The organism is Pseudomonas purpurea, from assembly GCF_039908635.1.
In the GTDB taxonomy this organism is placed as follows: Bacteria; Pseudomonadota; Gammaproteobacteria; order Pseudomonadales; family Pseudomonadaceae; genus Aquipseudomonas; species Aquipseudomonas purpurea.
This window is the reverse complement of record NZ_CP150918.1, coordinates 3,223,717-3,276,940: the sequence shown is the minus strand read 5'-3', so window position 1 is coordinate 3,276,940 and position 53,224 is coordinate 3,223,717. Positions and strand designations below refer to the sequence as shown.

Here is a 53,224-nt window from a genome sequence, read left to right as displayed (position 1 = left end):
AGGAAGGTCACGATCAGGTTGTTGCCGCCGCGCAGCCCCATACGGAACGCCAGGAACAGACCGGTGCCAATCAGCAATACGCCGCTGACAGGGTAGTAACGCAGGAGGGGAATCAGTAAAAGGCCGGCGCCCGTGGTCAACATGGCGACCAGTGCGAGGGCCACGCCGGCCTTGAAGGGCATCGGGCGATTGAGCGTAGCCAGGAGTAACACCGCAAGCACCGGCGCGAGAAAGGGGATTGGCAACCCCAGGCCGAAGCTTGTGGCCAGACACAGCGCCGTGCCTGTGGCCAGACGCATCGCACGCTGCCCCCCAGGCACGCGCTTAGTAGGCATAGGACAGCCAGCTCATCAGCCGCAAGAACAAGCGACTCACCGGGTTAAGCGGATTGCCTTGGGTGGGGAAGGCCATGACTTCAGCCTGGCCGCCGGCGCGGATGGCACGGCCGTCACGTAGCATGTTCAAAGACTCTGCGGAAAACTCGACAATCACCGGGAATCGCTGTGCTGGCCGCAGCCAGTCGCGGCTGTTCTGAATGCTCGGCAGGGTGCCGGGTGCTGTTGTCGGGCCCACGCTGACCCCGTAGCCGACACTGCGGACACGTCCCTCGAACACTGTGCCGGGTAGCGCGTCCAGTACGATGGCAACCGGTGTGTCGGGCTTGACCAGGCCCAGGTTGTTCTCGGTCATGTCTGCGCTGATCCACACATCGTGGATGGCAATCAGCGTCATCACCGGGTTGCCGGCAGCGGCAAATTGACCAACGTCGGTGCGCAGGTCCGTGATCAGGCCCGCCGAGCGTGCACCTGTGCGGGTGTTGGCCAGGTCCAGTTCGGCTTTTGACAGCGCCGTCGCGGCGCTACGCAGCAGGGCATTTTCTTCCTCGCTGCCGCCTTCCTGTTCGCGGGCCCGCTGAACTTCGGCGCGAGCAGCGGCTACCTGGCTGACCGCTTGTTCGCGATTGGCGCGAGACACTTCGAGCAGGCGCACGGAAATGGTTCCCGGGTCCTGGCGGTACAAGCCTTCAAGTCGCTGATTATCTTGCCGGGCCTTGAGTTCATTGGCCTGGGCGGCCCGCAAGGAGGCTTGCGCCGACATAATGCCCGCGGTGCTGGCGCCAATCTGTCGGCGTGTTGACTCAAGGTCCGCGCGCGCACGATCAACGGCGATTTGATACGGCTGCGGGTCTACCTCGAACAAGATGTCGCCAGCCTTGATGTCCTGATTGTTGCGCACATTCACGCGGGTTACCCGCCCCGCCACTTCGCTGGCCACCGGAATCACAAAGGCGCCCACCCGGGCCTGTTGCGTGTAGGGTGTAAAGCGGTCAGCCAGCAAGTACCAGATCAGGCTGAAGAGAACGAGCAGAAGCACCCACTTGAGCCCTTTTCTTGAAGGGTCGGAGGCTGGTTCCGGCGCTTTGGGGGCAGGCGCTTCCTGGGAGGGTTCATTCATCGACGGTTACCCCGTGCGGCGTGGGAAAGGCCGGCTGTGCAGCTGCGGGCTCTTTCAGCAGGTCACCCCAGTCAGTGCGTTTTTCCATCACTTGGCGGGTGGCTTGATCGACAGTGGGTTGCGCGCTGTACCAGCCGCCTCCCAACGCCTTGTAAAGGGCAATCAGATTGCTCACGGCATTGCTCCGGCTGATCAGGTAGTTGTCTTGTTGTTCAAGCAATGCACGCTGGGCATCCAGCACCCGCTGAAAATCTGAGTAGCCTTCACGGTACTGAGCGCTGGCCAGCACCAGCGAGCGCCTGGCGGCGATTTCGCCTTCGCGCAGGATGCGCTCGCGCTCCAGAGATCGGCTCAGGCCGCTGGCGGCATCGTCGGCCTCGCGTGCTGCCTGGCGGACTTTGTCGCGATAGGCTTCGATCAACTGTTGCAACCGCGCATCCTGCACGCGCACGTTGTTGCTGATCTGACCGTGGTCGAACAGGTTCCAGCGCAGGCTGGGGCCGCCGATCAGGTCCAGGCTATTTGAGGTTCCACCCAGTGAATTGGCCGACCAGACAATGCTCCCGAACAAGGTCAGCGACGGATAGAAATCGCTTTTGGCCACACCGATCAGCGCCGACTGGGCGGCGACATTCAGCTCTGCTGCGCGTACATCGGGCCGACGCAGCAGCAGGTTGGCCGGGACGTCTTGCAACACGGCGCGGTCGATCAGCGGGATCAATCCTTCACTTTCCACCCGATGCGGCAATGCGCCGGGCGGTTGCCCGATCAGCACGGCCAGTGCATTGCGGGTGCGCTGCACCTGGTCTTCGAGGTCGGGAATGCTGCTTAGGGTGCCCAGGTACTGGGTCTTGGCCTGTTGCAAATCGAGTTCGGCATTTTGGCCGCTCTTGAACAGCTTTTCGGTGATCTCAAAGTTGCGCCTTTGCTGCCGGGCGTTTTCCCGAGCAACGCGCAATCGTGCTTCAGTGGTGCGCAGGGAGAAGTAGGTTTGCGCCACTTGGGCGCGCAGCAGTACGCGTGCATCTTCATAGTTGGCCTGAGCGGCGAAGTAGCTGGCATCGGACGATTCGATGGCACGGCTGAAGCGTCCCCAGAAGTCCAGCTCCCAGCCGATGTCGAACCCGGCACTGTACTGCCAGAAGCGGCTGTCCTGAGGGTTGCTCCCGCTGGATTGGCTGCGGTGTGTGTACAGGCTCTCGGCGCTGGCTTGTTGCAACTGCGGGTATCGCCCGCTCTGGGCAATGCCCAGTTGCGCGCGGGCTTCCATCACACGCAGGCCCATGATTTTCAGGTTGGCGTTGTGTGCATCCGATTCGGCAATCAGGGCGTCGAGGACCGGGTCGGCGAAGACCTGCCACCACTGACGGATATCCGGACTCAGCCCCTGTTGGCTGGACTGCTCAAGTGCGGGGCTCTCCCAGAGCTTGATCCACGCTTCGCCGGGCGGTTGAAAGTCCGGCCCCACGCGCATGCAACCGCCAAGGCCCAGTGCCCCAAGCAGGAGCAGTTGGCCCGACCGAGTCAGCAGGGCGGCGCTTGAATGCATTGCATCTTTTCCAGCCAAGAAAGATCACTGGAGCATAGCCGTTGGAACCGGAGGCGGTTTGCTGGGCGGGTCCAGCGATTGCACAGTGGATTTGCAGGGGGGGCGGAATGTGGAGGATCACGCTGCGTGGCAACTGCTACGCTTTTTAAGCGCCATCAAACCAGCCGTAATTTCGACAAAGGTACGATGATCATGAATACCACCCCCGGTATTGTTGAACCCCATTCGGCCGGCTGGCGTTTCAAGCTGGGTATCGCGATGCTCTGCCTGATTCCGCTCTCCTGGCTGATGGTGCCTATCGCGGCGGCCGCCGACGTGCCCGGCCAGAAAGTCGCGGCGCTGACCGGGATTTTGTTTATCAGCAACAAGATCTTGTTGATCTTGGTCATCGCGATCATGGGCAAGTCAGGCTTTCAGCAGTTGAAGCGCAGCCTGTTCGGTTACATGTCCGCACTTGTGCCGACGGCAGAGTTCGAAGTAGGGCCCACGCGTCACAGAATTGGCCTCGTGATGTTCTGCCTGCCGTTGATCTCGTCATTTCTTGAACCTTACGTCGACAGCATCTGGCCAGGGCTGCGGCCGAACCTCTGGCAAGCCCAGTTCCTTGGCGACGCGATGCTGGTCGGTAGTTTTTTCGTATTGGGGGGGAATTTCTGGGAGAAGGTCCGCGCGTTGTTTATCCGCACTGCACGTGTTGTTACCACCCGTGAAGTGTGAGTAAAAGAACGCAGGCTTTGATACTCACTTGAGGGGGCCGCTCACCTCGCCGGTGGCGGGAGCATGCTGTTATTCAGGGGCTCAGGCTTTAAGCTGTATCAACGCCCCGAATCATCGCCTCAACGAAAGGACTCTCCATGCCCACTGCAACATCGCCGGACTTCACCCGACTCCCGGAGCACGCCATTGCCTTCCCTGAGGCCAGTGACGTGTTTGTCGCCGATCAACAAGAGCTTGCCCAGCACATGCTTGCGCTGTTGTCGATCGACGCCAGCAGCATCAATCCGCAATGGTCTGGCCGCTTGCACCTGCTCAGTCCCGTGGAGCCCTATGAGGGGTTGGTAGGTGACTTGACTGAAAACATGGGTTTTGACGGGGAACTGCTCAAGACCAACTGGATCGGTTTCAAGTTAGAGAGTGGCCGCTACCGTCTGTGCGGTGATCCGCGCTATTTCTTTCTGCATCCCGATAACAAAGACCTGCCTGAAGTCCACCCCGGAGTGCGTGACGAGTTGCAGCAGCACTACCTCACCGAACACGCCGCCTATCAGGAAGCTCGCCGAAGCTACCGCGAGCGTGGCTACCTGACCTGGTCTGCGCAGGGTGGAAAGCGCTATACGTTCTTCGATGAGTTGGGAGGTGAAGCTCAAGGCTTCGCCAATTGGGTCGAGACCGTCAAGTTCCCGATGGACATCATCCCGGCCGATGACCATAGCGGTGACTACAGTGTCTGGCCACTCAGCCCCGCCAAGCGACGCTTTCAGCATGTCCTCAGCGTCCCGGCTGTGCACTACGGTATTAGCGGGGCCGATATGATCGTGATGTTCTACGAGCCTGTCGATGGCCTAGTGTTGTTCACCTTCGACTGGACCTGATCCGTCGGCAACCGCTCTCTAATTGGACAGCGGTATGACCAGGGATAGCCAGGTGTTCCAGCCTTCCGGACGATTCTTCGCATCAAACTCGTAATAGCCCTTGAGGTTGGTGTACCAGAGGTCTTTTCCGACTTTGAAGAAGTGTCCGGCCTGAGGTCCGACAGCGCTGACCCGCGATTTGAAGTCGCCAAGCGTGGCACCGCTGCCGCTGTCGCCCGTCACTTGATGGTAGACATAACCGACAAGGCCCAGATGGGTCTGATCGGTGATGAAGTGCGAGGCGCTCAAGTCCAGGTGAGCGTCTATGCCATTTTTATAGTCAGTGTCCGGATTTTCCCAGTTATAGGTCATGCCCGCGACAGCGGAAAATTCGTTCGTCTTGTCAAAGTAGGTATAGCCACCTCCGGCATCCAGAGACGCGTGACCGAGCCCAATGTTCACCAGGCGATCAGGGTCGTAAGCGCCAACCGGAAGATTGCCCATGCTATAGGCCATGAAGTTGTGAACCCCGTGGTTCCACTTCAATGTGCCCATCAGGTAGACGTCGCTGCCGCCTTTCAGGCTGTCGTCTGTCCCTCCGGAAAATGTTCTGCCGCGCGGCCCGGTCAACGCCGCATCGATACTGGCGTGCGAGCGCCCAACCGCGGCGACCATCGAGATCGCAGCCTGGGCACCCAGCAAAGGTTCAGTAAAGGTATAAGTGGGGCTGGCGAACAGCAGGTCGGCTTTTGCATCCAGGCCAAAGGTGGTCCGTCCCCCGCGTGGTACCGGTTTGTTCCCGCCATCGCTGGCACTGACGTGGTAATACACCAGCGGCATGCTCCAACCGGGTTCCGTCGGTGCTGCCGCCAGCGTACCGAACTGGCCTGGCAGCCAGAAACTGATGCCGCCGTCATCTGCTTGCGCGGCGATGGCGGGCAACAAAACCATGAGGCCGCAAAGGTTTCTTATTCTTGTCATGGGTGCCTCATTACTTGAGGAAATGAGAAGTGGCAGTGGATCGTATAGTAGCTCCAGCTCAAGAATTCATTGTAAGCGTGCAACTTTTTTTGCAGCGCTTACGTACTCAAGACAGAATCAGGTGCTTCGTATGGTTGCGGAACACTCCATTAACCGGGTTCACGAATGGCTGCCCCGGACAGTGGCCAAACAGTTCACCGACATCCAGCATGTGTAAGGTTTACAGAGAAAATGCCCATCGAATTATCCGAAACAATACGTCCACTGTTCTTGGCGGCGGGTTGGCCCAGAGCAAACAGTCGGCCCCTGCCGGACTTCGTACCCGCCGACCATCCGGCCGCCGCGCTGCTCAGGGAGTTTGACGGGCTGCACGTACTCAGCTCCGGTGCGGGTGAAGATTTCGCCAGGGGGGACATTGCTTTTGGCACGGATTTGAACCTTGCAGACGATGTCGATTTTTTTGCCTGGCAACAACGCCTGTCCACTACGCTCATCGGCATTGCCGAGACACGCCTGGGGTACGGCACGCTGCTCATTGATTCTGAAGGCGCTTGCTATCACATGAACTGCATATCCGACGCTTTTACACTGATAGACACTTCGTTCAGTGTCGCCGTTGAAAACATCCTGCTGGGTCGCAGAGGGAACGAGAAACACCTCTGATCCGCGCATTAGCCAAGCCTTTGCTGTTTATCTCCCTCGCGGAGGGCAGCGTTTCGGCTTCATTGTTCGTTCCTCAGTCTTAGCTAAGTTTGCGTGCGTAGCCTCTCCCTTGCGCGAACTGCAGCGCTGTTATGGAGAGGTCACATGAAGTCGCTGACAAAAGCCGATTGGCTGAACAAAGTTCCCGAGGTGACGCTGTCATTCTGGGTCATCAAAATCATGTCCACCACGGTGGGTGAAACAGGTGCCGACTTTCTCGCTGTCGATGCCGGCCTGGGGCAGGGGGTGACAAGCCTTGGCATGGCAGCCCTGCTGGCGATTGCATTGTTCGGCCAGTTTCGCACCCGTGCGTATACGCCTTGGATTTACTGGCTGACCGTGGTGCTGGTCAGCGTGGTGGGAACGCAGATCACGGATTTGCTCACCGATAAGCTGGGCGTCAGCCTGTACGCCAGTACGGCGGTGTTTTCCATCTTGCTGGCGATCAATTTCATGATCTGGTATGCGGCGGAGCGCAACCTGTCCATCAATGAAATCGTCACACCGCGCCGAGAGTGGTTTTACTGGACCACGGTGCTTTGCACTTTTGCCCTGGGTACGGCGGCGGGTGATCTGGCCACCGAAGCGCTGGGCCTTGGCTTTACCTGGGGCGCTGTGATTTTTGGTGGGCTGATCGCTGCAACGTTCATCGCCTGGCGCATGGGAGCCAATGTCGTTCTGACCTTCTGGATCGCTTACATACTGACGCGTCCTTTCGGCGCCTCCCTGGGCGACCTGCTGACTCAAGCCAAGACCTATGGCGGCCTCGGCATGGGCGCGACCTGGACCAGCGCCATCTTCCTGACCGTCATTGTCATTCTGGTAGTTGTCGCGCAGTTCAGCGTCGGCACTCGCAAACTCGTTACTCAATAACGCATTCAAAAGCCAATCGGGGATTCATCATGGCCCACGTTCAAGCTGTCATTCGTAAAGCCGCTATTCTGTCAGCCATTGCTTTGTTGAGCTTGGCTGCCGGGTGTTCCAAACCTGCCGACGCTCCGAAAGCGGGTGCCGTGTCGGGCGCGGCGAGCGTTCAGGCCGCAGGCTCGGTTTCCAAGCTGGGAGATCTGTCGACGTTCCAGGGGATTGCTGTAGAGGTTGCAGCTCTTGTCGACAAGAACGACTTGCCGGGTGCGAAAACCCGGATCAAGGACCTTGAGTTGTCCTGGGACAGCGCCGAGGCGGGTATCAAGCCTCGGGCGGCGAGCGACTGGCATGTGCTGGACAAGGCCATCGACCGTGCGCTCGAGGCCTTGCGTGCCAGCAGTCCGACACTGAGCGAATGCAAGGCCTCGATGGATGACCTGCTGAAAACCTTCCGGTCCATGCAATCAATCAAATGACGATAAGGCACGTAGTGCGCCTGTCTGAAGATGGATAAACCACTTCGTGAACGCTTGAGCAGGTGATTCAATGCCGGCATGACATTCGTGGCAACAGTGCGTCAATCGAGTGTCGTGTCTCATTCATCACCGGAGAGGGACATGCGGATATTGCTGGTTGAAGATGACCCCATGATCGGAGATGCGATCCAGGGCGCATTGATGGATGCCGGTTACGCCGCCGACTGGGTTCGTAATGGCCTGACCGCCTTGGCGACGTTGGAGACTCAGCATTACGACCTGGTGCTGCTCGATCTCGGCTTGCCGGGCAAGGATGGGCTGGATGTGCTCAACAGCATTCGTGCCGGCAACAACCCCGTGCCGCTGCTGATTATTACCGCCCGGGACAGCCTTGATGACCGGCTGCGTGGTCTCGATGGCGGCGCCGATGATTACGTCCTGAAGCCCTTTGAGATGGCGGAACTGCTTGCCCGCATGCGCGCCGTTCTGCGGCGAAAAGGTGGTAGCGCGTTGCCCATCCTCAGCAACAATGTGGTCTCGCTCGACCCCACCTCGAAAGAAGCCTCGACGCAGGAGAACCCGGCCGTTCAACTGTCCAATCGCGAGTTTGCCTTGCTGCAGGCGCTGTTGATCAGGCCTGGCGCCATTCTCTCGCGTAGTGATCTTGAAGACCGTATTTATGGCTGGGGCAATGAAGTGGAAAGCAATGCGGTGGAGTTTTTGATCCATGCGCTGCGGCGCAAGTTGGGTAGCCATGTCATCAAAAACGTGAGGGGAGTGGGATGGATGGTTTCAAAAAACGGCTGAGTGAGTCGGTACAGCTCAGGCTGTCTGTTTCCCTGTCGCTGGCCATTCTGCTCGTTGCCATTGTGGCGGGTATATTCGCGTTTGTGTCCGCGTTCGATGAAGCCCACGAGATGCAGGACAATACCTTGCGTCAGGTGGCGGTTCTCTTTGATCGGCAGCAAATGACGCTGGGCCTATCCCCAGAACAACGTCGGTATCGAGGGAGACGATGAAGAGTCCAGGGTCATTGTTCAGTACTTGGCCGATGGTAAACATGCGCCGGGAAACGGGGATGCCCGGTCACCGTTGCCGCTTCCGGTAATGTTGGCTGATGGTTTGTTCACCCTGGATGTGGGCGGCGAACCGTTTCGTGTTTTGGTCAGGACCACGACACAGGGTGAGCGCATCGCGGTCGCGCAGGAAATCGATGCTCGAGACAAAGACGCCCGAGAGAGCGCGTGGCGCGGCCTCCTGCCGTTTCTAATCCTGTTTCCCGTGTTATTGCTGGTGGTTGCCGACTTGGTGCGCAAGCTGTTCCGGCCGATCGCGGTGCTGGCCTCTGAAATTGACCAGCGCAACCAACAGGAACTGCATCCTATCGATGAGCGTCATCTGCCCACCGAGATCCGTTCTTTCGTGCTGGCCATCAACCGATTGCTCGGCCGTGTCGAGCAGTCGATGGAAACACAGCGCCGGTTTGTTGCCGATGCTGCCCACGAACTTCGGTCGCCTTTGACCGCGTTATCCCTGCAAGCTGAGCGCCTGTCTGCTGCCGAGATGTCGCCCGTGGCGCGTGAGCGTCTGTTGCCGTTGTGTCGAGGGATTGAGCGCGGCAAGAATCTGATTGATCAGTTGTTGATGTTGGCCACTGCGCAATCAGCCGAGAATCTAGCGACTTCGCCGGTCTCCGTGCGTGACGTTTATCGTCGTGTGCTGGAGGACCTGTTGCCCCTGGCAGAGGTCAAGCACATCGACATCGGGGTTGAAGGTCAGCAGGATGCACGGGTTCTGCTGAATGAGCTCGACCTGATTGCGCTGGTCAAGAATCTGGTCGACAACGCCATTCGTTATACGCCGCAGGGGGGACGGATAGACCTTTGTGTTGGCAATGAAGGCGACAGCGTTCTGTTGCAAGTCAGGGACACCGGCCCCGGGATTGCGGTCGAAGAGCGAGAACGCGTGTTCGATCCGTTTTATCGCAGCCTCGGGAGTCATGAGGTGGGCTCTGGGTTGGGGCTCTCCATCGTCAAGGCTATAGCGGACCGTAACGGTGCACGGGTTCGCCTGGGTTTTTCCGATGATGAGGCACGACGTGGTTTATGTGTCTCGGTGTGGTTGCCAATGGCAACGTTGTGATCGACTTGGCGCCGCTCAAACGCTCTTGACTGGGCAATCCAGGTCTAGCCAAATTGCTGCTCAATCCGGTGGTAGCTCTATGCAGAGCTATGGCAATAAATCCTTAAAAATCAGTTGGTTGCGAAATGATTGTCGTGCTAGTCTCTTGGGCTTGCAGGGTGTACCGAGGGCTTGGGTTCTACCTTTGGTGGGGCTACGCGAACCTTGGTCCCCAGCGTGGATAAGTTCTGTAGGTCAATGATTTACAGGGTTTATTCTCTACATGCCGCCGTAAAAATTCGTCTTGAAATAAGCGCTTGCGAGCTTGATTACTAGGGAATGGCTGTATATATTCCCCCAGCTCTGCAACATCAGCGCCATGGCGTTTTTCAGACGTTCAGATCGCTTCACCGCGCTACCGCCCGAATGGCGAAACTGGTAGACGCATGGGACTTAAAATCCCCCGCTCGTAAGGGCGTGCCGGTTCGATTCCGGCTTCGGGCACCATATTTATCAAGGGCTTGCGGGGTTTTTCCTTCGCAGGCCCTTGTCGTTTTCGTTCCGCAATTTTTGACGTGTTCCGCAATCGGTCATTTTGTTGGTGTGACCTTCATGCTGCTCATCCATCTTCAGCGTATCGGCGATCCGTTGCGCAGTAAGGTAAAACAGATCCAGGGCATCTTTAAGTGGTTGGTCGGCGTGCTCCCACACGCTGAGAAGCAGGTCGTCTTCGATGTAGACTTTCGGTCCGTCTCGCGATTTCCTTTTACGCCGGAGCAGGGGTTGGCAAGCGCCGTGTAGCCAGTTTCCCTGGCGAAGTTCCAAATCGCACTAAGCAGTGCTTTCTCGCGATTGGCCCGTACAGGTGCAGTTTTACCGCGATACCGCAGGTACTGCCGAACATGCTGGGGCTCGATTGCCTCAAGCGGTGCCGGAGGGTCGTTGAAGAAGGACAATAACTGTTTCAGCTCTCGGGCGTTGCCCCTCTGTGTAGCGGGAGCTTTTGTCGGAACGACTTCCTCCATATAGCGCTCGGCGACGTAACTGAAGGTGAGTACAGACTTTGCTGCGGCACTGGAGGCTCGGTCTTTTTCAAGTTTTGCGTACTCGAGAATCTGGCATTGATCGGCGCGGCGCGGTCCTTCGCCCAGTGCGGACACCATCGCCAACGAACCCGGTCAGCAGCAAGGTGTCGCCTTCGAGGTGGAGCAGGGCGACTTGCGTCGTTGGCGCGACGTTGTAGCGCCCGAGCGGTTCATCGCCCACGGTGTTGGCCAGTGTATTGGGCATGCTCAGCGCTGCAACGAAGTCGTGAATGCCGCTGTACTGGGAAGGTCGTCCGCATACGGTCAGCCCTCACTCTGAAAGCAGAGCTTGGCTGTGGACCGAATGACCGAAATCGACTGTGGATTCAACCAGCCGATATGACCGATTACGCGGGCGCGGAAACGGCTCCGGCGGTGTTCTTGCCGAGCACCGGCAAGCCTAATACTGATGGTTTACAAAATGTCCTCTCTGTTGCCAGATGACTGCATCAGAAACTCGGTGATCAGCGATGTAATCTGCTGTTGGATCAACCCACGTGGGCGGCCGTTGTCGCCATCTCGGCAGATGATGCCATCGCCTGGTACTGCTTCTTCGAGCAATGCCACCGCGCCAGGTTTGCACACCGACATGAAGCTGAAGTGGCTTGCGTCGCTGATTTCGACGTATCGGCTTGACGCTTGGGGCAGGCGTTTGGCCAAGTTGGCGGACTCCAACTGAGCGGGAAGCTCTTGTGACGGTACGCCGGCAGCGATCACTAGCGCTGGTACCGGCAGCGCCGCAAGGCTTTCGTCGGTCAGCCCGCGTGAATGGCCCAAGTCCAGTGTAACCACAGCGGTGACGCGTTTATCGCGCAAATCGGCGGCCAACCCGGCCTTCAATGCTGAGGTGCTTGTGGGGTTTATCTGTTGATAAACGGTGCAACTGGCCAACTGCGGGTGGGCTTTGCAGTCACGGGCGAATAGGTCTGGATCGAAGCGAGCACCGGCGATCTCCATGGCGGTCCAGCCGCCCAGTGAATGGCCCACTACAGCAATTCGGCGCTTCGCGACCCGGCCAAATTTTTCAGGTTGAGTCGTGACCGCTTCAATGACTCGGCTCAGATCGACGGGCCGCTGCCATAACTGTGCCGCTGCTTGAGGGCTACGGTCACGGCTAGTGGTACCGGGGTGGTTGACCGCAGCGACGATGTAACCCTTATGGGCCAGAGCGCTGGCAAGCCAAGTCTGGTTGCCCCAGTTGCCCCCGAAACCGTGGGAGAGCACCACCAATGGGTGTTCGCCGGCAGCCGGTGGCGTGTTACGAACGGCAGAAGCACCGACAAACACCACGGTATCGGCGATCAATTGCGTGGTAGCGGTAGTTGCACTGGGGTACCAGACGACCATCTCAAGCGGGCGGTCATTGTGCGTGTCCAGCAGCGTGGAAGACTGGAAGCCGACAGGATTCTCGTCAGCGAGTGCGCTGGCAGTCAGGCAGATCAGAAACAGGGCGCCGAAAGCTGTTTTCAATGTCGTTATCTTCCTTAATCAGACAAGCGCATAGCAATCTGAAGCAGGCTGCTGGGCCCATTTCGTATGCGGTCGAAACACAATGTTGGGTACAGGTGAGCTGCACGGATATTAAAGCCCAGATTCGCGCCGACGCGCATGACTTTCATCGCTAGCTCAACCGTGCGGTGAGCGGCGCTCTGGCGCCAAGGCGAAACACCCGCTTCTGGCTGATAACTGCCAGTCAGACGTCACTCCGGCGTCATCAGCACCGCGAGCGTCATCTTGATGAACTCCTTGTTTTTATCGATCGTGTCCAAGGCTCCGCGAACGTTGTCGGCGACGTCGGCCGATCCGCGCTGTTCGATCCAGTTTGAAAGCTCCAGGATGGCTGCCTCGAGGGCGAGCTGGTTTTCGTTGAGCTTGAACAGCAGGGAAGGGAGCAGGTCTGCATTTGGCATCGCGAGTCCTCCGTGGAGAGGGCGGCGTAGCAGTTTGAAATGTGGAAGCGGTAGTGGGGATTTTGGTCGGCAGGACGCCGCAGGATGTTGAGTAGCCACGAGCGATGTCGCTCAGCTCTAAAGGCTTTAATTATCCGCCACGAACGGCCAGTAAGCATTGATATCGTGGAGACACTGGCGGTGCTTGACCAAGCTCTTGTTAAGGTAATCAGCGAAGCACGTGAAGCCGGGCTACCTCTGGGATTTGCCGTGGCCCTGCTGCATGGGCAAGCGCACAGCGAGACAGCCGGGATGGTGAGTTGATTGGTGCGTCAATCAGAGCGATTAGGCCTCTCTATCTTGTAGAGCAGGTACTCCTGAGTGCGATCGGTGAGCTGTTTAGTGGCGCGATGGGAGAGGAGCCCGCCGATTTTTTCCATGGCTCGCTGAGATCGAATGTTCTGACTATCAATGTGAAACCAAACAGTGTCCACCCATTGAAATGCATGAGTCAGCATTAAATGTTTCAACTCTTTATTGGCTCCGCCTCCCCATTTTTCGCGAGCTAGGAAGGTGTATCCGATAGCGACTTCTCGTTTTTTTTCATCGAACTCGTAGTAACGAGAGGAGCCAATCACCTGGTTGTTGCTACGGTCGATAACGATAAGCGCGGACTTTGAAGCTAGTGCCTCGTTAAACCACTCGTGAAAAACTGGTTCTTGATAGCGCATTGGGCTTGGATGCTGAACCCAAATCAGGGGGTCGGATGCGACACTGTACAGCGATTCGAAGTCATCAGCTTCTAGTGGGCGCAGCTCTAGCGACTCACCAATAGTTAACGGGGAGACTGGTAGTGGTTGCATCATTTTTCCCTTTGCGCTGGAGAGTAGGTTTGCCTGTTCACTGCCACGTTGGTGTATTCATCGGTTTGATTACCTTAACAGGCATTTATGCAATTTCAATCGGTGCCCCAAGTTCACGAAGGAGGGATGCCGAAGTTATGCATGCGCGGTCACAACGTAGAAGAGTTCGTCGGTGTGGTCCGCCGCTACGGCGCAAGCCCTGATGTTCAAGCGTTGGTGGATGCTGCAAACAGTCCTGCTTTGGTACGCCATCCGCAACATTCGCGGTACCAGGGTGGCCGGGTACAGAGGCGGCATCCTGGCCACCATCAGCCGCAATGCCAGCACGGTTGTGCATGCCGCGATTCAGCATGTGTCGTCACAGGCGTGGATGAAAGTGGCCAAGGCCAATACCAACGTGGTGACCGAGATTGAAATGGTCGCCACGCTGGGCAGCAAGACCAGTCCGCTCTGCCGGTCGATGGATAAGCGATGTCAGCGATAGTGTCGTGAGATCAATCGCAAGGGCGCGCTAATTGATCTGCACAATGATCGGTCCTTCCGTAACGATCGGCGGGTTCGCGTGGATATTCGATGCATTTTTCTGAATCCAGTCACGTGCGACTTTCAAGCTCGCATCGCTGCCGGCCTTGTCCGTGCAAACAGTCACCGACGTACCACCATCACCAGTATTCAGCAGTGTGTAGCTTACGAGGCCAGGCACTGTCCGCAGGGTAGCTTCGACGTCGGCTTTGCGCTCTTCTAAAAGCTCGAAAAGCTGCTTTGCTCCAGCACCCAAGTAGGTTCTTATAACCGCATACATAGTCGTCTCCTTAGGGAGTACTGTCTTGATACCAATCCAGATCCGCTGATGGCCACTTTCATCCAAGTTTCAATTCGCACCGATTTATTAAGCTTAGCCACACGCCAGCGACAAGCGAAATGCAACGACCACCGGCCCCTGCGGAGTAGCATGAACCCCCCGGTATTGGTGACCGGCCAACGGCTCCCGCAAATCTGTCTGCCCAGGAAGTGACCGAGACCAGCATGACCTTGAGCTGGGGGGGCTTCAGCCGGGGCAGGGGCCCACGATGGCCAAACGGTACGAACTTCCCGACGCCGCCTGGAATTTGGTACTGGCCAGATGCATTCTGGAGAATGCCTACTGGTCGGAAACTTTTGAACCTCCCCAATTCGAAGGTGATCAAACGCTCATAGAGTAGGTATCGCCTGCCCGGAGATGATCAAATGAAACGCACAACCACTCTAGTTTTGTTGATGTCAGGGGCCCTTTTACTCGGCGGCTGTTGGCCGTATTGGCACGACCATGATGGTCACAGACATGATCACGGGCGCTACTACAACGGCAGCCATGGGGGGCAGGAATACAGACGCTAGTGTGGCTCGGCATTGGAGTGCGATCTACGCGAGGCGCTACCCTTGGCTCGATCTGCGCCGGCTTCTGCCCGGCGAGCTGATTACAAGCCAGGTGCCTTGCTTTGCCGCAGATCACACTCCGATGCAGCCAGGTTATGGGGAGTATCAGGTGCTTGGGCAGTTATCGTCAGGCTGATGTGGCGCTGGTTGATTCAGTCGGCTTGCTCGGTGAGGTTTCGAATCGTCACGACCTTCTTTTCCTCAACGCGGGAGAGGTCATGCATCTTCCATCCAGTCGATTCCATGGCATCGCACAGCCCAGCTCAGCCTTGTAGGCGCTTGAATAGCTCATCCTCGATGTACGTATCTGCGGTCTTCGTCGTTCTTACCGCTATAGCCGCTGACTTTGAGAGTTAGGTCCGGCGGATAGATCTAGCGAGCCCGGCATTTCTTCAACTATGCTGAATCAGCCGAATAGCACGCTGGCGTTTTGCATTTTTATTAGCTGCCTAAGTAGTGTGCCACTTGGTAAGTGCTCTCATGAGTGGAGCAAACTTAGGGAAGGAGAAAGCTATGTCCAGCGTATGGGTTTATAAACTTGACGGCACAGTTCAATGTAATGATGAAGTGCGGAGAATCCCACTGAGTGAGGCTCGAGCCGAGCTAAGTAGCTTGATAGGGTCAAGCAAAATATTCGGGGAGAAAGTGGGGGCTCGGATATTTCCGGCCTTATGCAACCTTCCTACCGGAGGTTACAACGCTTTTGAAATTACCGCTGAGGGCTGGTACATACTGCAACATGGTTTTCGTGGGCAAGAAGGGTTTTATTTACTGGAAGAGAACCTCGTAAGGTCACTGTCGTCTGAGGAGTTGAATATAGGTCAGTTAATTGGTTCGTTGACCTCGGCGCAACCACATACAGTTGCTCAGTTAGTGGGTCACCCTCTTCGAGTTTATAAAACAGGTGATGGGCTCACAAAGGACTGGAGGCCAGAGCGTTGCAATATTGAACTAAATGATATCGATACAATTGTGTCGATATGGTTTGGTTGATTTTATTTTTTCGGCCGCTCATCTATTTCGTTGATGAGTGGCCGTATCCATTCTACGACTGCCATCAGCGTCGTGGCTGATGATGTAGTCGGCGGGGAAGCCCTGGGCTTTGTACTGTTCGGTCGGTTGCAGCATCCGCAGGCAGATTCGACGATCACGTACGGCGTGCCTTTGATCGTTACGGTGACCCGTGTCAGGTGGTCCTCTGCGGTGATTGTTGGTGCTGGCTCGCCTGCGCCGCCCTCCGTGACCGGATACGACAGATGGTACGTGAATTTTTTTGCGTCGAGCTAAACTTACGAGTTCAGCTGTTGTGAACAGGAGTTCGTTATGAACAAGGATCAGAAGCCTTCACAGCGAGAACTTGCAGATGCTCTGGATTTAACTGAAAGCCAAGTTGTCGCCAATATTTCAGCCGTAGAGCGCAAGCCTGATGGTTCGGGACACTGGGTCTATTTTGTTCCCGATGCGGAGCCTGAGTTGATATCCAAACTGGGCGTAGGCAGGAGCGGAATACTGGGTACGGACGCCATCAATCGACTTCGCGGTGACTGACTATTACGCCATATCGCCTGGCGTCTTTCTCAAGGTGAGAGCAGATCAAGCGGTGATCCGCTCTCCGATCAGCTTGGTCGTGAAGGTGGCGGTATATTCGGTGGTCAGTTGGCACAGATTGCTGCTGGTGCGGCAGTCCATGTTCCTGTTGCCGTAGCTTTCCGATTCAATGTGAATCACTGTGCGTAGTGCGGGCCCTTGCACTCGTCCTGTGTGCGATAGCCTGTACTCACGCTCGGCAACCTCGGCCAACGCCGCCGCGTGGTTTGGGAATCTTCGGCATCTTGGCAGGGCTTCTGGCGGGCAGGAAAACCGATGGCCGGAACCGCAGTGCTCCGCAAGAAGTTTCAGGCATTCAAATTTCGATGGTGCGCATGAGGTACTCTTGGTGTCCGGTTTGTTCATCAGTCTGCTCACACGTCACAACAAACCCTTGTGATAAATAAAATTCACAACTGGCGGTGTTATTTTTGTAAACCCCGAGAGTCAATTCAGTTCGCAGGGTTTTGGCATGAGCGAGCAGCTGTTTGCCAAAACCCTTAGCCTGGAACTCAGGGGCAATAAACAGCGCGGCAAGTTGATTTTCGTACAGCGAGCAGAACCCCACCACTGTTGATTCCTGCTCAATAACGTAGGTCTCCGAAGCTGGGATGTATAGGCTTCGCATGTTCTCGACTTGTGAGTGCCAGAAAGAGGCGTCAATAAAGTCATGGGCTACCAGCGATGCTTTTAGCCAGATATCCAGTACGGTTTCTATGTCGTGTGTTTCAAGTGCTCTGATCATTTCCAGTTCGATATCCGTTATTTTTCATACCGCGCTCAAGCCAGCAGCTTGCCAGTTCGAGAGCCCAAGAGGTTTGACCCTCATCATACGTCACCGATTCTGAGGCGCCAGCGCATTGCGCCGACGGAGTATCTTCAGCGGCTCCTTTATCACCCCGGCATGCATCGCTGCTGCACGGAGTCCCGCCGCAATGATGGCAGTTGAATCGCCGCCTCGCATTGATGTAGGCCCTGCCGAGGATGTAGCCTCTGCGTACTGATTGTCCGCGTGGCCGCGCTGGCAAGACGCGGGGCGAAGTCGGTGTCAATCTCATCGGTCCAAGGGATTTGAAAGCACTAAGCAGTAAAGGGTGGTTGAATGTTCAGCTGAAGATGAAGCCCAGTCCGTGCGCTGGGCTTTTTCGTTTGTACCCTCTCTCCCCAGGTAAACGAGGGCATGTAGAGGTCTGGGTTTTAAGTGAAATAGGCAACCGATCACGGAAGAACCTTTACGCATACCTTTGGAGTTCGTTTGTGTATAAAGCCATTACTTTAATGCTGTTCGGTTTGTCCTTCAGTTTACCTGCCAGCGCCGGAGATGGTGGTGTGCAGGTATCGACCTTTGGGGGCATTGTCTCAACGACGTTGGCCGTCACTTTGTATCCCATTACCTTCACCGATGAAAGCAGTGGGAATACTCGCGAGAGTATCAATAGCCACGACCAGAAAATTGTTTGCGCTCGTAATGATGCCGCTGCCTTTGTCGCGAGCAATGGCAACATTCGCGGCGTGCATTTGGAAGCTGCGTTTGATGTTTTACGTCCGTCTGGCGAAGTTGACACAGTTAATGATATGCGGCTGGCGCAAGCGATTTTGGTCTACCAATCGCGCTAGCTGGCCGAGCAAGCCCTGAGTACATCACCTCTAAAATCCAGTCAGTTCGCTGGACCTTTTCCTTTCTGGGGGGCGCGCGGGGCAAAAAAGAGCCTCAAAGCTCTTTGATGGGGAGGAAGTAGAGCCAATGAGGCTCAAGATGCGCGTGGAGCGAATGGCGAGCTTGGTAGGCGTTCAGTTCACTCGCCACTCACGCAGTTGCAGGGGCATTTAAGCAACTGCGTAAAATCATCGTAGGAATGTGACATTCACCGTTCAAGTACCACAAGTCGGATGGCCCGGGGGGACGTAAATCGGGATGCCGTTGTTTTATGGTACAGCGCTCAGCAGCAGTGGGTGGCACCCATGCATGGGCTTTGTGGAAGTCCCAGTCGTAGCCATGAAATTAACGCTAGAACTCCAGGAAAGCCCGCTCCAGACGGGCTTTTGAGGTGTTCTATCGGCTCTCCAAGATATGGCAAGTGAAGCTCAGATGCGGATATGCGTAGTCTTCTATTGACCTGTCTGTTGCTCATCCTGGATGAGGAGCGCTTTGGCCAGTTCTTCGTCACTTGCGTTGAGGCCTGGATGATTGTGTCTCGCTTGCGTCAATACAGACTCTAGATATACGTCGCGAATTGCCCCCCCGCTGGCGATGAAGCTGGAGAGGTCCTCGCGGACGGGCGTTACGATTTTGTCGTCTTTGAACGTTGAGTAGAGCGACACGGAGATCCCTGCCGAAGTAGCAACATCACGTGCATCAATGTGGGGCCCGTGGGCCATGGTCGAACCAAAGGGCAGGAGCATTAGCAAAGGGATGAGGAATATGCGGGGCATGGCGTTGTCCTCCTGAAGCATGAAGACAAAAAGACCTTTCATGTACTTTTGATGCGTGATGCTGGGCAGCAGTTCCCTGTCGGAGGGGTATTCCGGCCAAGAGGTCGAAGGTTTGGGCGATCTTCCTCTAAAGCACCTGCCGGCTGCTTGTGGGAGCTCGAATGGATGCTCGGTGATGTGTGCCTAACCTCGGTCAATAGTAAGTGGCTGTTTTAAAAACAATTTGTTTTTGAGGGGGCTTCCCAAACGAAGCGAAAGTTGATAAATTTGCACGCATTCTTGCAGAGGTCCTTACAGGACTTGTAGCGGAATGAAGCAGCATCTCGTGCTGCTCGCAAGCTGAAAAGTCAGGAAGAGAGTGTCAGGCACTCGTAGCAACAGATACAGGGGCGTCGCCAAGCGGTAAGGCAGCAGGTTTTGATCCTGCCATGCGTTGGTTCAAATCCAGCCGCCCCTGCCATTTTCCTTATGGTCATCAAGGTACAACTCGTTCGGCAGGCAGTGCGCGAGTTTTGGATGATCGTCTTTATAGGGAGCGCCAACTCCGATCCGGTCCGGCGTTTCTTATGTCAGTTACATACCCCTCTGCGTGACATCTTTAATTTTCAGCCCGCTTGTGCTCCTGTATCGGATGCTGACAAGGATCGCTAGTGGTGACCAGTCTCGTTACGGTCGAGCGCTGAGTGACCAGCGGTTGGGTAATTTGCTCTTCTGTGGGCATGGGGGTGTTCTTGGCGGGGTGATATCCAGGCGATGGAAGGTTGCCCCCTCGCGCTCCACCAGTATTGCTTTCCTAAACCTGTTGGACCGCCCAGCCAAATGATTACCGGTCAAATAATCCCGCCATCGAGCGGGATTTTTTATGTCTGACGATGAGTGATGCCCCTTACGGATAAGCGCGAAGTAGGACACAAGAAAACGCAAACATAGACTTCAACTTCCGTAACGATGGGCGGGGCAGGGAGAGCATGGGGGCTGGAGTGCCCAAGCCGCGTTTTACCGTTTTCGATCCCGCCGAGAACGGCATACGTGGCCTGCAAATACTGCTGACTTACCCGCTAAGAGCACAAGCTGAAGACGGTGAAGGCGCTCATAAGCTGCAGGGCGCCGAGCAACGAGAACGACATGGCTGTTTGAGTAACTTCTTAAGTGATTTATAGAGATATCTAAAAAATCAGGAGCGTTTTACTAAAAAGTCAGGGGGGGAGGCGATGATACGATGAGTTCTCTCAAATACTGACAAACGAACGGGGAAGTGTGTGGTCATGAGTACCAGTTACGTAGATGCCTTGCTCCAGGAGTTGGGGGCTGTACTGGGTATCGCCGGGCTTGAATTCAATGATGAACGTTTGTGCACGCTGGTGGTGAGTCATCGGCAGGTGTTGTCGTTACGACACGCGTGTGCGTTTAACCAATTGATACTGTTTGGACCGCTCGGCTATGAGCTACCCGACAATCCTTCCCGGAAAACATTGAATGTGTTGATGTCGACAGCGCTCAATCCGCTGATGGGATCAGCTCCAGGTGTCGGGTGGGACCCTGATTTGGGGCTTATCGGATTTCAGGCATTGAGCCTGGAAGGGCTCAATGTTCACGAGTTAGAAGCGAGCCTGGGTTGTTTTATCGAATGGGCTGACACTTTTTCGCGGCAGCTGGCGATGCCTGTTGATTCAGCATCCAGTTTTCAAGGGGTTAAGTATGATCACGTTTAACAATGTTGCCGCGTTGCAAAGAGCACCTGAATCCGTCAAAGACGCTATCCAGCAGCAAGGTGTGTTGAAAGTCGGTGGTCGTGAGTACCATATTCAAGCCGATTTGCAGCAAGTGCTGCGTACTCAGCCTAAAGACAGCGCAGTGGCGCGTTTTATTGAAGGCGTTGGCAAGCTGTTCACGACCGGTTCCAGCGCTTCCGTTGCTCAAGGGCTGACGCAGTCTTTGTTTACTTCACATGCGGGCGCGTTGCAGCAACGTCTGCAATCTACCTCATCGGTTGAGCATGCACGGATGTTGTTCAAAGATGCTGGTTTGCAAAGCCCCGAGCAAGTACTGGATCGCCTGGGTCGAACAGATGACAAGTCGTTGAATGGGGTTTCCAGTGGCGAAGTCAAACAACTCTTTGAGCGCGCGCTGGCGCAAGCGCTGGTTAATACTGCATCTGGCCAAGCCTTGGAGGCGCTAGTGGGGCCGTCGGTCACCCGAGCACTGGTGGACAAGCAACTGCCATTTGCCAGTCTCGAAAATTTGCGTACTTCAGGTTCGTCCGCCTCGGTGGTGGACCGCCTGGAGCCGATACTCATGGTCGAGCTGAAGAACCTGGGCCTGGCACAACAACATCAGCAATCAGTGTTGCGGCAGGATCTTGGCAGTGCGCCGTACAACAATGCCCTGAGTGAATCGTTCTATAACCCGAAAGGTTACACCGAAGATGTGGATCGCGCGGCTGCCTGGATCCTTAAAGCGTCGACCTCGGGTGGCAATGAATGGGAAAACTTTACGGCGTTGCTGCGTGAGTACACATCCAATGGCAAGGACCTGACAGACGCGACCGTTCTTAAAGAACTGCATCAACGGCTGGTACCTGATATCGACAGGTCCTATCGTGGCCCGGCTACCAGCGGCGGCCGTTTGCTCTCCAGTATTACGGGGGCAGCGATGCTGGATCAGCACCTCAAAACACTGGACAAGGATCATGAGCAAGTTGGCAAGCAGTTGTTCGCAGCTGTGGTGGGCTTCCATGGGTTTATCGACGGCAATGGTCGTATGGGGCGGTTGCTGTATGCCCTTACTGAGTTGCGTGCGCAACAATTTACACCGATGGCTGTTGAGACAGAGAACTTGCTTAGCGGTTTAAGCTGATTAAGACGTGCGTGAGCATGGGGGGCTTTGTCATAGGTAACGAACAGCGTCAGATAATGAAATGCCCGCTCTAAGGCGGGCGTGCAGAGTCAGGAGAATCTAGGCTATCGCGCCAAGGGATTGTCCTGACTCGTTTTTGCTAATCGCAGGTCGCGAAGTACTTTGTTGTGCTTTTGGGGGACATGTTCGAAAAGGTATGACAGGTTTTTTGTTTGTTATTTCCCTTGTATACATAGGTTGTAATGTGCAGGTCGTGAGGAAATGCCGTAGTCCCTCCTTCATGCCAAAAGTCTTTCTTTAAATAAATATCAGTGTTGGCTGTGTTGCTGTAACCGTTTCTCACAGAGTCTTGCGATGAATGTTCCAGGGCTTGCCTGACTGTAACCTTGTGTGAGTTCTGAGATTCCAGATTGTACTGCTCTGGACTGATAAGGACAGCGCTTTTGATGTTGCAGTCTTTAACAAGCTTGTCGTTGCAGACATACACGTCTGCCAGTGGCGTTGTTGAGAACGCTGCGAGGCACAGTGCCGAAGTGATTGCTAGATAGACTTTAAGTGTTCGCATTGGGGCGCTCCAGGTTATGCGGTTGTGAGATATCAATTCTGTGCGTTTTAACTTTAAAAGAAGGTGGTGTGCCAGAACTGATTTGGAAGTGCATTAAACCTTCTTGTTGTCCAAGGGGTTTAATGCGCCTCAGTGACGGACTACACAATAGTCATGTACGGGTCCCAGGAGCAGTAGCCAACCACCTGGTTATGCTTGTCTACAATCATGAATGACCATGTGTAAGTAATGTGCCCCCGATTTTCGGCCGTGGCTGCCCATAAGTAAGTGTTGACCTCCTGTTTGATAGGCGTGGCCCATGGGCTTTGTTTGTTGATTACAGGCATTGGGGCGCCTTGAATCGATATGATTCTGACGGGGCTGATTTCCCCGCCATCACTGTAGAGTTGTGAGTAGTTATACAGGATGACTGAGTTTTCAAAGTCTTTTGAAAGTGTCGTTGCGCGCCAGCGAATGACGTCGCCAAGTTCAAGTGTTGAGGTTATATTTGCGCTTCCCTGGTTGCTGGTGTCCTTGCTGTTCGAAACCATATGTATGACATCTTCGGCAAAGCGTGGTGCAATTCTGGTTGGGTAGTTGTGGTCCTGGCTGATGTCATGATTGAAGTGCCTGAGGATTGTGTCAGTGTCAATGGCAATCAGTACATCCTTGAAGTGAGACATGATGAAGCTCCTTTTTATGGTAATTACCTGGCGTGGCCAAGTTTCTCAACGGCTCAATGCTAGTGCCCGTCGGTATTTACAATAAAAGCTGGAACCCCTATGTCTGAGACGTACTGATGCAACTTCCTTTAAGGCTCGTCGACTAACCAGGTTCCTTCCGATAGGCCGCAGATGGACTATAGATCTGGAAAAAGGTCTGTCAAAAAAAATTCGGCTTTCCTGGCGGGCAGGAGACAGGTGGTAGTTTAAGTAGTCTAAATCACATAATGCGGGTCAATCCTTTCTATCGGGTTCCCGTCAACAGCGCGAAATACCTCCGTGTAGACGTTTATCACTGATGCATGGCTATTTTGTGCGTTCGTATTCAGAGTTAACTGGCATGCGTACATGATCGAGCATGTAGGGGCGTATAGATCTGGCATGAGGTCGGTTTCGTTTAGTGAATCAAAAACGTAACAACCGGAAGGGACGCGTCATTGTGATTTTTCCTGGCTAAGGCCAATCGCGATGATTATGCCGCTGGCCCTTCAACCCTGTAAGTGCCGCTTCTGAGTGCTGGTCAAACCAGTCCAGTACAGGTTGCCGGGCAGGGTGCAGGGCGCTTGTGGGTTGTAGCCATAAGGTATAGACGCCGGACGTTTTCAATGCCGGGCCGAAGGGAATGATCAAGTCGCCACGGTTGATCAGCTCTTGTGCCAGGGTGCGGTCGGTCATGGCAACGCCCAGGCCGCGCACGGCGGCATCAAGGGCCAATTCGTCCAGATTGAAAGTGATGTGCTTACACCCTCTGGACGGCTCGTGGCCATGGGCTTTTAACCATGTTGCCCATTCCTGTTGACCGGTTGAGCCGTGGATCAGCGGGTACCTTTCAAGCTCGTCCAGTGAGGTGGGTGGCGGATTTCCATTCACCGTGTTTCGTGCGCAGACCGGTACCAGCACTTCTTCGAACAGAATGTGACAGGCCTGATCGGCGGGTGGTTGTGGCAGGTAAAGGATGCACGCGTCGCAATCTCCGGAGGGGTCGACCCGCTCGGTGGCCACGGTTTCGATCGACAAGGCCAGGTCGGGATGACGCGCATAAAAGTCGGTCAACCGAGGAAGCAACCAGCGCACGGCGAGTGATACATGAATACGGATACGAAAGGGCGTCTCTCTGGGCGCTATACGTGTTTCAAGGGCCTGCAATTCGTTAATCAGCCTGCGTGCGGTTTCGAGTACCTCCTTACCCTCGAGGGTTAGCGTCACGCCTCGGCTGCTGCGAGCCAGAAGCGCTACACCGTAGTGCACCTCAAGTTGTTGAATCTTTCTGCTGACAGCACTTTGGGTCAGGCACAGCTTGGCTGCGGCTTCGGTGAAATTGCCCGAGTCAGCCACCTCGGTAAACGCTTGAAGGGCGCTCATCGAAGGCGCTCGAAAGAGCTTATCCATGCGAAAACTGAATGGTTGAATGCGTTAATAGCGTTGGATTGCGCATCGAGTTCCCCATAGATTCTGGTGATGGCGGTCGGATTGAAGGCATGACTCCATGCTAAATGTTCATGACTGCGGCGTTCAACAGGTCCGTGCGGTATGAGGTGAAAAGATGACAGAAAATATTTGCGGCTGGATCGTGCAATCCCCGGACGCGGTAGCGCAGCCCAGTTTGCGTGGCCTGCAAAAGGCTGACTGGCTGATCATCGGCGGTGGTTTCAGCGGGCTGTCGGCAGCGCACACCTTGGCCGAGCTACATCCTCATGCGCGGATTGTGATTGTCGATCGCCAGCGCGCCGCACAGGGGGCGTCGGCCAGAAACTCCGGGTTTGTGGTTGCCCATGAAAACCCCGCCAGTAACGAGTTGATCGGTCGGCAGGGCAATGCTTATTACCAACGGAGTACCGAGATCAGTCGCGCCGCCAGCGAAGAGGTGCGCCAGCGTGTTAACGGCCTGGGTATCGAGTGTGACCTGCGTGAGGAGGGTTACTTCTTCGCGGTACACGATCCCTCCAAGCTGGAGGAGGCGGAACTCAAGGTACAGACGTTGCGCGAGGCGGGTGCCGATGCACAATTCCTTCAGGGGAAGGCCTTGGCCCAGTGCCTGGGAACGGGTTTTTACCGTGCGGGAATAGAGTGCCAAGGCGGCAACGCATTGCTGCAACCGGCGAAGTATGCGAAGGGGTTGCGCGATACCCTGCCGGAGAATGTTTCACTGTATGAGTACACCGACATCTCCGGGCTGGAGCGTTTGGCCAATGGCAATGTCCGTGCGTCATCGGTCGATGGCAGTGTTGAGGCCGCGCAAGTACTGATCTGTGTCGGTCCTTTTTTGCCTCGTGTCGGTTTGCGTGATCGGGCGGTGTTCCCTCTGGAACTCAGCGCATCGTTGAGTCGCCCGCTGAGCGAGGACGAATACAACCAGATGGGGCGTCCGTCTCCATGGGGAGTGCTGTCGACCCGGCCGGCGGGTGCTACGGTGCGGTTGACACCGGATCGACGATTGCTGATCCGCAACACTGTGGAATACCGCCATCGGGACCTCGCCGGCCCCTCGCTCGGCATTCGCCGGCAAACCCATTTGCGTGGCTTGCAACGGCGTTTCCCGTGGATCACGGAACACCATCTTCAGTACACCTGGACGGGGCATTTAAGTGCCACGCGCTCCGGTGAACCGCGCTTCTCCATGCTCGAACGGGGTATCTACACCGTGGCCGGTTGCAACGGCTCCGGGGTTGCGCGCGGCACGCTATGGGGGCGCCTGCTGGCGGAAATGGCCTCCGGCAGCCAGTCGTCATTATTAACGAAGGTACTGAGTCAGGCCGATCCGGGCTGGCTGCCACCTGCACCCTTTTTTGACATTGGCGCTTCGGTGCGTTTGCGCTACGAAGCGTGTCGCGCCCAGTCGGAGTCCTGATTCGCAAGGCCCTCTCAACGTCGTTTCCTAATGTGGAAGAGAAAGTCATGATTACAACAATAAAACCCATTGCACTTGCACTCTGCGTGACCTCAAGCGGCTTTGCCGTGGCGGCTGATACGGTCCGTATCTCGAACTGGAGCAGCTACATTGCCAGTGATACGTTGAGCAACTTCACCCAGCAGACCGGTATTCAGACAACCTATGACTTGATCGACAGCAACGAAATGCTCGAAGCCAAGTTGATCACCGGTAGCAGCGGATACGATGTGGTCAGCCCCTCGAATCACTTTCTTGCCCAATTGATCAAGGCAGGCGCCCTGCAGAAGCTGGACAAGAGCAAGTTACCTAACTGGAAAAACCTCGACCCGCAATTGATGAAGACCCTGGAGGTCAATGACCCCGGCAATCAGTACGGTTTTCCCTACATGTGGGTCACGGTCGGGATCGGCTACAACGTCGAGAAGGTCAAGGCGATTTTCGGCAACACCGATGTCACTCAAAGCTGGAACATGCTGTTTGATCCGCAGAACATCCAGAAACTCAGCCAGTGCGGGGTTGCCTTCATCGATAACTCGACACAGATGTTGCCGATCACCCTCAATTACCTGGGGTTGAAACACGACAGCGAGGACCCTGCGGATTACCTCAAGGCCGAGGCGGCATTGTTGAAGATCAAACCGTATATTCAGTACTTTCATCAGTCCAAGTACGTCAGCGACCTGGCCAACGGCAACATCTGCGTCGCCATCGGTTTTAGTGGGGATATCGCGCAGGCCACCTCTATTGCTCATGAGGCAAAGAACGGCATCGAACTGGGCTACGCAATCCCCAAGGAAGGTTCAACCCTGGCCGTCGACATGGTGGTCATGCCCAGGAACGCGCCCAATCAAGATAATGGTTATGCCTACATGAACTACTTGATGGAACCCAAAGTCATCGCGGACATCAGTAATGCGATCCACTACCCGAACGGCAACAGCGCGGCGACCCCCTATCTACAACCTGGCCTGCGCAACGATCCGGCGATCTATCCGGCACCTGAAGTGATGAGCACCCTGTTCCCGTTGAAGGCCATGCAACCCAAAGTCATGCGGCAAGTCACCCGGTTGTGGACCAAAGTCACCAGCGGGTTATGAATTGGGCAATCGGGGTGTCACGGGCAGCCCGGTCGAGCACGCTCAGGCGTGACCTTTTTTGCCGTTGCGCACAATTGGCCCGACCTCCTTGAGCAGACCGGCTCCAAGGTTTCTCACGTTGCCAATGGCCATGCCCACCTTGAACCACTCGAACGCTTCGATGGGCTCTCCCAGATGCGCCACTATCTGCTCGGCGCGATCCTTGGGCGTTGCCAGGTTCAACCATTCCCTGGCCAGCTCCGGTGAAAGCACCACCGGGCGCCGGTCGTGTACGTCAACCATGCCTCCCTCGCTGTCGGGGGTGAATATCACGAATCCGTCATCGTCCCGGGGTTCCCGTCCACCGGCAGGGTATTGCCCGATCGAGGCACACAGGATAGGTGCCCGGTCTCGGCGACGGATGAGGTAGGGTTGTTTCTTTGCCCCGCCTTCATAGACCCACTCGAACCAGTTGTCGATCGGCAGGATTGCGCGGTGGGGCCAGATCGCCCGGAAGTAAGCGCCGTGTGCGATTTTCTCTACGCGGGTGTTGATCGGCGTCGTCCGGTCTTTTGCCCCGCGTGGGTGCCATCCCCAGCGCACACGGTCGGCGTGCAGTGTTTCACCTTCCAGGTGCAGGAGGGCCAACGGTGTCGATGGCGCGGCGTTGTATTGCCCCAGCGGTTGATCGCCGACGGTGTTGACCAAGGCGTTTGGCATGCTCAGCGTGGCAACGAAGTCGCGGATGCCACGGTACTGTGAAAGTCTCCCGCACATCGCAGAACCCTCCCGTTGAGCTTTCAGCTTAGCTCAGCCCGGATTCAAACAGTGCGCCTGCACGGGGCATGATCGATGTGACGGGTTCTTTTTCGTTTCCTGTTGGCGGGTGCTAAAGTCGCCGCTTTCAGAACAAGGAAGCGTCATGGGTATTTTGATCGGATCACTGTCGACGGCACCATCGTCCGTTGCGAAGCGTTGGTTGATGGCGGCGGTTATCGGTTTTACCTCGCTGGCCAGTAGCGTGCAGGCTCAAACTTCGCCTCAAGCCGCGCAGGAGATCAACGGCCTGCTGACGTTTGTCGAGCACAGCGGCTGTCAGTTTGTGCGCAACGGGAGCGAGTACCCAGGCGTTGAAGCCCGCGCACATTTGCAGAAGAAACTCGATTATCTCGAAGGCAAGAACAAGGTGCAGAGTGCCGAAGACTTCATCGAACTGGCGGCCACAAAAAGCAGCATGAGTGGCACCGCCTATACGGTGAAATGCCCAGCGGGCGAACAACCGGCAGGCCCTTGGCTAACGAAGGAGCTGCAGCGACAACGCCAGCTTCATTGAGCCTGTCCACGAGTCGGTGAAAGCCGGACCCCGGACGCGCCCATCCGGTCACTGGAATGTTTGTACGTGGGATCTCGCCATCGGGTACCGCAAACCCGGCTCGATGAGCAGGGTGCGGGTCTGTCAGGCGGCGGCATGGAAGCCTGGGGTATGGGCGCTGAAACCGGTGTGACTAGGCGCTAAGGTTTATCGTTGCCGGTCGATCCCGTCTTGCGTCGATCTTTGCCGGTCGGGTTACCGGTGTCCAGAAGCCTTCTTTCGACCAATACATTTTCAAGTGCCTGACGGTCTGAGGGGTCCATTTGGTGCTCTCGCTCCTTGAGCTGAAGCAAAATGGGACTCGACCATGCGCGATAGGTCTGCTCTGCGCTCTGAATCTTGCTCATCTCGATCTCCTGAATCTCCTGACCAGGTGCCAGCGAGTGTGGCGGCACAAATTCTTGTCGGACAAATCCTAGTAGAGAAACCCGGATGTCGCCAGCCACGGGCACCACGATGGTGCATCCGGTTTACAGATCATCGTAACCTGTGCGGGAGGGTCAAGCAGAGGGGGCTGATGGATGGCCAAGTGCATGAGCAATAGCCGGTGCATGGCTATCCGTTGGAAGCATCGTATGGCAGCAGCACGGTGTCGACCACGACATCGACCGGTAAGCTGAAAATCGCGATCACCGGGCACACCACCGTCATCCAGCATATCTGAGTCGGTAGAACATCATCGGCACCACCCAGCGTGGTGAGCAGTTGAACGTTTTCCCGAGTACCTTTGTAGTAGTCGAATTGGCTGTATGCGTTGTCGCCGCGGGCAATCAAGGTGCCGCAGCCCGAGAGGGCAAATGCGCACAGGGTCAGGAGGCCGGTGAGCGTTTTGATGGTGCTATTCCTTAGCGGGAGATGTGCAGTATGCGGCGGTTTCAACGCGGTTCTTGATCGGGCGGCGTCTCTTCACGGCAGATCGGGTTGTCGTTGTACGACTCATCGGTCTCCAGATTCATGAAAAGTCCGGTCTCGGAAAACTTGAAACCGTACCAGCCGATCCACAGGCAGCCTTCCTTTTCATAAGGCTCAAGTTCCGAGAACTTCATGGCCGCGAGCTCGACCTGTGATTTTGTCTTCCCCTCCAGCACGGTCTTGAGCATACCGACGGCTTGGGCGTTGGCCTTTTTGAGCACGTCCATTTCCTGGTCGGCATAGGATCTTGTAACGGCGGTGTCGACGACCACGTACAGCCAGAACAGATTGGAAATCACGAGCAGGGCAACCAGCGCTGCAATGATGAATGACTTCAAGATGACCTCGGCTGTTTGGAACCAACGCTACAGGCGAGCAAAAGACGGGGGAGGGCTGTGATGATGCCAATCCTTAGCAAGCGGGCGATCCTTTGAAACGCGTGGGAGTGCGTCGGGGTTGATTTTGCGGCCGCAGTTTCGCATTGATGCTGGCTGATGGCTACTGACGCTTTTGTGGAATGGCCGCAGGCATGTGACGGCTTGTGGCCGTCGCGGTCTGTTGGCGAGGCGGTGATATGATCGCCGGGCAGTTGGCAGGGGAACGCTCGCGTTTACCTCATGCCCGAAGGAGTTTATCCGAGTGATATCAAGGAGCCGCGAGTGTCGTTTGAAGACGCAATAACCATCATCGAATCGTTCTGGATTGAGTCGCCATTACCGCTTGTCGGGGCCGGGGCCGTGGAAGTGCAACGGATCAGTGAAGAATGGCAGGCAGACTTACCGGCCGAACTCTCGCGTTACATCCAGAACTTCGCTCCCGACGCCGCTTGCGACTTTTCGACAGTCGGTAACTCGGTGACCCTGTATGCCGCCGGCGATATCAAGAAGTTGGCCAAGGGCTACAACTTCAACCCCGTCACAAACGAACACATTGAAGGCTGGAGTGATGATTGGGTATTGATCGGCGACGAGGGCGCAGACCCCATCATCGTGGATCTGTCTGAGGGGCCAGCGTGCCCGGTGTTCTTGGGACAGCCAGGCAGAGGCGAGTGGTGCTTCAGCCCTGTCGCCGATTCTCTCCCTCAGTTTCTGGTGTTGCTGAGTGCCCGTCATCACGCCGTATTGGGCTTTGACGTTGAAGATTCGATTATTGATGACGAGTCCGGATTCAACCTGGCACCGGAACCCGCAGCCTGGTACTTCCCGTTCATGAAAAAGCATGCCGGTGACTATTACCCGGAATGGACCGGGGACTTCGACAATGCCTGAGAATCCAGCGGTGCCAGCCCTGTGTTCCCTTCAAGAGGCCATTGAGGCAATCGCGGCCTGCTGTGACGACGGTGATGTCTGGGCACGTTACAGCTGGATTTATGCCGAAACGGGCAAGCCGCTCATCCAGTGTCGGTTTTACCTCTCGCCTGATGAAGACGAGATGCAAGACAACGACTATGGCGAAGAAGTCTCGGCGTACGCACATGTGCATGGGTTGTACGGGTTTCTGGAGCCGGCGACGTTTGCTTCGGTGCTCTGCGTGCAGAAGGAACAAAACCCGTTATCGCACGTACAGGATTATGCCGATGCACTGGAGTACTACGCCGAGTACGACACCTTCTGCGAGGTAAAGACGCCGACGAGCAAGGGCGACCGCGTACCATCGGATCTTTCCCGTGGTTTCTTTACCGAGTACGACCTGCACCTGGTCGAGTGCCCGGACGAGCAGGTTATCAGCGCGGCCCGCGCCACCGCCGCGTTGCTTGCGATCAACGTTGCCGAGGCGCTCAAGCGCTGTCGTCAGTTGCCAGTGTTGCTGGGTGAGCGCGTCGACGCCCATCGGCGGGATGCCCTCATTGAACGCTTCGCGGCCTTGTCGTTGCCGTTGTGCCAGACCACCTATCGCCCGTTGATCTGGCTCCCGCAAGAGCCAGACAGGGCTGGACTGCGTGCATCGAGCCAGGAGGCCTGAGAAAAACCCGCTCACGAGCGGGTTTTTCTATCCGGCTACTGAGTCCTTATCGCATCGTAAGGCAGTAAAACGGTATCGACGGCGGCATCCACCGGAAGCGAGGCGATGAAGATCAGCGGGCAGACGATTGTCGGCCAGCAGAACATCAGGCTTTCTGCCGCAGACAGGAACTCGATATTGGTGCGGGTGCCCATGTAGTAGCCATCACTGGGTAATGAAGGGTCCGAACCCGCCAACCGGCCCATGGCGGTGCCGCAACCGTTCAGCGTGACGGTTGATAGTAGTAAGAGTGCGATGAGTGCTTTGATGATGCCGTTCCTTAGCAAGTTGTGAGAGGTGCACCAGGATCAATGTGCCAGTGACGGTTGGGTGGCGACCGAGACGGTGAAGGTCAGGACAAACAGCACGACGAGTACCCAGAACATCACCATGACTGTCAGCATGACGACCTTCAGGCTTTGATACAGCCAGCGCAGCCAATGCCCTTCGGGTTTTGCTTCTGAGCGGGTTCTGAGTACGCCTTTCAAATAGAAGCCGAGAAGGGCCAGCAGTGCACCATCGATAAACAGTGCAGGCAGGCCGGCTACGGGGAAGATGCTGCCCCACCGATAGAATGACGAGCGGCTCAGGAACACCACATAACACACAAGACTGCCGTAGGGGATGGCTCGCCACCATTTACCGGCCAGCGCTCCGACCATCAGGCACAGAACCACCATGAACGGGTTGAGGAGAATATCCATCATCCATTCCAGAACGTTGGGGAAGTAGCCTGGGGAATGGATGCTGCGCCAGATGTGTTCGAACATTGTTCAGGTTCCTGCCTTGTATGAATAAATGCGTTTCGGCGTTTCCGTGCCGCTGCACAGTATCGGCGTATTGTCGGGTTACATAAGTCTTGCTGTGTAAATTAGTTGCCGAGCAGGGCCCTATCCGGGGTTCTTATCAACGAGGTATTGTTCGAACCATTGGGCACCAGAAGGCGGCATCTTGTGAAAAGACTCGCTAAGCTCGATGTTACAAAGGGTTTCGCAGGCTCATCGTCCTGGTTAATGCGGAGCGTCAGTTGCTAATGCAGGTGTCGGGGGGCCGTCAACATGCGCAAGTTCTGGAACTGGTATCTGGCGTTACTGGACAACGACCTGAACGCAAAGATATTCGACAACATCAAGAATCTGCTGGTGTGTGCATTGCTGTTCGCCGCGGGCACTAACGCGTTGCAGGGCCATCATGAGCTGTTTCTGGGGTTTTTCGGGCCAACTTTGACGGGATGGGGGCTGATAGCGGTGTCAGGATGCCTGATGGTGCTCAATGTCAGCGACGGAGTGCGCAAGTTGAGCAATCTTCGCTATCACATCTTGTTGCAGGTGTTGTTCTGTTTGCTCTACCTCGTCCTGGCCGTACGTATCGTGGAAATAGTCTGGGGTTTCAGGGCCGAATAGTTGATTCCGCCCGCGACAGAAGACGTTCCTCTGTCTTTTACGTCGTGCCGACTCTTCTTTTCCGCGTGGGAGAAAGGTTGATAGTCTGCGCCTCCCCCTGTAGAGCGCTGGTCGGAACTGACCCGTGTTATTACGCCCCCGAACGGATGTCAGACATGTTCAAGATGAACGCCCTTGTTCCCGAATTGATTGTTTCAGACCTGGCCAAGAGCCTCGCCTTTTACTGCCAGGTCGCAGGTTTTTCCATTGAGTATGAACGCCCGGAAGACAAATTCGCCTACCTGTCTTTTGGGCAGAGCCAGATTATGCTGGAGGAAGATTGGCACAGCGACTCGCCCTGGCGTGTCGGTCCGCTGGAGCGTCCTTTTGGCCGCGGAATGAACCTGTCCATTGTCTGTCCTGATGCCCATGCGTTGGCCAACGCATTGCAAGCAGCGGGGCATGCCTTGCGCAGGCCGGTTGAAGAACACTGGTATCGCAATGATGATCAACTGGTCGGCCAGCGCAACTTTCTGGTGCAGGACCCCGATGGTTATCTGCTGCGTTTCGCTGAAGAGCTGGGCATCAAGCACTGCGAAGATTGATGCCTCCTGCCTGGCAGGGCCTGGGCGGGCGACTCCGGCTTTGGGCGTTTGCGCCGAGTTGTTCTATCCTGAAAGTGGAGGACACATCCAGCCTGCAAAGGGAGGTGAACATGACATTCTGGAACAAACACGAACCACAGGATGATACCGCCAAGGGCACCGCTCAAAAGCCAGACGAGCACCCGGAACCGCCACCGCAAACGTGGAAGCATCCCGATGATGGCAAAGAGTTGTCGGAGCTTGATGAAGAGCGGCCACTGAAGCCCTGAGGTGTTGTCGGTCAACAGCATTGCGCGTGAAGACTGGACTTTGCGCGCACCTGTTGGTGCGCGGCGATGGGTCCGATATGTCCGCGTCGGAACAGCGCGGGTCCCGTCAGGGCTTTGCGTTCAGCTTGCGCAGTTCTTCGTAGGTTGCCGACTGCACGAACCAGAAGCCCGACACGATGCACCATACCAGCGAGCCGCCAATCACCGTGCCCAGACCCACGAGGAAGCTTTGGCTCATCATGAACAGGCCAGAGATCCAGAGGAATCCAAGAGCAAGGTAGAGCACGATGTTGTTGACGCTGATAACGAAATCTTTCATGAAACTTCCTTTTTAATAATGTCCGAGTGTCCGCATGTGCGAACGCCACGGGCGCAATCATATTGCCATATGTGTCGGACACGCCAGCACTCACGATAAACAGTGGGGATCAGGCGTGCCTCTCCAGCTTGCGAAAGAGGGATGGATGAGCAAATCAGGAGCCACACAAAGACAGTGCCTTGTGGGCACAGTCAGTTGTGCTGTCGGGTCAGGGTACTAGCGGAACTTTGGTAGCCGTGGTTCGACTGGTTTGAGCGCGGTGAGCGCACTCTGGACCAAGGGGGCATCGTTCTCGATGTCTCTGAGGCGATCACGGATTCTCAGCGCGGTGGGATGACCGCCCTGGTGGTCGACCCAGTCGGCAATTTCCTTGCAGGCAGCTGCCAGGCGAGCCTGGCGAGAATCGAGCAGTGTCAGCAGGGTGGTGATGGACTCTTTTTCGGACATGGGAAGCACCTCCGTTCAGAGAAAACTGGCCGAGGACAACAAAAAGCCCGCGAGCGAGCCTTTTGCCATTGGGGCGCCGGTCCTTCAGCTGAAATCAGTATAGACCCGGAAAATGCACTGCAAAGACGCGTGGCATCGGTGTCTGGCCGGCTAAGGCTGGTGAGACGGCATTAGCCGGCTGGCCGCGTTGAGCCGTCGGCATTCGCGCCGGGCGTCTTCCTCGCTCTCAAAACCGTCGCCGATGAACCCGCCCCGGGTGCGGGTGTCGGCGATTCTGTACCACACCTCGGCGACCGGCGGGAGATGAAGAACCTCGCCGGCGCGACGGCCCTGGATGATGATCTTGTTACAGCGCCTGACTACGAAAATGTCTTCCATGGCGTCACCGAGGTGAATAGGTGTTCAGATCAACTATAGAAGCAACTCGCAATCCTGCAAACAGATGCCTGGCCACCGACTCCTGTTGCGCCAAACTGCCCATCAGACGTTGACGTTCTCCAGGCGCCAACCGTCGGGTTGCCACGTCAATGTGTGAGTGGGGGAAAGCGCAGCGAGAAACGCTTGATCGTGGGAAGCCACCACCATCGCCCCTGGAAACCCTCGCAAAGCCTGCTCGACGGCTTGCACGGAGGCGAGGTCGAGGTGGTTGGTCGGTTCGTCCAGTAACAGCAGTTGTGCGGGCGGTGTTTTCCAGACCGCAATGGCGAGGGCTGCTTTGAGGCGTTCGCCGCCGCTCAGTGAACCGCAGGGTTGGGTGACTTGCCGGGCATCGAGTTGCAACTGAGCCAAGCGGGTACGCAGTGTGCCTTCGGTCATGAGTGAGCCGGGTTTCTCCAACTGCTCGATGATCGACCGCTGATCGTCAAGTTGCACCAGTTGCTGATCCAGGTAGGCGCAGGGCACGTGCGTCAGGCACTGGCCGCTGCTGGGCGGAGTGATTTGCGCAAGCAGCTTGAGCAATGTTGACTTGCCACAACCGTTTGGCCCGCTGACGGCGATGCGCATCGGCCCCGAGATTGTCAGGTTCAGGTAAGTGCTCAGCTGTTCTGGCGCGAGCCACGGCAGTTGTGCGTCAATCAGGCTCACCACCTGCCGGCTCTCAGGCACCGCAGTGGCGGGGAGTGTGATCAGCACCGGCTCTTGCGCCGCTACCCGCGCGTTGGCCTCGCGCACCAGGGTGTCGAGTTCGGATTTATGCGCCTGATGAGCCGGGCGCACATGGCCCATGATCTCGGTCGCGGCACCTTTCATACTGGCGCGCTCGATCCGCGAGACGTTGGCGGTCTCGGCGTTACGGCGTGATCCGGCGGCGCGGCGCTGGATCGTGTCGTGCTCGCGTTGCAGGCGCTTAAGTTCTCGGCCACGTTGCGCGCGGGCTTGTTCCAGTGCTGCCAGTGCCGCGTTCTGTTCAACCTCGCACTGCGCGCGGAAGGCTTCGTGGTTACCTCCGAACGTGCGCAAGCCCAGCTCGCTCAGCTCGACAATCCGCTGCATGCCGTTGAGCAACTGCCGATCATGACTGACGACGGTCAAACCACCGCGCCAGCCTGCGAGCTGGTTCACCAGCCACTCACGACCGTGGGCGTCGAGGTGATTGGTGGGTTCGTCCAGCACCAACAGGTCGGCACGGCTGAGTAGTGCGCCGATCAGTGCGACCCGCGCCAATTGGCCGCCGCTCAATGGTTGGGCCGGGTGGTGAGCCTCCAGCCCCTGCAATCCCGCTTCATCCAGTGACCGACGCAAGCGCTCGGGCAGGTCCCAGCGGTCGCCGACCTGTTCAAGGTCCTCGCTGGCGGCGTGCCCCTGATTCAAGCGTGTCAGCGCGTCGAGGGTATCGGCCACACCGGCCACCTGAGCAACGCTTCGCGAGGTGAGGCATGCATGCTCCTGCGCCACATAGGCGACAGAGCCGTAGCGCTTCAGGTTGCCGGACGAGGGCGAGAGTTCACCGGCGATCAGCCGTGCCAGCACGCTTTTACCGCTGCCGTTACGCCCGACAATGCCGGTAGGGCGACGGTCAAGGCTCAGGTTGAGTGAATCGAACAGGGTTTCGCCATTGGCGAACTGAAACGTCAGTTGATTCAGGGTGACGAGCGCAGGCAGACGTGTGACGTGAGTCATCAGCACCTCCAAAAAATGTCGGAAAGGCCAACAAGTGCCCGTGGCAACTTGCTGCGAATACATTTTTGAAAGGCTTAGTTGTTCACGTTGGCGTTCGTCCTGAAGAGGGGAAAGGTCGCTAGCCTAGCTCATGGCGCAATAACCCTACAAGCATCAAGGAGAAATCGCCCGAAGCTTCAACTCTGTTGCTGGCGCAGATCTTCTTCTGTGTGGGTGATAACGCTACGGTTCGCTGGCGTCGTGCGAAGCAGTTATGCCAGCACGGCGACGGCCTTGATGTGGGCCCAGAGTTGCTGCCCCGGATGCAGTTGCAACTGATCCCGGGAATAGCGGGTGATCCGCGCCAGCAGCGGCGTACCGGCCGCGTCCAGGCGCACCAGAACGTGGGCGGTGTTGTCGGCAGCAATCTCGCTGGTGACCGTAACGGGCAGCCGATTGAGGATGCTGCTCTGTTCGCCGCTGTGCAGGCTGAGGCTGACGTCACGTGCCTGAACCTTGAAACGCAGCGGTTGGCCGACCGCCAGCGGCGAGTGAGCCACACGCATGCTCAATGCGCTGCCGGGCAGTTGCAGGCTCAGCAGTTGGTAGTGACCGTCGTAGTCGCTGACTTTGCCCTCGATTACCACGCCCGCGTCGTCACCCAACGCCAAGGGCAAATCGAGGCGGGCCAGGGTTTCGCCGATGGGGCCACTGGCCAGGGCCTTGCCTTCGTGCAGCAGCACGAGATGGTCGGCCAGGCGCGCCACTTCATCCTGCGAGTGGCTGACGTAGAGCACCGGGATCTCCAGCTCATCGTGCAGGCGTTGAAGGTACGGCAGGATTTCGTTTTTACGCTGGGAGTCGAGCGCTGCCAGCGGCTCATCCATCAGCAGCAATTTTGGGCTGGTCAGCAGCGCGCGGGCGATCCCGACCCGTTGTCGTTCGCCACCGGACAGGTGTTGCGGATGCCGGTCGAGCAGATGGCCAATGCCCAGCAACTCGGTGGCGTGAGCCATGTCGACCCGCCGCTGGGAGCGCGGAATACGCCGCAGACCAAACTCCAGGTTGGCCAGCACCGAGAGGTGAGCAAACAGGCTGGCCTCCTGGAACACATAGCCCAGCGCCCGTTTGTGCGGGGCAACGAAGCACTTTTTGGCGCTGTCCTGCCAGACTTCATCGTTGATCTGGACGAAGCCCTGTTCGGCTTTTTCCAGGCCGGCGATGCAGCGCAGGCACGTGGTTTTGCCCGAGCCGGACTGACCGTACAGCGCCGTGATGCCACGACCAGGCAGGTCCAGGTCCAGATCCAGCGAGAAGTCCGGGTAGTTCAATTGCAGGCGTGCGCGAATCCGGGACGTCATCTATCAGCTCCAGCCGGCTTTGGTCTTGCGGCTGGAATACAGCGCCAGCAAAACCAGGAACGAGAACACCAGCATCGCCCCGGCCAGCCAGTGCGCCTGGGCGTATTCCATGGCCTCGACGTGATCGTAGATTTGTACGGACACCACACGGGTTTTGTCGGGGATGTTGCCACCGATCATCAGCACCACGCCGAACTCACCGACGGTGTGGGCAAAGCCCAGAATGGCGGCGGTGATAAAACCGGGGCGGGCCAGCGGCAGGATCACGCTGAAAAAGGTGTCCCAGGGATTGGCGCGCAAGGTCGCCGCCACCTCCAGCGGACGTGTGCCAATGGCCGAGAACGCGTTTTGCAACGGTTGCACGACAAAGGGCATCGAATAGAGCACCGAGCCGATGACCAGGCCGGCGAAGCTGAACGTCAGCGTGCCGAGGCCCAGCGACTGGGTGAACTGGCCGACGAAACCATGAGGTCCGAGGGCCAGCAGCAGGTAGAAACCGATCACGGTCGGCGGTAATACCAGGGGCAGGGCGACGATCGCCCCGACCGGGCCCCGCAACCAGGAACGGGTGCGTGACAGCCACAACGCAATCGGAGTGCCGATGACCAGCAGGATGGCCGTCGTCAGGGACGCCAGTTTCAGGGTCAGCCAGATGGCGGAAAAATCGGCACTCGATAAGGACATTTAGAGTTGGTAACCGTAGGACTTGATGACAGCCGCAGCTTTTGGCCCCTTCAGGTAGTCAACCAGTGCCTTGGCGGCCGGGTTGTCCTTGCCTTTATTGAGGATCACCGCGTCTTGTTTGATCGGGTCGTGCATCTCGGCAGGAACGATCCACGCCGAGCCGCCGGTGACTTTGCCGTCTTTATAGATTTGCGACAAGGCGACAAAGCCGATTTCGGCGTTGCCAGTAGACACGAACTGGTAGGCCTGGGTGATGTTCTGGCCTTCGACGATTTTGTCCTTGACCTTGTCGGTCAGGCCCAACTTGGCCAGTACCTGGGTTGCGGCCAGGCCATAGGGTGCGGCTTTCGGGTTGGCGATGGACAAGTGTTGGTATTGATTGTTCTTGAGCACCTGGCCTTTGGCGTCGACATAGCCGTCCTTGGCCGACCACAGCGCGAGGGTGCCGATGGCGTAGGTGAAGCGCGAGCCCTTGACGGTATCGCCTTCGCTTTCGAGCTTTTGCGGCGTGGTGTCGTCTGCCGACAGGAACACTTCGAACGGCGCGCCATTCTTGATCTGGGCGTAGAACTGCCCGGTGGCGCCATAGGCGGCGATCAGTTTATGCCCGGTGTCTTTTTCGAAATCGGCGGCAATGGCCTGGATCGGTGCCGTGAAGTTGGCGGCGACCGCGACTTGCACTTCATCGGCATGGGCCGTGCCCAGGGCGAATACGGCGAACAACGTCGTCAGGCAAGTGGGGGCGAAACGTGAGACACGAGTAGTCATGGAACGGCTCCGTAGGGCGAGTGAGGTGGGCAGTTTGTTGTTGTAAGTCGACTGCGCCGGGGCTGAGGTGAAACGCTATATAGCGGAATATATAGCGAATCAACGACGAACGGAACTCGCGGTACGGTCTGCGGATGGAGCCGTGACGGAAGCGGGCCGCACCGCGGATGCGGCCCTGATGTTCAGCGCGGGCTCAGCTTTGCCAGCGCTTCATCGGCCAGGTGCCAGGTCAACTCGGCGCTCGACAGCTCCCTGCCCAAGCGCAGTGCCTGCCCGGCCCAGAGGTTGCTGAACTGCGCTTCAGCCTTGGCCCGCAACGGCATCAGCGCACCGCCGGCGAGCGGGAAGGCTGGCGCAGCAGGGCTGATCGGACCGAGTTCGCGCATGATCCGATTGAGAATTCCGCGTGCCGGGCGTCCGGTAAACACGTTGGTCAGCGCGGTTTCGCTCTCTTTGGCGGTGCGTAAGGCGTGATGGTGAGACGCACTGACCTTGGCCTCCGGGGTGAACAAATAAGCGGTGCCCAGTTGCACGGCCGAGGCGCCGAGGGCGAATGCAGCAACAATGCCGCGAGCATCGCCAATCCCGCCAGCGGCGATCACCGGTACGCTCACGGCGTCTGCGATCTGCGGCACCAGGGCGAAGGTGCCGACCTGGCTGCTCAGGTCCTCGCTGAGAAACATCCCGCGATGGCCGCCGGCCTCGTACCCCATGGCAATGATGGCGTCGCATCCATGCTGCTCCAGCCACACGGCTTCCTGCACCGTGGTCGCCGAAGAGATGACCTTCGCGCCTGCGGCCTTGACCCGGTCTACCAGCGCTTTTTCCGGCAAGCCGAAGTGGAAGCTGACGACCGCAGGCCGGAATGCTTCAATGACTTCGCACGCTGCGTTGTCGAACGGCGCACGATTGGACACGGGTGTAGGTGCGTCGAAGTCCACGCCCAGTTCGTGATAGTAAGGTTCCAGCAGGTTTTTCCAGTCATGGGTGCGTTGTTCGTCGGCAACCGGTGGCTGATGGCAGAAAAAGTTCACATTGAAGGGGCGGGTGGTCTGCTGTTGGATGATCGTCAGTTCCTCGCGCAATTGCTCAAGGCTCAGCATGGCGGCGGGCAACGAGCCCAGGCCACCGGCGTTGCTGACGGCGATGACCATGGCCGACGTGTTGGCGCCGGCCATCGGCGCCTGGATGATCGGCAGGTCGATGCCGAACAGGTCAAGAATGCGGGTGTCAGGCCATTGGCTCATTTGAATTATTATCCGGCAACAGAAAAGACGATCATGGCGCGTTTGTATCAGGAGTGACTGGCGTAAGGCCAGCCGACTTTTCAGGCACAGGCTCAAGTTGCGTGTTGTAACTGATTGAGGTGATGGCACGGTTTTATGATCGATCCAGTTGTGATAAACCTCTGGCGCTATTTTTCCAGGCGCTCAATGCGCAGCCAAGGAGTGTGGATTCAATGGAAGTCAAACAACTGGATATTGCCCCGTTCAGTGTTTCGGGGTTGCAGGTACGCACGTTCAACCGCGATGAGCAGCAGCCAGAGACGGCGAAGATCGGCCCGATGTGGGGGCGTTTTTTTGCCGATCAGGCCTTCAGCAAAATTCCCAATGCTGTGGCGGAATCGCTGGTCTATGGCGTTTATTCCAATTACGAGTCCGATGCCAACGGCGCCTTCGACGTGACGGCGGGCCGAGTGGTGACCGCGCCCGCCAAGGACTTTGCGACCGTGGACATTCAGGGCGGGCGTTACCTTGTCTTCGAAGCCTCGGGCCCCATGCCCGAAAGCGTGATTGCCACCTGGGGCCAGGTCTGGCAGTACTTCGAAGAACATACAGAGATCAAACGGGCCTTTGTCAGTGATTTTGAGGCCTACAACGGCCCGGACTCGGTGTCGGTTTACATCGGCATTCGTTAAGCCTGGGGCGCGGTTTCGCGTTCCAGGAGCTGGCGTTTGCGCTCTATGCCCCAGCGATACCCCGAGAGGTTGCCATCGCTGCGCACCACCCGGTGGCAGGGAATGGCCACCGCCAGGCTGTTGGCCGCGCACGCCTGAGCCACGGCGCGCACCGCTTTGGGGGCGCCGATCCGTTGGGCGATCTCGGCGTAACTGGCGGTGCTGCCGGCGGGGATTTCACGCAAGGCCATCCAGACCCGCTCCTGAAACGCGGTGCCGCGCACGTCCAGCGGCAAGTCCAGGCCAAGGGCTGGTGCTTCGATGAAGCCGACGACCCTGGCAATCAACTGTTCGAAGTCGTGATCGGCACCGATCAGATTGGCCTGTCGGAATTTATCCTGAAGATCGCACACCAGCGCATGGGGATCGTCGCCCAACAGGATTGCACACACCCCGCGAGTACTTTGCGCCACCAGAATCGCCCCCAGTGAACACTGGCCGACAGCGAAGCGGATGTCGGTGTTCACGCCACCTGCACGGTAGTCGCTGGGTTTCATTCCTAGTACTTGATCGGCGGCCTCATAGAAGCGGCTGTTGGAGTTGAAGCCGGCGTCGTACAACGCGTGAGTAATCGACTGGCCGCTTTCGAGTTGCGCCCGGACTTTGCGTGAGCGGTGGGCGTTTCCATAGCCTTTGGGCGTCAGGCCAGTCACGCCTTTGAACACCCGGTGAAAGTGAAACGGGCTCATGCCGGCCGCATCGGCCAGGTCTGCCAGGCTGGGCAGGCTTTCGGCAGACTCAATCTGACGGCAAGCGATGGCGACCAGCGCGGCATGTTGGCTGGCAACATGGGTTTGATCGGCGGCAGCGCGTTTGCTGGGTCGGTAACCGGCGGCTTGAGCCTGTTCGGCGGAGTCGAAGAACTCGACGTTCCGGGGATTCGGCAGGCGCGCCAGGCTGCTGGGGCGGCAGTAGATGCCGGTGGTTTTTACCCCATAGACAAACTGCCCGTCTGCCCGAGGATCACGCGCCAGCACCGCCGCCCAACGAGGGTCGTTTTCGATGGCGCAGGGTGTGTGGTTGGAAGTCATGGGGTTCGATCCGGTGGCGAGTTGAGTTCAGGTTAACGTGCACGACCGACGCGAACACTCCGGGTCTTGCGCTCGAATTCCGCCGTTCAGCCTGCGGTGCGCAAGGTGAGGTTGATCCGTTGCGCCCCCAGTGTTGCATGATGACCGTCCTTGATCGGCAGTACCCCGTGATAGCGCAAACGGTCCACGCCACCCCAGACCACGACATCACCATGCACCAACGGCACTTTCCGATGGTTGTCGGTGCGTTTAAAACCACCAAACAGGAACACCGCTGGCAGGCCGAGGGACACCGAGACGATCGGCCAGGCGTAGGATCGTTCGTCTTTATCCTGATGCAAAGACATCTTGGCGCCTGGCAAGTAACGATTGATCAGGCACGCATCTGGCTGAAACGCGTTGAACCCCGCTTCAAGCGCCGCTGCCTGCGCCAGTTCAAGAAACACCCCGGGCATTTCGGGCCAGGGCTGACCGCTGCACGGGTCGGCGCGGGTGTAGCGATAGCCTGAGCGGTCGGTGGTCCAGCCCAGTGATCCGCAACTGCTCAAGCCCACGGACATCGTGAAACCGCCCGGCGTCACCATGTGCCGGAACGGTGCGGCGAGCAAGACTGACTCCAGTGCCGGCATCAAACGGCCGACCCACGACAGGGCAAACCCTTTGAGGACGAAGGATTGTTCGCCAATGGGTTCGGTCTTGATCGGCTGTGCGAGATCGCTGTCGCCAAACAGATCCAGGGTTGTCGGGTTCATGTGGTCACTGTGCATCGTGGAAAATCACACCAAGGGTATGCCGTTGACCACTGTGCAGGCGACTCACGCCGTGGCGCAAGTTCACGCGGCAATAGCCGCGCAGGCCTTTGACCGGTCGTTGGTGCACGGCAAAAATCACTGCATCACCTTTTTTCAAGCTTACAACCTGAGGGCGTGACTGCATGCGGGGGCGCTGTTCGGTCAGTACGAATTCACCGCCGGTGAAGTCCTTCTCGGGGGCTGACAGTAAAATCGCAACTTGCAGTGGGAATACGTGTTCGCCGTACAGGTCTTGATGCAGGCAGTTGTAGTCCTGCGGGCCGTAGCGCAGCAGCAAAGGCGTAGGACGTAACTGACCGGCATCGTGGCAGCGTTGCAGAAAATCGTCATGGTGCAACGGATAGCGTACCGCCAGGTTCATCTGTTCGTTCCAACGGTTCGCCAGCGGTACCAGGTGTGGGTACAGCGAGCTACGCAAGTTGGCAACCAGCGTTGGCAGCGGATACCTGAAGTACTGGTACTCGCCACGTCCGAAACCATGCCGGGCCATGATTACCCTGGAGCGGAACGGCGCTTGTTCGGGATACAGCGCAGCCAGGGCGTCACAGTCCTGCGCGCTGAGCAGTCCGGTGATCGTTGCGTGGCCATCGCCGTCCAGATCCTGTTCCAGCGCGGCCCAATCCAGGGCCGCGATATGCTGATGCAGATCGCACAGGCTCACCGGCGTGCCTCACGTTCCAGCAGCACATGCTTGCGCTCAAGTCCCCAGCGATAGCCCCCGAGGCCGCCGTCCTGGCGCACAACGCGATGGCAAGGAATGACCACCGCCAAGGGGTTCGCCCCACAGGCGTTGGCGACCGCCCGAAAGGCGCCCGGCTGACCCAACTGCCGGGCGATATCACGGTAGGTGCGCGTTTCGCCGAGCGGGATGTGTTGCAACGCCTGCCACACACGGCGCTGAAACTCGCTGCCGGTGACGAGGTCGAGCGGCACGCTCAGGGGGCGGTGTGGGGTGTCGAGAAAGTGCACGACGTGTTGCAGCGCGATTGCCAGGTTGTCGTCGCGCAGCAGTTGTCGGTTTTGTGCAAAGCGTCGTCTGAGGTCGGACTCGAGGGACGTCGGTTCATCGCCGAGCAACAGCGCGCAAAGTCCGGCGTCGCTGTAGGCCGCAAGCGCCACGCCGAGGCTGAAGCGGGTGCTGAGGTAGCGGATGCAGGAAACAGCGGGTGAAGGGAGTGTCGACATGATCAGGCTCCTGAACCAGGGGTTGAGAGGCCAGTCTAGGGAGCGTTCAGGCAGCGGACACTCCGCTGCTTGCGGTCGAACTCGGGGGATGACGTCCTTGTAGCTCCCCGACGGTTGAAACGTCTTACAGCGCTTTGCTGACGCGGATATCCGTGATCGTGTCACTCTTTTCGTGCATGGCATCCAGCACAGCCCGGGCTTCTTCCGGGGTGCCGGTTTCAAGCTGGGCGAACTCGAAGCGTCGTTCTCCGTTAAGCTTGTACTTGATAACGTACTTGGTCGTTTGGGCCACGGGCGTACCTGTCTGCTTTATTGCGGGTTGAAGATCAGCTCAGTTTCGAGCTGGACCGGCGAATAATCTTGATCGAGTGGGTGAGTGTCGGCTTGCGCGTAACACTGATGGGCCGACGATTGACCGTGTCGATGGTGATGTTCCAGAAGCCGGTGCTTGGTGCGGTGATTCTGGCTGGGAACGTATCGAACGCGCCGCCGTGATAGGTGTGGCGACCGCCATTCTTGAAACTGCGGAAGTTGGCGTCGTTCATCAGACGGATGTTGCACATTTGGGAGCATTGGATGACGACGATGTCATCTTCATTGAGGTGCTCGCGCTGGTGGATAAATTTCATGGGGCGCCTCCAGAAGGGCTTTTTCTACAAAATCAAAACGATAGCATGGGCGATGGCGCAGTTTATCAGCCCGAACGCTTTAATATCGGGCCGTTGCGCTGCGCTTTGACAATTAAAAACAGTTATCTGAGGGTTTATGAGCGATAAAACGGCAGTTGCCGGAGAAAAAATGGATTTTCGCTGTCGGAGCGTCTTTATTGGAGGTTTTGTATGAAGCGGGTCGTGTTGATGTTGGCGTTTGCATTGGGTGGTTGTGCGACAGTTTCGGACATCAGTCAAACGCCGCCCACCATGAATGTGATCTCTGGGAAAAAACCGCAGGAGTACGCTCGCTGCATCGTCGATAAACTGGCCAACAGCCGTGGTGCGTTGCAGATCGAGCCGCAGAAGGACGGTGTTCGCGTGATCGTCCCGAACAAGTTGTCCGCTGGCCCGACGGCGGTGTTTGATATCGAAAACCGCTCTGGGGGCAGCAGCATCAAGCTTCACGAAAGCATGTCCAACGTGCCTGTGCGCCCAGGCGACGTGGGTGATGCCGCCAACGCGTGCATTTCTGGCTGAGATTACCTGCGGCCCGCATGGCGTTTCCAGGAAGCCTGACCCGATACCGTCCAGGGTATTGCGTCAGGCTTTTTCACATCTGTCTGTCTCATCATTCTTAAACACGTCATTTCTGAAGCTTGCCAGGTCGGCATTGTGACTGGCTGAGCAATGACCTACTATTTGTAGGCTTATGCCGAGTAGGTCTAAGCATATAACTATAAGAATGGAGGTTGAGATGATCAGACATCGAATGATGTTGAGCAGCCTGATGCTCGTTGTCGCAGGCGGCGCCCATGCCGTCGAAGGGAAGAACGTCTACACTCAGGGCGGTGCGCAGCCCGGCGCCACGGCTTGTTTCGCGTGTCACGGCGGTGACGGGCTGGGTATGCCGGCCGCTGGGTTTCCCAGGCTGGCCGGTACCTCGGCCGCCTATTTAAGCAAGCAACTGCTGGACTTTAGAGCGGGCACGCGTGTCAGCCCGGTCATGCAGCCAGTCGCGAAAGCGTTAAGCGAAGCAGAAATCCAGGCGGTCGCTACCACACTGGCGGCGATGCCTGCCCCTCAAACACCGTTGGTGAACCGCACGGCCTCGCCCAAAAACCTCGGCGAAACGCTGGCGCTGCGCGGTGCCTGGGATCGCAGTGTTCCTGAGTGCGTGATGTGTCACGGCCCCGGTGGCATAGGCGTCGGCAGTGCATTCCCGCCGTTGGCCGCGCAACCCGCCAGTTATTTGGTGGCGCAGTTGAATGCCTGGCGCGACGGCACCCGGCATAACGATCCCGATGATTTGATGGGGCACATCGCCAAATCCTTGAGCGCGGATGAAATCAGCGCGGTCGCCGATTATTTCGCGACGCTGGGTAGCCAGGAGGTCAAGCCATGAGAACGCTTTCAGTGATGCTGCTGGCTGCCGTGAGTCTTGATGTTTACGCTGCGCCAATCGCGATGGACGATCAGTCCCAGTTGCAAACTCCGGCGGTTGCTGCGGGCGGGCGTACTTATTTCCAGCCGCCCGCCGAACATGAATTGCCGGATAACGCCTTCGGCAAAATGGTCATGCAAGGCTATGCGTTGTTTGTGGATACCCGGCGCCAGGCTCCGCAACTGGTCGGCAACGGGCTCAGTTGCAGCAACTGCCACCTCGGTCAGGGGCGTCAGGCCAATTCGGCGCCATTGTGGGGGGCGTACCCGATGTACCCGGCCTATCGCAAAAAAAATGACAAAGTGAACACCTTTGCCGAGCGCATTCAGGGTTGCTTCCAGTTCAGCATGAACGGCACGCCACCGGCAGCCGACAGCCCGCAAATTACCGCGCTGTCGGTGTATGCCTATTGGCTGGCGAGCAAGGCGCCAGTCGGTGTCGAGTTGCCGGGCCGAGGTTATCCCGATGTGCCGCAACCCGCCAAAGGCTATGACATCGCGCAGGGTCAGCAGGTCTACAACGCGCAGTGTGCGGTGTGTCATGGGGACAGCGGCCAGGGTCAGAAGGTCGGTCAGGATTACGTCTTGCCACCGCTGTGGGGTAAGGATTCCTACAACTGGGGAGCCGGTATGCATCGCATCAACACAGCGGCGTCCTTCATCCAGCACAATATGCCGCTGGGCAAGCCCAATACGTTGAGTGACCAGCAGGCCTGGGACGTGGCGGCCTTCGTCAACAGTCATGAGCGCCCGCAAGATCCGCGCCTGATTGATGGCTCAATCGAGAAAACCCGGCTGAAATACCATGCCAATGACGGCGTCAATGTGTACGGGCAAACCGTGAATGGCGTTTTGATTGGTCAAGGCATCCGATAAACTGTCGCCCATCGACCCAATGCCGCCCACGTCAGCACGTGGGCGGCATTGTCATTTTTGGGAGTCAGTCATGAAGCGTGAACAGGTGCGGGAGCGGCATGCAGAGGGTCATATCTCTGCGACCCATGTGATTCAGAATCCGGCGAATTCGGGTGAATGGATCGTGTTTTTCAAGAAAAGCGCCGGGCGCAGTTTCTTTCTGGTGGATGAAAACGACGAAGTGGAGTCCTTCAGCCGGCTCGACGACTTGATCGAGACCGTGCGCGGGCTCGGGATCAAGTTTGCCGAGATCCACATGTAACGACGCAGCGGGTGGTTACTTGCACACCACCACAACACTGCGGCTCTTGAAGTTGCCGACATCTGCGCCAAGGGTCTTGTCGCTCTCCTTGGTCGACGGTGTGCCGTCGGTGCCCACGATCCGATAACCAGTGCCCGCGCAGGAGGCATCTGCCTTTTCATAGCAGGTGGCCCAGGAGTTGGCTTCGCCAGAGCAGTCGATCGCCAGGCCTTGTTCGCCGTCGTCCAGATAAGTCTTGGACGCGGTGGCGCACCCGGACAGGGCCAGAACCGCAATCAGTGCCAGGTATTTTTTCATGTGAAGGTCGTCGTTCAAGGTAGAGGGTGTGCGGGGTGCGAACGCCCTGCGCCAAGATGCTATAGCGAACGGCCATCCTGGTACAGACAAACAAAAAGCCCTGCGGGTGGGCAGGGCTCTGGTCTTGCATTCGGTCTTACTCAGGTTTGGCGTTGCGGCGCCGTGGCGCAGCAGGCTGATCCTGGAACACGGAGGCCACTTCAATGGCCAGCGCCTCTGAAGGGAAGGGGCCGGCGATGTTCTCACCATTGGCGCTGTCGACCCACCACTGGCCATCTTTTGCCTGATTGATCAGGTAACCGTTCACGCTTTTTGCTGCCGACATCTATCTGCCTCGTTGGCTGGTTCAATCGCGCAATGATAGCGGGAAATCAGGAGTAGAGGTGTTCGCTGGTCTACAGTGATTCGATTGGCAGGTGGTTTTGGTGCGGCGAAACAGTCGATCAGCTGGCCGGCGCGGAACTATCTGCCTGATTATTTCTCTATGATGGCATCGGTTAGCCAGTGGGGGGCATTGTAAGGTGCCTGCCGCCTGATTAGACTGCGCCGAAACTCGTACACACAGCCCTTTCAAGGACTTTTATGATCAAGAAATGCTTGTTCCCAGCAGCCGGTTACGGTACTCGCTTCCTGCCAGCGACTAAAGCCATGCCCAAAGAAATGCTGCCGGTGGTGAACAAGCCACTGATCCAGTACGGCGTTGAAGAAGCGCTGGACGCTGGGTTGACCGAAATTTCCATCGTTACCGGTCGTGGCAAGCGCGCCCTGGAAGACCACTTCGACATCAGCTATGAGCTGGAAAACCAGATCAAGGGCACCGACAAAGAGAAGTACCTGGTCGGTATCCGCAAGCTGCTCGACGAGTGCTCGTTCTCCTACACCCGTCAGACCGAAATGAAAGGCCTGGGTCACGCGATCCTGACCGGTCGTCCGCTGATCGGCGACGAACCGTTCGCCGTGGTGCTGGCGGATGACTTGTGCGTCAACCTGGAAGGCGACGGCGTGCTGACCCAGATGGTCAAGCTGTACAAACAGTACCGCTGCACCATCGTCGCGATTCAGGAAGTCGACCCGCAGGAAACCCACAAGTACGGCGTGATCGCCGGCGATCTGATCGGTGACGACCTGTACCGTGTTCGCAACATGGTCGAGAAGCCGAAGCCTGAAGATGCGCCGTCCAACCTGGCGATCATCGGTCGTTACATCCTGACGCCGGACATCTTCAAGTTGATCGAAGAAACCGAGCCAGGCAAGGGTGGCGAGATCCAGATCACCGACGCCCTGATGAAGCAGGCGCAAGACGGTTGCGTGATTGCCTACAAATTCAAGGGCACTCGTTTCGATTGCGGTGGCGCTGAAGGCTACATCGAAGCCACCAACTTCTGCTTCGAGCACTTCTACAAGACGGGCAAGGCTTACTAATAGCGCTTAACCGACTTGTTCTGAAAAGCCACCTTCGGGTGGCTTTTTCATTTTTCGGGCCTGTGCCGTTCGCAGCGCTGACCGAAAAAGCTGCAGCGGGTATGCTGGTGGCCTGCCGAGGAGATTGAAATGGCTTACGATTTTGACCTTTATGTGATTGGCGCCGGTTCTGGTGGCGTACGTGCAGCGCGCTTTGCTGCCGGTTTTGGCGCAAAAGTGGCCGTGGCTGAAAGCCGCTATCTGGGCGGTACCTGTGTGAATGTCGGCTGCGTGCCGAAGAAGCTGCTGGTGTACGGCGCTCATTTCTCCGAAGACTTCGAGCAAGCGCAAGGTTTTGGCTGGTCGCTGGGTGAGGCGAATTTTGATTGGTCGACGTTGATCGCCAACAAGGATCGCGAGATCAACCGTTTGAACGGCATCTATCGCAATCTGCTGGTTAACAGCGGCGTGACCTTGCATGAGGCCCATGCCAAGGTGTGCGGGCCCCATGAGGTTGAAGTCAATGGTGAGCGTTACACCGCCAAGCACATACTGATTGCCACGGGTGGCTGGCCACAGGTTCCGGATATTCCAGGTCGCGAACACGCCATCAGCTCCAATGAGGCGTTTTTCCTCAAGGAACTGCCCAAGCGTGTTCTGGTCGTGGGTGGCGGCTATATCGCCGTCGAGTTCGCCGGGATCTTTCACGGTCTGGGCGCCGAAACCTCGTTGCTGTACCGGGGTGACCTGTTTCTGCGCGGATTTGACGGCGCAGTGCGCAAGCACTTGCAGGAAGAACTGACCAAGCGCGGGATGGATTTGCAGTTCAATGCCGATATCGAGCGTATCGAGAAGCAGGCCGACGGCAGCTTGAGCGTGACCCTCAAGGATGGTCGTGAGCAGGTGACGGACTGCGTGTTCTATGCCACCGGTCGCCGTCCGATGCTGGACAACCTGGGGCTTGAAAACACGGCGGTCAAACTCGACAAGAAAGGTTTTGTCGAGGTCGATGAGCTGTATCAAACCGCTGAGCCGTCGATACTGGCCATTGGTGACGTCATCGGCCGCGTCCAGCTGACGCCGGTTGCTCTGGCTGAAGGCATGGCCGTGGCGCGCCGGTTGTTCAAGCCTGAGCAGTATCGTCTGGTCGATTACGCGATGATTCCGACTGCCGTTTTCAGTCTGCCGAATATCGGTACGGTCGGGCTGACCGAGGAGCAGGCGCGCGAGGCGGGCCATGACGTGCAGATCTTCGAGAGCCGTTTCCGGCCGATGAAGCTGACCCTGACCGAGTGTCAGGAGCGGACCCTCATGAAGCTGGTAGTGGATGCCAAAACCGACAAGGTTTTGGGTTGCCACATGGTCGGCCCCCGAGGCAGGAGAGATCGTTCAAGGGTTGGCGATTGCCTTGAAGGCTGGCGCCACCAAGCGCGATTTCGACGAAACCATCGGCGTGCATCCTACCGCCGCCGAAGAGTTCGTCACCATGCGTACGCCTGTGGCGGGCTAATCGTCCTTCTGTGTTCCTGAAGTGCTTTCTGCCTCTGGTGTCGCCTTGGCGGCTGCCAGATGCAGGGCCTCCAGGCTGGCTTGCGCTTTCACGGCGCTCAGCTCCAGTTGCTTGATGACCTGAGCCTGTGCGTCGACGGATTGGCTGAGTGTCTGGCTCTCCAGCAGGGCCACGCGCAAGCGTTCCTGGAGGAGGGTGCATTCGGCGTCGGCGCGGCGGGTTTGTTCCAGTGACTGCTCCTGACGTTTTTCGCTCTGCTTGAGTTGATCCTGCAACAGGTTCAGCTCGCGCAGCGTGCCACGGTTTTCGGTTAGCAGGCGTTCGTTGTCGCGGTTGAGCTGGGTGATTTCATCCTGGCGTATCAACGCGCTTTGCTGGGCCTGGCGCAACTCCATCTGAATCTGTTGAACCTGCCCCTCATGGCGGCGTTGTTCCTGCTCGCGCTGATCCTTCACGGCGTTGCGGTAATGCTCAAGTGCGTCGCGGGCGTGCAGGTGTTTATCTTCCAGCGAGCGAATCTGCTCATCTTTGTCATTCAAGCGTAATTCGAAATCGCTCAGTGCCTGGTTCAGACCGGCGTTGCGGGTTTGCTCGGTCTGCAGCATGGAGCGGGTGTTCTGCAGCGTGCTTGTTTCGTGGGCGAGCGCTACGCCTTGGACCTCCAGTTGCTGCTTGAGCTGCGCCTGCGTCAGGAGGGCATTCGCCAGTTGTGCCTCAAGCTCCTGTTTTGCTTGGTCGAAGGAGGCCTGCGCGCGGTCAATCGGCTCTTGCGCCTGTTCCCGCAAGCGCTGCGCCAGTCGCGCCACCAGCGCGGTCAGTTCGCTGTCGAGCTGTTCTTGCGGGTCGTTGATGTGTTCGACGCCGTTATCCAGCTCTTTGAGGTAGCGATGGATGGTGGTTTTCGACCCGGTATTCCCCATTTCAATACGCACGGCATCAATGCTGGGGTGTTCGCCACGGGCGAGGATCGCCAAGCGTGCCGTTTGCACGAGTGCCTTGTTTACGCCGCCACGAGCCATGTTCTCTCCTACGATTTAGTACTGTGGTACGTACCACGTAAATTGCCTGTGTGCCATGTTATCGGTGATCCGTGTAAATTACAAAATATGACATGGGATATACTGGTATTACCCCGTGTGATGAGCGTTTTATGCGGTTTCGAGCGGCATTGCCGTACGTTTGCGAGGTTTGAGCTGATGACTGATCTGGATCTCTATCTGCAAGCGGCCACCCGTGATAACACCCGGCGCAGCTATCGGGCAGCCGTTGAGCATTTTGAAGTGAGTTGGGGCGGGTTCCTGCCAGCCACCAGCGATAGCGTGGCGCGTTATCTGGTGGCGCATGCCGGTGAGCTGTCGATCAACACGTTGAAGTTGCGTTTGTCTGCGTTGGCGCAATGGCACAACAGCCAGGGCTTTGCTGATCCGACCAAGGCGCCGGTGGTGCGCAAAGTCTTCAAAGGCATTCGCGCCTTGCATCCGGCGCAGGAAAAACAGGCTGAGCCGTTGCAGCTTCAGCATCTGGAGCGTTTGGTCGTGCACCTGGAGCTGGAAGCGACTGAGGCGAAGGCTGCGGGTGATCAGCCTGCATTGCTGAGGGCGCGGCGTGATGCGGCGTTAATTCTGCTTGGGTTCTGGCGCGGGTTTCGCAGCGATGAGTTGTGCCGCTTGCAGGTTGAGCATGTCCAGGTTGCGCCAGGCTCAGGCATCACTGTGTACGTGCCGCGCAGCAAGAGTGATCGCGAGAACTTCGGCAAGACCTATCAGACGCCTGCCTTGCAACGCTTGTGTCCGGTGCAGGGCCCTACATCGAGTGGCTCAAAGTGTCAGCGCTGGTGCGTGGGCCGGTGTTCCGTGGCATCGACCGCTGGGGCAATCTGGGCGAGGAGGGTTTGCACGCCAATAGCGTGATTCCGCTGTTGCGTCAGGCACTGGATCGCGCAGGCATTCCGGCCGAGCAGTACACCAGTCACTCGCTGCGACGGGGTTTCGCCACCTGGGCCCATCGCAGCGGTTGGGACCTCAAGTCCCTGATGAGTTATGTCGGTTGGAAGGATGTGAAGTCCGCCATGCGCTATGTTGAAGCCAGCCCGTTTATCGGGATGACCCGCATCGGCGAGCAACCTGTTGGTGGGTGATACAGGTTTCTTCTATTAATACTGTCGGCTAATAGCGAAAACCAATCAGCAACATCAGCTTTGCCAATGAGCCATCCGGCGATCGAGTGGTTAGGATTCACCTCATCAACTTTTCAACCCTGACGGAGAGTCAACGATGCCTATCATCAACAGCCAAGTTAAACCGTTCAAAGCCACCGCATTCAAAAACGGCGCATTCGTCGAAGTGTCGGACGCCGACCTGAAAGGCAAATGGTCCGTTGTGTTCTTCTACCCGGCTGACTTCACCTTCGTTTGCCCAACCGAGTTGGAAGACCTGGCTGACAACTACGCCGAATTCCA

At 57.3% G+C, this 53,224-nt stretch carries 63 protein-coding genes, 2 tRNA genes and 7 pseudogenes (2 of these 72 running past the window's edge); 34 read left to right on the top strand and 38 right to left on the bottom strand.

Annotated elements, in window-relative coordinates; genetic code table 11:
• The 3 genes in view from AABM54_RS14735 to AABM54_RS14725 are tightly spaced (each overlapping or abutting the next) and all read right to left on the bottom strand, a layout consistent with a single transcriptional unit that may run on beyond the window.
• Positions 1-335, bottom strand: the beginning of a protein-coding gene (locus AABM54_RS14735) for a DUF2955 domain-containing protein (protein WP_347900726.1). Its footprint begins 700 nt before the window's first position; the window shows 335 of its 1,035 coding nt (coding positions 1-335); it begins with the start codon at positions 333-335; the stop codon falls past the left edge of the window.
• Complete coding sequence (locus tag AABM54_RS14730; protein WP_347900725.1) at positions 325-1,455, bottom strand: HlyD family secretion protein; 1,131 nt, start codon at positions 1,453-1,455, stop codon at positions 325-327. The genes AABM54_RS14735 and AABM54_RS14730 overlap by 11 nt, the downstream gene beginning before the upstream one ends.
• Positions 1,448-3,004: a TolC family protein gene (locus AABM54_RS14725; protein ID WP_347900723.1), complete on the bottom strand. Its 1,557-nt coding sequence runs from the start codon at positions 3,002-3,004 to the stop codon at positions 1,448-1,450. Before AABM54_RS14725 ends, AABM54_RS14730 begins: the two co-directional genes overlap by 8 nt.
• A 192-nt stretch (positions 3,005-3,196) precedes the next feature.
• Between AABM54_RS14725 and AABM54_RS14720 the strand changes: the two genes are divergently transcribed.
• Both AABM54_RS14720 and AABM54_RS14715 read left to right on the top strand, forming a co-directional pair.
• Positions 3,197-3,721: a transporter suffix domain-containing protein gene (locus AABM54_RS14720; protein WP_347900721.1), complete on the top strand. Its 525-nt coding sequence runs from the start codon at positions 3,197-3,199 to the stop codon at positions 3,719-3,721.
• Positions 3,722-3,858: 137 nt separating this feature from the next.
• On the top strand, positions 3,859-4,596 hold the full coding sequence (locus AABM54_RS14715) for a hypothetical protein (RefSeq protein WP_347900720.1): 738 nt from the start codon (positions 3,859-3,861) through the stop codon (positions 4,594-4,596).
• Positions 4,597-4,614: 18 nt separating this feature from the next.
• Here AABM54_RS14715 and AABM54_RS14710 read toward each other — a convergent pair whose 3' ends face one another.
• The gene (locus tag AABM54_RS14710) at positions 4,615-5,556 is read right to left on the bottom strand and encodes a transporter (protein WP_347900719.1); all 942 of its coding nucleotides are present in this window, start codon (positions 5,554-5,556) and stop codon (positions 4,615-4,617) included.
• 231 nt (positions 5,557-5,787) lie between these two features.
• Here AABM54_RS14710 and AABM54_RS14705 point away from each other — a divergent pair, with 231 nt between their 5' ends.
• The 6 genes and pseudogenes from AABM54_RS14705 to AABM54_RS14680 all read left to right on the top strand — a co-directional run bounded on the left by AABM54_RS14705 (position 5,788) and on the right by AABM54_RS14680 (position 10,229).
• Positions 5,788-6,219 (top strand): SUKH-3 domain-containing protein, encoded by a 432-nt coding sequence (locus AABM54_RS14705; protein WP_347900718.1) that lies wholly within the window; start codon positions 5,788-5,790, stop codon positions 6,217-6,219.
• Between the two features lie 144 nt (positions 6,220-6,363).
• Positions 6,364-7,131: a hypothetical protein gene (locus AABM54_RS14700; RefSeq protein ID WP_347900716.1), complete on the top strand. Its 768-nt coding sequence runs from the start codon at positions 6,364-6,366 to the stop codon at positions 7,129-7,131.
• A 29-nt stretch (positions 7,132-7,160) separates the two neighbouring features.
• Positions 7,161-7,601: a hypothetical protein gene (locus AABM54_RS14695; RefSeq protein ID WP_347900715.1), complete on the top strand. Its 441-nt coding sequence runs from the start codon at positions 7,161-7,163 to the stop codon at positions 7,599-7,601.
• A 141-nt stretch (positions 7,602-7,742) separates the two neighbouring features.
• Positions 7,743-8,408, top strand: a complete 666-nt coding sequence (locus tag AABM54_RS14690) for a response regulator transcription factor (protein WP_347900714.1) — start codon at positions 7,743-7,745, stop codon at positions 8,406-8,408.
• Positions 8,384-9,743, top strand: a pseudogene (locus AABM54_RS14685) (ATP-binding protein). Before AABM54_RS14690 ends, AABM54_RS14685 begins: the two are co-directional and overlap by 25 nt.
• A 399-nt stretch (positions 9,744-10,142) precedes the next feature.
• Positions 10,143-10,229 (top strand) — tRNA-Leu (locus AABM54_RS14680).
• A gap of 108 nt (positions 10,230-10,337) precedes the next feature.
• Here the strand turns inward: AABM54_RS14680 and xerC are convergent.
• The 5 genes and pseudogenes from xerC to AABM54_RS14655 form a co-directional block, all read right to left on the bottom strand.
• A pseudogene (gene xerC / locus AABM54_RS14675) lies at positions 10,338-10,837 on the bottom strand (tyrosine recombinase XerC); the annotation flags it as partial.
• Positions 10,837-11,012, bottom strand: a pseudogene (locus AABM54_RS14670) (SOS response-associated peptidase family protein); the annotation flags it as partial. The pseudogenes AABM54_RS14670 and xerC, both read right to left, overlap by 1 nt.
• A gap of 209 nt (positions 11,013-11,221) precedes the next feature.
• Positions 11,222-12,277, bottom strand: a complete 1,056-nt coding sequence (locus tag AABM54_RS14665; protein ID WP_347900713.1) for an alpha/beta fold hydrolase — start codon at positions 12,275-12,277, stop codon at positions 11,222-11,224.
• Positions 12,278-12,507: 230 nt separating this feature from the next.
• Entirely contained in the window at positions 12,508-12,717 is a 210-nt protein-coding gene (locus tag AABM54_RS14660) for a hypothetical protein (RefSeq protein WP_347900712.1), read from the bottom strand.
• A 311-nt stretch (positions 12,718-13,028) separates the two neighbouring features.
• Positions 13,029-13,559: a GNAT family N-acetyltransferase gene (locus tag AABM54_RS14655; RefSeq protein WP_347900710.1), complete on the bottom strand. Its 531-nt coding sequence runs from the start codon at positions 13,557-13,559 to the stop codon at positions 13,029-13,031.
• 117 nt (positions 13,560-13,676) lie between these two features.
• Here AABM54_RS14655 and AABM54_RS14650 point away from each other — a divergent pair.
• Positions 13,677-13,805: pseudogene (locus AABM54_RS14650) on the top strand (putative metallopeptidase); the annotation flags it as partial.
• Between the two features lie 4 nt (positions 13,806-13,809).
• Positions 13,810-14,031: pseudogene (locus tag AABM54_RS14645) on the top strand (phage head morphogenesis protein); the annotation flags it as partial.
• A gap of 39 nt (positions 14,032-14,070) precedes the next feature.
• Here the strand turns inward: AABM54_RS14645 and AABM54_RS14640 are convergent.
• Positions 14,071-14,361, bottom strand: coding sequence for a hypothetical protein (locus tag AABM54_RS14640; protein ID WP_347900709.1), 291 nt, complete (start codon positions 14,359-14,361; stop codon positions 14,071-14,073).
• 1,127 nt (positions 14,362-15,488) lie between these two features.
• Between AABM54_RS14640 and AABM54_RS14635 the strand changes: the two genes are divergently transcribed.
• Entirely contained in the window at positions 15,489-15,968 is a 480-nt protein-coding gene (locus AABM54_RS14635; RefSeq protein ID WP_347900708.1) for a hypothetical protein, read from the top strand.
• Between the two features lie 18 nt (positions 15,969-15,986).
• Here the strand turns inward: AABM54_RS14635 and AABM54_RS14630 are convergent.
• Positions 15,987-16,237, bottom strand: a pseudogene (locus AABM54_RS14630) (hypothetical protein); the annotation flags it as partial.
• A gap of 61 nt (positions 16,238-16,298) precedes the next feature.
• Between AABM54_RS14630 and AABM54_RS14625 the strand changes: the two are divergent.
• Positions 16,299-16,523, top strand: coding sequence for a hypothetical protein (locus tag AABM54_RS14625; RefSeq protein ID WP_347900707.1), 225 nt, complete (start codon positions 16,299-16,301; stop codon positions 16,521-16,523).
• Between the two features lie 355 nt (positions 16,524-16,878).
• Here the strand turns inward: AABM54_RS14625 and AABM54_RS14620 are convergent, their stop codons facing one another.
• Positions 16,879-17,307 (bottom strand): GNAT family N-acetyltransferase, encoded by a 429-nt coding sequence (locus AABM54_RS14620; protein ID WP_347900706.1) that lies wholly within the window; start codon positions 17,305-17,307, stop codon positions 16,879-16,881.
• Between the two features lie 512 nt (positions 17,308-17,819).
• Between AABM54_RS14620 and AABM54_RS14615 the strand changes: the two genes are divergently transcribed.
• Positions 17,820-18,179 (top strand): DUF2388 domain-containing protein, encoded by a 360-nt coding sequence (locus AABM54_RS14615; protein WP_347900705.1) that lies wholly within the window; start codon positions 17,820-17,822, stop codon positions 18,177-18,179.
• Positions 18,180-18,671: 492 nt separating this feature from the next.
• Here AABM54_RS14615 and AABM54_RS14610 read toward each other — a convergent pair whose 3' ends face one another.
• Positions 18,672-18,995 (bottom strand): DUF2388 domain-containing protein, encoded by a 324-nt coding sequence (locus tag AABM54_RS14610; RefSeq protein ID WP_347906206.1) that lies wholly within the window; start codon positions 18,993-18,995, stop codon positions 18,672-18,674.
• Between the two features lie 385 nt (positions 18,996-19,380).
• Here AABM54_RS14610 and AABM54_RS14605 point away from each other — a divergent pair.
• The 3 genes from AABM54_RS14605 (at position 19,381) to AABM54_RS14595 (ending at position 21,851) form a co-directional block, all read left to right on the top strand.
• Positions 19,381-19,455: transfer RNA gene (locus AABM54_RS14605), tRNA-Gln, on the top strand.
• Positions 19,456-20,260: 805 nt separating this feature from the next.
• Positions 20,261-20,707 (top strand): CesT family type III secretion system chaperone, encoded by a 447-nt coding sequence (locus AABM54_RS14600; RefSeq protein WP_347900703.1) that lies wholly within the window; start codon positions 20,261-20,263, stop codon positions 20,705-20,707.
• On the top strand, positions 20,694-21,851 hold the full coding sequence (locus AABM54_RS14595) for a VopS family T3SS effector adenosine monophosphate-protein transferase (protein ID WP_347900702.1): 1,158 nt from the start codon (positions 20,694-20,696) through the stop codon (positions 21,849-21,851). The genes AABM54_RS14600 and AABM54_RS14595 overlap by 14 nt, the downstream gene beginning before the upstream one ends.
• A gap of 705 nt (positions 21,852-22,556) precedes the next feature.
• Here AABM54_RS14595 and AABM54_RS14590 read toward each other — a convergent pair.
• Both AABM54_RS14590 and AABM54_RS14585 read right to left on the bottom strand, forming a co-directional pair.
• Positions 22,557-23,078 (bottom strand): AidA/PixA family protein, encoded by a 522-nt coding sequence (locus tag AABM54_RS14590; RefSeq protein ID WP_347900701.1) that lies wholly within the window; start codon positions 23,076-23,078, stop codon positions 22,557-22,559.
• Positions 23,079-23,570: 492 nt separating this feature from the next.
• Entirely contained in the window at positions 23,571-24,506 is a 936-nt protein-coding gene (locus tag AABM54_RS14585) for a LysR substrate-binding domain-containing protein (RefSeq protein WP_347900700.1), read from the bottom strand.
• Positions 24,507-24,660: 154 nt separating this feature from the next.
• Here AABM54_RS14585 and AABM54_RS14580 point away from each other — a divergent pair, with 154 nt between their 5' ends.
• Both AABM54_RS14580 and AABM54_RS14575 read left to right on the top strand, forming a co-directional pair.
• Complete coding sequence (locus AABM54_RS14580; protein WP_347900699.1) at positions 24,661-25,965, top strand: FAD-binding oxidoreductase; 1,305 nt, start codon at positions 24,661-24,663, stop codon at positions 25,963-25,965.
• Positions 25,966-26,012: 47 nt separating this feature from the next.
• The gene (locus AABM54_RS14575) at positions 26,013-27,104 is read left to right on the top strand and encodes a polyamine ABC transporter substrate-binding protein (protein ID WP_347900698.1); all 1,092 of its coding nucleotides are present in this window, start codon (positions 26,013-26,015) and stop codon (positions 27,102-27,104) included.
• Positions 27,105-27,146: 42 nt separating this feature from the next.
• Here AABM54_RS14575 and AABM54_RS14570 read toward each other — a convergent pair whose 3' ends face one another.
• A complete protein-coding gene (locus tag AABM54_RS14570) occupies positions 27,147-27,860 on the bottom strand; it encodes an SOS response-associated peptidase family protein (RefSeq protein ID WP_347900697.1) in 714 nt (237 codons plus the stop codon).
• Between the two features lie 145 nt (positions 27,861-28,005).
• On the opposite strand from AABM54_RS14570, the gene AABM54_RS14565 reads away from it, so the two are divergent.
• The gene (locus tag AABM54_RS14565) at positions 28,006-28,416 is read left to right on the top strand and encodes a DUF5329 domain-containing protein (RefSeq protein WP_347900695.1); all 411 of its coding nucleotides are present in this window, start codon (positions 28,006-28,008) and stop codon (positions 28,414-28,416) included.
• A 179-nt stretch (positions 28,417-28,595) separates the two neighbouring features.
• On the opposite strand, the gene AABM54_RS14560 is transcribed toward AABM54_RS14565, so the two are convergent.
• The 3 genes from AABM54_RS14560 to AABM54_RS14550 all read right to left on the bottom strand — a co-directional run bounded on the left by AABM54_RS14560 (position 28,596) and on the right by AABM54_RS14550 (position 29,705).
• Positions 28,596-28,802 (bottom strand): hypothetical protein, encoded by a 207-nt coding sequence (locus tag AABM54_RS14560; protein WP_347900694.1) that lies wholly within the window; start codon positions 28,800-28,802, stop codon positions 28,596-28,598.
• 208 nt (positions 28,803-29,010) lie between these two features.
• Positions 29,011-29,334, bottom strand: coding sequence for a YceK/YidQ family lipoprotein (locus AABM54_RS14555; protein ID WP_347900693.1), 324 nt, complete (start codon positions 29,332-29,334; stop codon positions 29,011-29,013).
• A complete protein-coding gene (locus AABM54_RS14550) occupies positions 29,331-29,705 on the bottom strand; it encodes a hypothetical protein (RefSeq protein ID WP_347900692.1) in 375 nt (124 codons plus the stop codon). The genes AABM54_RS14555 and AABM54_RS14550 overlap by 4 nt, the downstream gene beginning before the upstream one ends.
• A 321-nt stretch (positions 29,706-30,026) precedes the next feature.
• On the opposite strand from AABM54_RS14550, the gene AABM54_RS14545 reads away from it, so the two are divergent.
• The gene (locus AABM54_RS14545; RefSeq protein WP_347900691.1) at positions 30,027-30,635 is read left to right on the top strand and encodes a hypothetical protein; all 609 of its coding nucleotides are present in this window, start codon (positions 30,027-30,029) and stop codon (positions 30,633-30,635) included.
• Complete coding sequence (locus AABM54_RS14540) at positions 30,628-31,329, top strand: hypothetical protein (RefSeq protein WP_347900690.1); 702 nt, start codon at positions 30,628-30,630, stop codon at positions 31,327-31,329. Before AABM54_RS14545 ends, AABM54_RS14540 begins: the two co-directional genes overlap by 8 nt.
• Before the next feature lie 35 nt (positions 31,330-31,364).
• On the opposite strand, the gene AABM54_RS14535 is transcribed toward AABM54_RS14540, so the two are convergent.
• Together AABM54_RS14535 and AABM54_RS14530 are read right to left on the bottom strand one after the other, a co-directional pair.
• Positions 31,365-31,655 carry a YceK/YidQ family lipoprotein gene (locus tag AABM54_RS14535; protein ID WP_347900689.1) on the bottom strand — a complete coding sequence of 97 codons (291 nt, stop codon included), beginning with the start codon at positions 31,653-31,655 and terminating at the stop codon, positions 31,365-31,367.
• 21 nt (positions 31,656-31,676) lie between these two features.
• Positions 31,677-32,138 carry a hypothetical protein gene (locus AABM54_RS14530; RefSeq protein ID WP_347900688.1) on the bottom strand — a complete coding sequence of 154 codons (462 nt, stop codon included), beginning with the start codon at positions 32,136-32,138 and terminating at the stop codon, positions 31,677-31,679.
• A 288-nt stretch (positions 32,139-32,426) separates the two neighbouring features.
• On the opposite strand from AABM54_RS14530, the gene AABM54_RS14525 reads away from it, so the two are divergent.
• The 3 genes from AABM54_RS14525 to AABM54_RS14515 all read left to right on the top strand — a co-directional run bounded on the left by AABM54_RS14525 (position 32,427) and on the right by AABM54_RS14515 (position 33,624).
• Entirely contained in the window at positions 32,427-32,771 is a 345-nt protein-coding gene (locus AABM54_RS14525; protein ID WP_347900687.1) for a hypothetical protein, read from the top strand.
• 155 nt (positions 32,772-32,926) lie between these two features.
• Complete coding sequence (locus AABM54_RS14520; RefSeq protein WP_347900685.1) at positions 32,927-33,355, top strand: VOC family protein; 429 nt, start codon at positions 32,927-32,929, stop codon at positions 33,353-33,355.
• A 110-nt stretch (positions 33,356-33,465) separates the two neighbouring features.
• Positions 33,466-33,624 carry a hypothetical protein gene (locus tag AABM54_RS14515; RefSeq protein WP_347900684.1) on the top strand — a complete coding sequence of 53 codons (159 nt, stop codon included), beginning with the start codon at positions 33,466-33,468 and terminating at the stop codon, positions 33,622-33,624.
• A gap of 106 nt (positions 33,625-33,730) precedes the next feature.
• Here the strand turns inward: AABM54_RS14515 and AABM54_RS14510 are convergent, their stop codons facing one another.
• The 8 genes from AABM54_RS14510 to AABM54_RS14475 all read right to left on the bottom strand — a co-directional run bounded on the left by AABM54_RS14510 (position 33,731) and on the right by AABM54_RS14475 (position 40,550).
• Positions 33,731-33,943, bottom strand: coding sequence for a hypothetical protein (locus tag AABM54_RS14510; RefSeq protein WP_347900683.1), 213 nt, complete (start codon positions 33,941-33,943; stop codon positions 33,731-33,733).
• A 216-nt stretch (positions 33,944-34,159) separates the two neighbouring features.
• Complete coding sequence (locus AABM54_RS14505) at positions 34,160-34,390, bottom strand: hypothetical protein (RefSeq protein ID WP_347900682.1); 231 nt, start codon at positions 34,388-34,390, stop codon at positions 34,160-34,162.
• 150 nt (positions 34,391-34,540) lie between these two features.
• Positions 34,541-34,768, bottom strand: a complete 228-nt coding sequence (locus AABM54_RS14500; protein WP_347900681.1) for a hypothetical protein — start codon at positions 34,766-34,768, stop codon at positions 34,541-34,543.
• Between the two features lie 102 nt (positions 34,769-34,870).
• Positions 34,871-36,511: an ABC-F family ATP-binding cassette domain-containing protein gene (locus AABM54_RS14495; protein ID WP_347900679.1), complete on the bottom strand. Its 1,641-nt coding sequence runs from the start codon at positions 36,509-36,511 to the stop codon at positions 34,871-34,873.
• Between the two features lie 251 nt (positions 36,512-36,762).
• On the bottom strand, positions 36,763-37,851 hold the full coding sequence (gene modC, locus AABM54_RS14490) for a molybdenum ABC transporter ATP-binding protein (RefSeq protein ID WP_347900678.1): 1,089 nt from the start codon (positions 37,849-37,851) through the stop codon (positions 36,763-36,765).
• A gap of 3 nt (positions 37,852-37,854) precedes the next feature.
• The gene (modB, locus tag AABM54_RS14485; RefSeq protein ID WP_347900677.1) at positions 37,855-38,535 is read right to left on the bottom strand and encodes a molybdate ABC transporter permease subunit; all 681 of its coding nucleotides are present in this window, start codon (positions 38,533-38,535) and stop codon (positions 37,855-37,857) included.
• Positions 38,536-39,303: a molybdate ABC transporter substrate-binding protein gene (gene modA / locus AABM54_RS14480; protein WP_347900676.1), complete on the bottom strand. Its 768-nt coding sequence runs from the start codon at positions 39,301-39,303 to the stop codon at positions 38,536-38,538.
• A 182-nt stretch (positions 39,304-39,485) separates the two neighbouring features.
• The gene (locus AABM54_RS14475; protein WP_347900675.1) at positions 39,486-40,550 is read right to left on the bottom strand and encodes a nitronate monooxygenase; all 1,065 of its coding nucleotides are present in this window, start codon (positions 40,548-40,550) and stop codon (positions 39,486-39,488) included.
• A 212-nt stretch (positions 40,551-40,762) separates the two neighbouring features.
• On the opposite strand from AABM54_RS14475, the gene AABM54_RS14470 reads away from it, so the two are divergent.
• Positions 40,763-41,221, top strand: a complete 459-nt coding sequence (locus AABM54_RS14470; RefSeq protein ID WP_347900674.1) for a GyrI-like domain-containing protein — start codon at positions 40,763-40,765, stop codon at positions 41,219-41,221.
• Here AABM54_RS14470 and ada read toward each other — a convergent pair.
• From ada to AABM54_RS14440, 6 genes are all read right to left on the bottom strand, one after another.
• Positions 41,218-42,291 (bottom strand): bifunctional DNA-binding transcriptional regulator/O6-methylguanine-DNA methyltransferase Ada, encoded by a 1,074-nt coding sequence (gene ada / locus AABM54_RS14465; protein ID WP_347900673.1) that lies wholly within the window; start codon positions 42,289-42,291, stop codon positions 41,218-41,220. The genes AABM54_RS14470 and ada overlap by 4 nt on opposite strands.
• 86 nt (positions 42,292-42,377) lie before the next feature.
• A complete protein-coding gene (gene alkB, locus AABM54_RS14460) occupies positions 42,378-43,058 on the bottom strand; it encodes a DNA oxidative demethylase AlkB (protein ID WP_347900671.1) in 681 nt (226 codons plus the stop codon).
• Positions 43,048-43,764, bottom strand: a complete 717-nt coding sequence (locus AABM54_RS14455) for a 2OG-Fe(II) oxygenase (RefSeq protein WP_347900670.1) — start codon at positions 43,762-43,764, stop codon at positions 43,048-43,050. The genes alkB and AABM54_RS14455 overlap by 11 nt, the downstream gene beginning before the upstream one ends.
• Positions 43,761-44,288 (bottom strand): methylated-DNA--[protein]-cysteine S-methyltransferase, encoded by a 528-nt coding sequence (locus AABM54_RS14450; protein ID WP_347900669.1) that lies wholly within the window; start codon positions 44,286-44,288, stop codon positions 43,761-43,763. The genes AABM54_RS14455 and AABM54_RS14450 overlap by 4 nt, the downstream gene beginning before the upstream one ends.
• Before the next feature lie 124 nt (positions 44,289-44,412).
• Positions 44,413-44,580 (bottom strand): hypothetical protein, encoded by a 168-nt coding sequence (locus AABM54_RS14445; RefSeq protein ID WP_347900668.1) that lies wholly within the window; start codon positions 44,578-44,580, stop codon positions 44,413-44,415.
• A 34-nt stretch (positions 44,581-44,614) separates the two neighbouring features.
• Positions 44,615-44,917: a DUF1883 domain-containing protein gene (locus tag AABM54_RS14440; RefSeq protein WP_007900033.1), complete on the bottom strand. Its 303-nt coding sequence runs from the start codon at positions 44,915-44,917 to the stop codon at positions 44,615-44,617.
• Between the two features lie 210 nt (positions 44,918-45,127).
• Here AABM54_RS14440 and AABM54_RS14435 point away from each other — a divergent pair, with 210 nt between their 5' ends.
• The 4 genes from AABM54_RS14435 (at position 45,128) to AABM54_RS14420 (ending at position 47,558) form a co-directional block, all read left to right on the top strand.
• The gene (locus AABM54_RS14435; protein ID WP_347900667.1) at positions 45,128-45,478 is read left to right on the top strand and encodes a hypothetical protein; all 351 of its coding nucleotides are present in this window, start codon (positions 45,128-45,130) and stop codon (positions 45,476-45,478) included.
• A 217-nt stretch (positions 45,479-45,695) separates the two neighbouring features.
• Positions 45,696-46,343, top strand: a complete 648-nt coding sequence (locus tag AABM54_RS14430) for a c-type cytochrome (protein ID WP_347900665.1) — start codon at positions 45,696-45,698, stop codon at positions 46,341-46,343.
• Between the two features lie 62 nt (positions 46,344-46,405).
• Positions 46,406-47,257, top strand: coding sequence for a c-type cytochrome (locus AABM54_RS14425; RefSeq protein ID WP_347906204.1), 852 nt, complete (start codon positions 46,406-46,408; stop codon positions 47,255-47,257).
• A 70-nt stretch (positions 47,258-47,327) separates the two neighbouring features.
• Positions 47,328-47,558, top strand: coding sequence for a hypothetical protein (locus AABM54_RS14420; RefSeq protein WP_123424855.1), 231 nt, complete (start codon positions 47,328-47,330; stop codon positions 47,556-47,558).
• 15 nt (positions 47,559-47,573) lie between these two features.
• Here the strand turns inward: AABM54_RS14420 and AABM54_RS14415 are convergent, their stop codons facing one another.
• Together AABM54_RS14415 and AABM54_RS14410 are read right to left on the bottom strand one after the other, a co-directional pair.
• Positions 47,574-47,855: a hypothetical protein gene (locus AABM54_RS14415; RefSeq protein ID WP_347900664.1), complete on the bottom strand. Its 282-nt coding sequence runs from the start codon at positions 47,853-47,855 to the stop codon at positions 47,574-47,576.
• Between the two features lie 136 nt (positions 47,856-47,991).
• A complete protein-coding gene (locus AABM54_RS14410) occupies positions 47,992-48,180 on the bottom strand; it encodes a hypothetical protein (protein ID WP_347900663.1) in 189 nt (62 codons plus the stop codon).
• Between the two features lie 257 nt (positions 48,181-48,437).
• On the opposite strand from AABM54_RS14410, the gene galU reads away from it, so the two are divergent.
• Both galU and gorA read left to right on the top strand, forming a co-directional pair.
• Complete coding sequence (galU, locus tag AABM54_RS14405) at positions 48,438-49,277, top strand: UTP--glucose-1-phosphate uridylyltransferase GalU (RefSeq protein WP_095108460.1); 840 nt, start codon at positions 48,438-48,440, stop codon at positions 49,275-49,277.
• Positions 49,278-49,406: 129 nt separating this feature from the next.
• Positions 49,407-50,766, top strand: a pseudogene (gorA, locus tag AABM54_RS14400) (glutathione-disulfide reductase).
• On the opposite strand, the gene AABM54_RS14395 reads toward gorA, so the two are convergent.
• Positions 50,763-51,785 (bottom strand): DNA-binding protein, encoded by a 1,023-nt coding sequence (locus AABM54_RS14395; protein ID WP_347900662.1) that lies wholly within the window; start codon positions 51,783-51,785, stop codon positions 50,763-50,765. The pseudogene gorA and the gene AABM54_RS14395 sit on opposite strands and share 4 nt — an antisense overlap.
• Positions 51,786-51,962: 177 nt before the next feature.
• Here AABM54_RS14395 and AABM54_RS14390 point away from each other — a divergent pair, with 177 nt between their 5' ends.
• From AABM54_RS14390 to ahpC, 3 genes are all read left to right on the top strand, one after another.
• Complete coding sequence (locus tag AABM54_RS14390) at positions 51,963-52,676, top strand: hypothetical protein (RefSeq protein WP_347900661.1); 714 nt, start codon at positions 51,963-51,965, stop codon at positions 52,674-52,676.
• On the top strand, positions 52,658-52,903 hold the full coding sequence (locus AABM54_RS14385; RefSeq protein WP_347900660.1) for a tyrosine-type recombinase/integrase: 246 nt from the start codon (positions 52,658-52,660) through the stop codon (positions 52,901-52,903). The genes AABM54_RS14390 and AABM54_RS14385 overlap by 19 nt, the downstream gene beginning before the upstream one ends.
• A 136-nt stretch (positions 52,904-53,039) precedes the next feature.
• Positions 53,040-53,224, top strand: the start of a protein-coding gene (gene ahpC / locus AABM54_RS14380) for an alkyl hydroperoxide reductase subunit C (RefSeq protein WP_347900659.1). The gene runs 379 nt beyond the window's last position; only the first 185 of its 564 coding nucleotides appear in the window; the start codon lies at positions 53,040-53,042; its stop codon lies beyond the right edge, outside the window.

Coding starts and splice junctions, on each gene's coding strand:
- AABM54_RS14730 (WP_347900725.1), bottom strand. CDS start 1,455: ATGAATGAACCCTCCCAGGAAGCGCCTGCCCCCAAAGCGCCGGAACCA.
- AABM54_RS14725 (WP_347900723.1), bottom strand. CDS start 3,004: ATGCATTCAAGCGCCGCCCTGCTGACTCGGTCGGGCCAACTGCTCCTG.
- AABM54_RS14720 (WP_347900721.1), top strand. CDS start 3,197: ATGAATACCACCCCCGGTATTGTTGAACCCCATTCGGCCGGCTGGCGT.
- AABM54_RS14715 (WP_347900720.1), top strand. CDS start 3,859: ATGCCCACTGCAACATCGCCGGACTTCACCCGACTCCCGGAGCACGCC.
- AABM54_RS14710 (WP_347900719.1), bottom strand. CDS start 5,556: ATGACAAGAATAAGAAACCTTTGCGGCCTCATGGTTTTGTTGCCCGCC.
- AABM54_RS14705 (WP_347900718.1), top strand. CDS start 5,788: ATGCCCATCGAATTATCCGAAACAATACGTCCACTGTTCTTGGCGGCG.
- AABM54_RS14700 (WP_347900716.1), top strand. CDS start 6,364: ATGAAGTCGCTGACAAAAGCCGATTGGCTGAACAAAGTTCCCGAGGTG.
- AABM54_RS14695 (WP_347900715.1), top strand. CDS start 7,161: ATGGCCCACGTTCAAGCTGTCATTCGTAAAGCCGCTATTCTGTCAGCC.
- AABM54_RS14690 (WP_347900714.1), top strand. CDS start 7,743: ATGCGGATATTGCTGGTTGAAGATGACCCCATGATCGGAGATGCGATC.
- AABM54_RS14660 (WP_347900712.1), bottom strand. CDS start 12,717: ATGCCAAATGCAGACCTGCTCCCTTCCCTGCTGTTCAAGCTCAACGAA.
- AABM54_RS14655 (WP_347900710.1), bottom strand. CDS start 13,559: ATGCAACCACTACCAGTCTCCCCGTTAACTATTGGTGAGTCGCTAGAG.
- AABM54_RS14640 (WP_347900709.1), bottom strand. CDS start 14,361: ATGTATGCGGTTATAAGAACCTACTTGGGTGCTGGAGCAAAGCAGCTT.
- AABM54_RS14635 (WP_347900708.1), top strand. CDS start 15,489: ATGTCCAGCGTATGGGTTTATAAACTTGACGGCACAGTTCAATGTAAT.
- AABM54_RS14625 (WP_347900707.1), top strand. CDS start 16,299: ATGAACAAGGATCAGAAGCCTTCACAGCGAGAACTTGCAGATGCTCTG.
- AABM54_RS14620 (WP_347900706.1), bottom strand. CDS start 17,307: ATGATCAGAGCACTTGAAACACACGACATAGAAACCGTACTGGATATC.
- AABM54_RS14610 (WP_347906206.1), bottom strand. CDS start 18,995: ATGCCCCGCATATTCCTCATCCCTTTGCTAATGCTCCTGCCCTTTGGT.
- AABM54_RS14600 (WP_347900703.1), top strand. CDS start 20,261: ATGAGTACCAGTTACGTAGATGCCTTGCTCCAGGAGTTGGGGGCTGTA.
- AABM54_RS14595 (WP_347900702.1), top strand. CDS start 20,694: ATGATCACGTTTAACAATGTTGCCGCGTTGCAAAGAGCACCTGAATCC.
- AABM54_RS14590 (WP_347900701.1), bottom strand. CDS start 23,078: ATGTCTCACTTCAAGGATGTACTGATTGCCATTGACACTGACACAATC.
- AABM54_RS14585 (WP_347900700.1), bottom strand. CDS start 24,506: ATGGATAAGCTCTTTCGAGCGCCTTCGATGAGCGCCCTTCAAGCGTTT.
- AABM54_RS14580 (WP_347900699.1), top strand. CDS start 24,661: ATGACAGAAAATATTTGCGGCTGGATCGTGCAATCCCCGGACGCGGTA.
- AABM54_RS14575 (WP_347900698.1), top strand. CDS start 26,013: ATGATTACAACAATAAAACCCATTGCACTTGCACTCTGCGTGACCTCA.
- AABM54_RS14570 (WP_347900697.1), bottom strand. CDS start 27,860: ATGTGCGGGAGACTTTCACAGTACCGTGGCATCCGCGACTTCGTTGCC.
- AABM54_RS14565 (WP_347900695.1), top strand. CDS start 28,006: ATGGGTATTTTGATCGGATCACTGTCGACGGCACCATCGTCCGTTGCG.
- AABM54_RS14560 (WP_347900694.1), bottom strand. CDS start 28,802: ATGAGCAAGATTCAGAGCGCAGAGCAGACCTATCGCGCATGGTCGAGT.
- AABM54_RS14540 (WP_347900690.1), top strand. CDS start 30,628: ATGCCTGAGAATCCAGCGGTGCCAGCCCTGTGTTCCCTTCAAGAGGCC.
- AABM54_RS14530 (WP_347900688.1), bottom strand. CDS start 32,138: ATGTTCGAACACATCTGGCGCAGCATCCATTCCCCAGGCTACTTCCCC.
- AABM54_RS14525 (WP_347900687.1), top strand. CDS start 32,427: ATGCGCAAGTTCTGGAACTGGTATCTGGCGTTACTGGACAACGACCTG.
- AABM54_RS14520 (WP_347900685.1), top strand. CDS start 32,927: ATGTTCAAGATGAACGCCCTTGTTCCCGAATTGATTGTTTCAGACCTG.
- AABM54_RS14515 (WP_347900684.1), top strand. CDS start 33,466: ATGACATTCTGGAACAAACACGAACCACAGGATGATACCGCCAAGGGC.
- AABM54_RS14510 (WP_347900683.1), bottom strand. CDS start 33,943: ATGAAAGATTTCGTTATCAGCGTCAACAACATCGTGCTCTACCTTGCT.
- AABM54_RS14505 (WP_347900682.1), bottom strand. CDS start 34,390: ATGTCCGAAAAAGAGTCCATCACCACCCTGCTGACACTGCTCGATTCT.
- AABM54_RS14500 (WP_347900681.1), bottom strand. CDS start 34,768: ATGGAAGACATTTTCGTAGTCAGGCGCTGTAACAAGATCATCATCCAG.
- AABM54_RS14495 (WP_347900679.1), bottom strand. CDS start 36,511: ATGACTCACGTCACACGTCTGCCTGCGCTCGTCACCCTGAATCAACTG.
- modC (WP_347900678.1), bottom strand. CDS start 37,851: ATGACGTCCCGGATTCGCGCACGCCTGCAATTGAACTACCCGGACTTC.
- modB (WP_347900677.1), bottom strand. CDS start 38,535: ATGTCCTTATCGAGTGCCGATTTTTCCGCCATCTGGCTGACCCTGAAA.
- modA (WP_347900676.1), bottom strand. CDS start 39,303: ATGACTACTCGTGTCTCACGTTTCGCCCCCACTTGCCTGACGACGTTG.
- AABM54_RS14475 (WP_347900675.1), bottom strand. CDS start 40,550: ATGAGCCAATGGCCTGACACCCGCATTCTTGACCTGTTCGGCATCGAC.
- AABM54_RS14470 (WP_347900674.1), top strand. CDS start 40,763: ATGGAAGTCAAACAACTGGATATTGCCCCGTTCAGTGTTTCGGGGTTG.
- ada (WP_347900673.1), bottom strand. CDS start 42,291: ATGACTTCCAACCACACACCCTGCGCCATCGAAAACGACCCTCGTTGG.
- alkB (WP_347900671.1), bottom strand. CDS start 43,058: ATGCACAGTGACCACATGAACCCGACAACCCTGGATCTGTTTGGCGAC.
- AABM54_RS14450 (WP_347900669.1), bottom strand. CDS start 44,288: ATGTCGACACTCCCTTCACCCGCTGTTTCCTGCATCCGCTACCTCAGC.
- AABM54_RS14440 (WP_007900033.1), bottom strand. CDS start 44,917: ATGAAATTTATCCACCAGCGCGAGCACCTCAATGAAGATGACATCGTC.
- AABM54_RS14435 (WP_347900667.1), top strand. CDS start 45,128: ATGAAGCGGGTCGTGTTGATGTTGGCGTTTGCATTGGGTGGTTGTGCG.
- AABM54_RS14430 (WP_347900665.1), top strand. CDS start 45,696: ATGATCAGACATCGAATGATGTTGAGCAGCCTGATGCTCGTTGTCGCA.
- AABM54_RS14425 (WP_347906204.1), top strand. CDS start 46,406: ATGGACGATCAGTCCCAGTTGCAAACTCCGGCGGTTGCTGCGGGCGGG.
- AABM54_RS14420 (WP_123424855.1), top strand. CDS start 47,328: ATGAAGCGTGAACAGGTGCGGGAGCGGCATGCAGAGGGTCATATCTCT.
- AABM54_RS14415 (WP_347900664.1), bottom strand. CDS start 47,855: ATGAAAAAATACCTGGCACTGATTGCGGTTCTGGCCCTGTCCGGGTGC.
- AABM54_RS14410 (WP_347900663.1), bottom strand. CDS start 48,180: ATGTCGGCAGCAAAAAGCGTGAACGGTTACCTGATCAATCAGGCAAAA.
- galU (WP_095108460.1), top strand. CDS start 48,438: ATGATCAAGAAATGCTTGTTCCCAGCAGCCGGTTACGGTACTCGCTTC.
- AABM54_RS14395 (WP_347900662.1), bottom strand. CDS start 51,785: ATGGCTCGTGGCGGCGTAAACAAGGCACTCGTGCAAACGGCACGCTTG.
- AABM54_RS14390 (WP_347900661.1), top strand. CDS start 51,963: ATGACTGATCTGGATCTCTATCTGCAAGCGGCCACCCGTGATAACACC.